This is a genomic window from Agrobacterium sp. DKPNP3 (assembly GCF_052686535.1).
Map to the genome: position 1 here is coordinate 1 of NZ_JBQYSN010000028.1, position 50,041 is coordinate 50,041.

The following is a 50,041-nucleotide window of genomic DNA, read 5'->3' on the forward strand; positions in this document are numbered from 1 at the left end:
CAACACCGCGGTTGATGCAGGCCTATGCGGTGGGGCGGTGAGACCATGGAGACAAAACCAGTCCTCTCCGTCCGCAACCTCACCACCTCCTTCCTCGTCGATGGCGCCTGGAAAAGCGTCGTGCGCGACGTCTCCTTCGATGTCGCGCCCGGCGAAACCGTCGCGATTGTGGGCGAATCCGGCTCCGGCAAGTCTGTCACCTCGCTCTCCCTGATGCGCCTGTTCGCCCCGGCCTCCAGCCGGATAGAAGGGAAGGTCCTGCTTAACGGCCGCGATCTGCTTTCGCTCTCCGAGAAGGAAATGCGCGGGGTGCGGGGCAACGACATCTCGATGATCTTTCAGGAGCCTATGACGTCGCTCAATCCGATCTTCACCATCGGCCGCCAGATTTCGGAAGTCCTCATTCGCCACAAGGGGCTTTCGAAACGTGAGGCGCGGGCCGAGACGGTACGGCTTCTGGAAAAGGTCAGAATTCCCAATGCGGCGGGCCGTTTCGACGAATATCCGCACCAGTTTTCAGGCGGCATGCGCCAGCGCGTGATGATCGCCATGGCGCTCGCCTCACGACCGAAACTGCTGATCGCCGACGAGCCGACGACGGCGCTCGACGTGACCATTCAGGGCCAGATCCTCGACCTGATCAAACTGCTGCAGGAAGAGGAGGGCATGTCGGTGCTCTTCATCACGCATGACATGGGCGTCGTGGCCGAAATCGCCGATAGGACGATCGTGATGTATCGAGGTGATGAAGTCGAGACCGGGCCGACCGATGAAATATTCAAACGCGGAAAGCATCCCTATACACGGGCGCTGCTTTCGGCGGTGCCGAAGCTCGGCTCGATGCGTGACCGGCAATGGCCGACGCGTTTTCCCGTGCTCGACATGAAGACCGGTCTTTCGACTGAGCCTCAGGAGGTGGCCGAAACTGTTGCGAGCGGTCAGACGCCGGTCCTGTCGGTCAAGAACCTCGTGACGCGTTTTCCCATCCGGTCCGGCCTGCTGGCGCGCCAGACGGGTGCGGTTCACGCCGTTGAAAACGTCTCCTTCGATCTCTTCCAGGGTGAAACGCTGTCGCTTGTCGGTGAATCCGGTTGCGGCAAATCTACCACCGGCCGCTCGATCATGCGGCTTGTGGAGCCGTCGTCCGGCGATGTATCGCTCGATGGTTATGATGTGATGCGGCTTGATACCGTAGGTCTGCGCAACATGCGCAAATCCGTGCAGATGATCTTTCAGGATCCGTTCTCCTCGCTCAATCCGCGCATGACCGTCGGTACGGCGATTTCTGAGCCCTTCATCAAGCACAGGCTGGGCAGCAGCAAGCAGGCGAAGGAAAAGACCGCCGATCTCCTGGAAAAGGTCGGCCTTTCAGCGGACATGGCCAATCGCTACCCCCATGAATTTTCGGGAGGCCAGCGCCAGCGCATCGCCATTGCCCGGGCGCTTGCCCTCGATCCAAAGGTTATCGTCGCCGACGAAAGCGTCTCGGCACTCGATGTTTCGATCAAGGCGCAGGTGTGCAATCTGCTGCTCGACCTGCAACAGAGCCTCAACCTCGCCTTTCTGTTCATCAGCCATGACATGGCGGTGGTGGAGCGTGTCAGTCATCGTGTCGCGGTGATGTATCTGGGCGAGATCGTCGAGATTGGCCCGCGTGCGGCTGTTTTCGACAATCCGCAGCATCCATACACGAAAAAACTAATGGCCGCCGTGCCAGTGCCTGATCCCGCGCGACGCGGATTGAGAAGAGGAATTTCCAACGAGGAGCTGAAGAGCCCAATTCGTAAGATAGGACACACGCCCCCCAAGCGTGAATATCGGCTGGTTTCGCCCGGGCACATGGTTCAGGTATAAGACGATAAGAGACACTTGTGAGCTGACGCACTAGCCTCCAAACAAAACCCCGCCGAAGCGGGGTTAGGTGTTACCAGCCCTGACGGCCGTACCAGTCATCTATATCTTTCTTGGTACGGTCCTTTTCGTAGCCGTAGCGCTCCTGGATCTTGCCTTCGAGTTGTTCGCGCTTACCGTTGATGACATCAAGATCATCATCAGTGAGTTTGCCCCACTGCTCCTTGACCTTGCCCTTCATCTGCTTCCAGTTGCCTTCAACGCGGTTCCAATCCATCGGTGCTCTCCCTTTTGTTGGTTTGCAACCAGTAAATGTCTGAACCTGAAACAGGTTCCGTTCAGACTGGCAGATATAAGTTGCCGCTAAAATGCCACGAAAACACCGCGATTCATTCAGCCACAGTTCACCCGGCGGAGCGCTAAATCGTGCCATCCCACAAGGAGGGAAATAAGATGCGCAAGACGATACTCACCGCCGGACTGGTTTTCGGCGCCCTGTTTGGCACCGGCGCAAATGCCATGCCTGTTGGCCAGCCGTCCACACCTTCGGCATCCCATGTCCAGACGGTGGATTACGCCTGCGGACGCGGATTCCATCTGTCGCCGCGCGGTTATTGCCGCCCAAATGGTCCGCCGCGATATGAGCGTGGCTGGGACCGCCGTGACCGGTGGGAAGCGCGCCGGGAATGGCGGGAGCGCCAGGCCCGTCGTGAATGGCGTGAGAGAAGAGACTATCGCGACTACCGACGCGATTATTACAGATACTGATCATGCGAGGCCCTCCCCATTCAGGAGGGCCTTTTCTTTCTGCAACTACGCAGCTCGGCGAAAGAGCGTCCGTTGGAGTGTCACTGCTGGTTGGACAGGCTCGTATTTCCTGAAAAGCGGGAAAACTTAGGAGCGCCTCTCCGCGGGCGTCGTCCTTGCATCCGCGCTATGGACCGGCGGGTTGCCCTGAGGTGCGTTTGAGCTACTATGCGCCCATGGCGAGGAGGCCATGTTACAGGAGGGTTCATGATTTACCGGTCTTCAAAACGGCGCACAGTCTTGAAAATGGCCGCTGCTGCGGTTTCCTTTGGCATGCTGGGTGCTGCCGCGAGCGCGCAAGGCTTTCCCGATCGCACGATTACGCTGGTTGTTCCGTTTGCAGCGGGCGGCTCTACCGATGTTGTCGCGCGTGTTATCGCGCAGAAGATGGGTGATGAACTCGGCCAGCAGATCGTCGTCGAAAATGTCGCCGGTGCTGGCGGTAATCTCGGTGCCGACCGTGTCGCTCGCGCCGAACCTGACGGCTATACGATCCTGATGGGAACGGTGGCCACCCATGCGCTTAACCCGCTGATTCTCAAAACCAAACCATACGACCCGGAAAAAGATTTCACCCCGGTTTCGCTGCTTGTGGTCGTCCCCAATGTGCTGGTCGTCAATCCGAAGCTCAACGTCAATAGCGTTGCCGAACTGATTGCGCTCTTGAAGGCCGAACCCGACAAGCACGCCTACGCTTCATCTGGGAATGGCACGCCGTTGCATCTTTCCGGTGAGTTATTCAAGAGCATGGCTGGCGTCACCATGCAGCATGTTCCCTACAAGGGCGCAGGCCCGGCGCTCAACGATCTGCTCGGCAACCAGATTTCAATCATGTTCGACAATCTGCCGTCGTCATCGGGTCATATCAAATCCGGCACGTTGCGGGCGCTGGGCGTCACGACCAGGGAGCGCGCCTCGTCGTTTCCGGATCTGCCGACGATCGCCGAGACGGTGCCCGGTTATGAAACCTACACCTGGAATGCACTCTTTGCGCCTGCCGGCACGCCGGCCGAGGTGGTCGACAAGTTGAATGCTGCGGCCAAGAAGGCGCTTGCCGATCCGGCGGTCGCCGCCCGCATGGCGGAATTCAGCGCCAAGATCGTCGCTTCTTCGCCGGATGAGCTGAAAACCCACGTTGCGGCGGAAATCGCCAAGTGGGGACCGGTGGTCAAGGACGCGAATGTGCAAATGGACTGACCGGTAACGACGGATCTCATCGCGATTTTCCGCCGCGCGTCCTGAAGGTTGCGGGCGGAAATGATGGCCTGACATCAGCGTGGCCGATGTTCCCGTTGCATCGGCCACAGTTCATATCGTCGCACCCAGCCGGTGTGGCGTTTCAGCATCACTCACCAGCCGGTTGCAAAAACCCGCTTGGCAAGCTTTGAGCGCTGAGTTACAAATCTCGCTACCGCGTCAGATCGAACAAAGGGAGGCGTTGCATGACACCAGCATTCTTCGAAACCCTCCCGCAGGGAATGACCCGACACTAGGTCATATCCATTCGCGGCCCGCCATCGCGCGCCCGACATGCGGTTTTATTTTCCCCCACAGCCCGATTGATCTGACGGGGTCACATCGTCTCCCGCCCGGGCTGTGCCATCCAACTTCCGTTTTGAGGACCGGTCGCCGACTACAGGGCGCTGGGCTGGTAAAAATGACTCGCAAGAAGCTCGATTTCCGCGCCGATGCTTATCGCAACGTGCTCGGCTTTGTTTTCAACCATTGGCGTCATCGGCCGTCGCTGGTGGGTTTCATCATCGTTCTGGTGATTGCCAGCACGCTCGCCGAAGTGATGGTGCCGGTCTTTTCCGGCCAGATTGTCGATGCCATTGCCGGGGGCAACGGTGCAGACAACGCTTTGCGCGCCTTCGTCATCGTGGTGGCGCTGGGGCTGGTGAGCGTTGTGCTGCGCTGGTTCATCTTCAACGGTATCATCCGGCTGACGCTGAAAATCATGGCGGATGTCGCCAATAATGGCTTCCACAAGGTGCAGCGTTTCTCCACCGACTGGCATGCCAACAGCTTTGCCGGTTCAACAGTGCGCAAGATCACCCGGGGCATGTGGGCGCTGGATTCGCTTAATGATCTGCTGCTCGTCGCGCTTTTGCCGTCCATCGTCATGCTGGTGGGCGCCACCATCGTGCTCGGCAGCTACTGGCCGGTTATGGGCCTGATCGTCGGTCTCGGATCGCTGATCTACATCGGCGTCACCGTTATGCTTTCCATGGGCTACGTATCGCCAGCGGCACGGCTGGCCAATGCCTGGGACACCAAACTCGGCGGTGCTTTGGCGGACGCGATCAGCTGCAACTCGGTGGTCAAGGCCTTTGGCGCGGAGGTCCGTGAGGAGGTCCGGCTCAACCATGTATTGGCGAAATGGGATAACCGCACGCGCAGGACATGGAAGCGTGGGACGCTGAACGGCACCATCCAGGGGTTCATGATGGTATCAATGCAGGCCGGCATCCTCGGTACGGGTCTACTGATGTGGCGACAGGGGCTGGCCTCACCTGGCGACATCACCTTTGTGCTTGCGATGTTCTTCGTACTGCAGGGTTATCTTCGAGATGTCGGTCAGCATATCCGTAACCTGCAACGTGCCGTCAACGACATGGAAGAACTGGTGCTGCTGGACAAGATGCCGCTTGGAATCGAGGACAAGCCGGGTGCCGGCCCGATCAGGATCGGCAAGGGCGAAATCGTCTTCGACCATGTCACGTTCCAGTATGGAGCTCATCCGACACCGCTTTATGATGACTTCTCCGTCACCATCAAGCCGGGTGAAAGGGTGGGTCTGGTTGGTCACTCCGGTTCGGGCAAGACGACTTTCGTAAAGCTCATCCAGAGGCTTTACGACGTGAAGTCGGGCGAAATTCGCATCGACGGCCAGAACATAGCCGACGTGACGCAGTCGAGCCTTCGCGGCCAGATCGCCATCGTTCAGCAGGAACCTATCCTGTTCCACAGGACGCTTGCAGAAAACATCGCCTATGGCCGGCCGGGCGCAACGCGGCGGGAGATCGAGCAGGCGGCGAAACAGGCGAGCGCCCACGGCTTCATCATGTCCTTGCCCAAGGGCTATGAGACCATGGTGGGTGAACGCGGTGTCAAGCTGTCCGGCGGTGAGCGTCAGCGCGTGGCCATCGCCCGTGCATTCCTGGCGGATACGCCGGTGCTGATACTCGACGAGGCCACGTCCAGCCTCGACAGCGAAAGCGAAGTGCAGATCCAGCAGGCGATGGAACGCCTGATGGTCGGTCGCACCACGCTCGTCATCGCCCATCGGCTTTCGACGGTCAGGGCGCTGGATCGGCTTTTGGTGTTCGACAAGGGCAGCATCGTTGAGGAGGGCGATCATCAGGCTCTCATCCGTCTCAGCGACGGTATCTATCGGCGGCTGTTCGAACGGCAGGCACTGGAACTCACCAAGGGTCTTGTGGCCTGAAAACAGAAGGATACGCCGGAGCGCCCGGCGTATCCTTATCCCGCCCAGCTATCGGCGCCACGAAGGTGCCGGTTTTTTTGCTTAGGACACGTTGTCCGCAACACAAACAGGATGGTGCACCATGGATTTCCACCCGATCACAACGCCGCAACGCCTTGTCATCCGGAGAACCCATATCCATGCCGCATTCCATCACGCTTTCGGACCTGTCGTGGTCGACACATGACGGTCATCCGCTCTTTTCTAACATCAATCTTCGCTTCGGGCCCGAACGCACCGGCCTCGTCGGGCGCAATGGCGTCGGCAAGACGACGCTTCTCAAATTGATCGCCGGCGAACTGACCCCGTCCGCAGGCACGGTTTCCGTATCGGGCAGCGTCAATCTTCTGCGCCAGAGCGTGCAGGTCGTGTCCGACGAGACCGTCGCCGACCTGTTTGGAGCGCGCGACGCGCTGGACGTGCTTGCCCGTGCGCAGGCGGGAACGGCCACTCTGGAAGAGATTGAAGACATCGACTGGATGCTGGAGGAGAAAATTGCCGGGGCGCTCGCGCAGGTCGGGCTGGACGCCTTGCCCACCACGCCGCTTTCGGCTTTATCGGGCGGCCAGCGCACGCGGGTCGCACTTGCTGCTCAAATCCATGCTGCGCCGGATTTCCTGATCCTCGATGAACCGACCAACAATCTCGACCGGGACGGGCGCATTTTCGTTGCCGATTTTCTGGCAAGCTGGCGCGGCGGAGCGATCGTCGTCAGCCATGATCGGGAGCTTCTCGAAACCCTCGACGCGATTGTGGAAATGACGACGCTCGGCGCTACCCGCTACGGTGGAAACTGGAGCCGCTATCGCGCACAAAAAGCGCTGGAGCTGGCCGCCGCCGAACAGGACTTCGCGAATGCGGAAAAGCGTCTATCCGAGGTGAAGCGCCGGTCGCAGGAAGCGCTGGAGCGCAAGGCGCGCCGTGACAGCAGGGGTGCCGCAAAGGCGGCGCGCGGAGATATGCCCGGTATTGTTGCCGGCGCGATGAAAAGGCGGGCCGAAAGAACAAGCGGCGATAACGCCAACCTCGCTGGCCGTCTGGCGGCCTCGGCAACGGACGATCTGAAAGCGGCGCGGGAGCGGATCGAAATCCTGCAATCTGTCAGCGTCACTTTGCCGTCGAGTGGGCTACATGCGACAAAAATGGTGCTCCGATTGCAGAACCTGACCGCAGGCTATGAGGCCCAACAACCCCTGCTTCGCGATCTCTCCTTTGAGATCATCGGGCCGCAGCGCGTTGCCGTGACTGGCCCCAATGGATCGGGGAAAACAACGCTGCTTTCAGTCATCACGGGTAAGTTGCCGCCGTTCGCTGGAGCCGTGGATGTCGGCGTCAAAGCCGTATTTCTCGATCAGCAGGTCAGTCTGCTGGATGCAACCCTGTCCATCCGCGACAATTTCATGCGGCTCAATCCGCAGGCCGGTGACAACGCCTGCCGGGCGGCACTTGCGCGCTTCATGTTCCGCGCGGATGCTGCTTTGCAGATCGCTGGAACACTCTCGGGCGGGCAGATGCTGCGGGCCGGGCTGGCCTGTGTTCTGGGCGGCATTGAGCCTCCGCAGCTGTTGATCCTGGACGAGCCGACGAACCACCTTGATATCGATTCCATTGCCGCCGTGGAGGCCGGCTTGCGCGCCTATGACGGCGCGTTGCTGGTCGTCAGCCACGACGAGGCATTTCTTGCGGAGATCGGTATCGAGCGTCGGCTCGTACTGGGCTTGGGCTGATTATGTCGAAGCCGGCGCTCAGTAGTTTACGGTGACCACGACCGTGTCGGCATAGTTGCCAGGGGCCGGCGTGTTCTGTGCCGGCACGCGCCCGTAGACCGTCAGACTCTGCAGGCTACCCGTTCCCGTTCCGGTGGCTATCTGGCCCGCGGCGCTACCCCAGACATTGGTGCGGCCCGCATCACGGTAAAGACCGTAGGTAACGGATGCCGCGCCCTGAACCATCTTGCGTGCGGCAGGCGGACTGTTACTGAGGCCTCCATTCAAAGCCACGCTGTAGCTTAGATTGCTGGTGCAGGTCAGATTGATCGCCCCGGTCGCATCCACTGCTGTGTTGAGCACGCCGTGACTTCCGAAATTGATGCTGTTTGCTGAGACGATGCATGTCGGCGCGACGGCGGCAGTCACGTTGAACGGAACCTGGGTGGCATTTTGGGTGACAGACGAGCAGCTTGGTGCGAGAAGCGTGTAGCTTTCGTAGGTGAAACTCGTTTCCGCACCGGCAAAACTGGAGAGATATGCGCCTCGCACCGCTGCGGACTGACCGGCATTGATCCGGCCATAAAGGGTGCGGGTCGTGGTGTTGACAAGAAGCGGCAAGGCCAGGTCGATTGGTGGAGGAGATCCGAGTGCCGGTTGTGTAACCGATCCCCAGGTCGTCGTGCGTGCAGAATTCTGGTATAGCTGGTAATTGAGGATATTGCTTCCCTGCAGCATCCGGCGGACACCGCCCGATTGCCCGCCGCTTCCCGCATTGATGTTAGGACAGATGCGAACGGAAAGCGCCAGAGAAAGCGGATTATTGCAGGTCACCGAAAGGGTAGCCGTCGTGTCAACGGCAGCGCCCCCTGCGAGATTGACGAAGCCGAAATTCATGTCCGACATGCTGAAAGTACAGGTTTGCGCCAGAACGGGCGCCGCCGAAAGAACGGCTGTAATTGCAATGGCAACGCGGATAAGACGCCTCATTGAATGCTCCTGCACGTGGTTTCGAACGTTGCGCGCGTCTGGCTGTCGTCGGAGACCGTGATCTGCGCTTCGCATTCACCTTTGGTCGGCTGCGTGATGTGAAGCCTGTGCGTCGCGCCGATGTCGTCGAGATAAGCCTGTCCGTCATAACCGACGACGAAATCGCGCTTGCCGTCTATTGTCCCGGTCGACCCGGTTTCGATGAAGTCGCCATTCTCGTTTTTCAGTGTCACCAGCGCCACCTGTCCTTCGGTTTCCACCTTGAAATTGACAACGGCGCCAGCACGTTCAGTAGGCCTGACCATCTGCTTGGTGTGGTCGATGCGAGCATCAACGGGCAAGTTGCTGGGGTCGAGCGTGATATTGTTGAGGTCATAGGAGCGCAGATTGGGCAGCAATATCTTGCCGCGCCGGTTCGTCTGGCCGATCGGGCGGTTTTCAAGCATGATATCGACACCGGGTGCACCCGCATCGACAACCGCGAAGGCATCATCGATGCGGTTGCCGAAGAAGACGTCGCCCCCGGCGAGTGCGATCGACCCTTCGATTTGCGCATAGGCCTGTGTCGTGTTGTTGAACTTGTCAACGCCGGCAGAGACGCGGGCAGCGCTGCCGCGATAGCTGCCCGAGGCCGAGGCGATGTCGTTGGCACCAAGCCCGCCGCGCAGCCGCCAGCCATAACTCCCCTCCGCCTGTTCGTCCGATTTCACGGCCTCCGCCGTCAGCGAATACCCATCGGCACTGGAGGACATGCCGGTTGAGGCCGACACGCCACCGCCGAAGGACCAGGAGAGGCCGGCGAAAATGCCGTAGGAATTACTGTCCTCCAGATCCTTGTAGGCCGTGACGAAAATATTGCCGCTTTCGCCAAAGGGCCGCGTTGCGGAGAGACCGAGGAGGCGGGATCGACGCTCGTCGAATGTTTCAAGCTGGGTGTAGGAAAAGTTTAGGCTGGTCTCGTCGAAGCCGAGTTGTGTTGACACGGAAATCTGGTCGAGCGACCGCGGCGGCCGGACGCTCAGAAGCCCGGAAGCAAATTGATTTTTTGAGTTGTTGGAAGAGACGGATGCCATGTCATTGTAATCGCCGAAAGCCCGTTGCGATCGCGCGTTGATCCGCACGCCAAGCAATTCGGCTTCGACACTTGCCGAAAGCTGATAGCCGCTTTCGTCGCCGAAATGGCTGGATGCGCCGGAAAAGGCCGCCAGTCCATGGGATCCGAGTGTGAAGATCCCGCCCAGGCCGACATTGTAAAAATCCTCGCCACCTTCTGCATGGCCTTCCACCGTCAGCCCATCCGATACGCCGTAGCGCACCGTCGCCGACCCCAGCAGCCGGTCGTCATAATCGAAGGAGGAAGTTCCGTAGTTGCGCCGGGCAAAACCGACTTCGGCAGAGAAATCGATGAGACCCTTGGTCAGCAAATCCGGCGACGTGTAGAACGGGGTTTCCGAAACGGTTTCTCGTCCCAGCGCATCTCTCACCACCAGCCTTGCATTGCCCACGCCGCTGATGACCGGGAGATTGGTGATGGAAAAGGGGCCTTCCGGCACATCCTGCGACAGCCGTCGGATATTGTTGACGTAGACATCGACAGTGGAGGGCACGGCCGCCGAGCCCGCAAATTCCGGCATGGGCATCGTGACTATATCGGGCCTCAGTTCAAAGTTCCGGCGAATCTGAAACCCGCCCAAACGCGTTGGGCGTGTCCAGCTCAGCCCGCCGGTAATCAGGTCGCCAGCGCGGTAGCTGGTGAGTGTTTCCTCGTCCGAATAGCTCCAGGTGGTATCTAGGCGCTGCGTGTCGAATTCAGACTGGCGCGATGTGCTGAGGACGTGCGACGAGGACAGCACGCCGAGTGGGCCGAAGGCGCGGCTTTCCAAAAGCGCTGAAATGCCGTTAAAGTCCGCGAGATCGGACCATTTATTGCCGCCGGAGGCGCCGTAAATCGTGTAGTTCACCAGACCTCCAAAATCGCTTCTGGCTTTCTCCTGCGTTTCGTCATCCTCCTCCGCCGCCGCTTTTCCGGATGCGTCGATGACCTTGCTTGCCCGCGCTGTCATCGTCAGGCTAAAATGCATGGACTGTGTACTGCTGTCATAACGCGCCACGACCTCGGGCAGCATGGAGATATCAATCCATCCATCGTCGCCGATGGCGCTTTCGACCGGGGAGATCCCAATATTGGTCAGCTGTTCCGGCTCGATGAGAAACGATCCGGCGGCGTTTTGACGAAATGTGGCGATCATGTCTGTCGATACATCGTTGATGTAGACTTCGAGTTGCAGCTGTCCGGCCTCGTTTGCGGCAACAGAGGTCGGCTGTGCCGCAGGAGGTACGTCCTGCGCCACGGAGAGACTGCTCGATGAAATGACCGTCAGAGCGGCAATCGTCAAAACGGCAAGGTCAGCCGCCCGAAACGCGCGCCGTCGCATTGACGGGGCCGCCTTCGCTGTCTGCGGAAATCTTTAATGTGCCGCCGCCTTTCTTGCCGCCCATCGCCGGAACCACAAAACTTGCAGCGGAGCCACCAAGGACATATCCGACCAGGCCCTGCTGACGGGCAACTGCCTGGCCGTTACCGGTGGCGAGCATCAGGTTGGCGAGCCTTATGCGCCTGTCACCGGTATTGGATACCGAAACCCGGTAGCCATTGCCCTGGGGCGTGATCTTCCAGGCCGGTTCGGCTCCGTTTGTGGCGGCGGGGGCGAAGAACACGGGTATTGAATGACGCACGACAAGATTGACCGTGCCGGATTGCGGTTTTCCCGCCGGGGGCAGTTCGTCAACGATGACGCGGTAGCTTTCTTCGCCGCGCACGGGGGCCTTTGAAAGCCGAACGATGCGGATGAGATTTTCCGCGCCACCTTTCAACTGGGTCATCGGAGGGCTCGCAACCACATCCTGGGTTGCAGTGTAGACATCCTGACCGTTCTGCTGCGTCCAGCGGAAAATCCTGACCTGGACGTTGATAGGCTTTTTTGCATCGTTCCAGATGCGAAGGCTCGACGCTGCCGTTGGGGCCTTGAGATCAAGAAGCACCGGCGCAACCCGCAGGGATGCAGCCTGTGTAGGCGAAACACTCAACCCGGCAAAAAACGCAGCCGCTAAGGTAAAAACACGCATGCGCGATCCTCCCTGTGGCGATCAGTAATTGAGCGTGGCCGTCACCGTATCCGTATAGACGCCGACCGCGGGTGTCGTCTGGGCAGGTACGCGCCCATAGACGGTAAAGGTCTGCGGTGCCCCGGTGCCCGTCCCGGTTTGCCGGTCGGTTCCCACCGTGTTGCCCCACACCGTTGTGTGGGCCGCAGTTGTGTAGAGCGAGTAGGAGATCGTCCCACCCGCTGGAGACGTCATCAAACGATTGGCAACGGTCGCTCCCGTACCAGCGCCGGCGCTGAGGCCGAGACTGAACGGGGTGCTGGCCGTGCACTGCACGACGATGTTGCTGGTGGCGTCAATCGGTGCTGCAATGACGCCGCTCGTGCCGAAATCGAGATTGCCGGCCGAATTGATCTGGCATGCGGCCTGAATGGTGATCTGGACGTTGAAATTTGTGGTGGCGACCTGCGCCAGACTTGCCGCTGGCGTGAAAACCAGCGCCGCCAGTGATAACAGATAGCCTGATGCCCGAAACCTCATGCTGCCTCCCCAAGCTGGTCGCGCTGCCGATTTGGCCATGCGCGCCTTCTAATTGCCCTGATAGCGAGTAATTAGAACATGCTAATACTCGCGCCGATTTGGTTAATAAATGATTAACAATCGGGCCTGCAAAACTATCGGATGAAATGCCGTAGTGCCCGCAACTTACGAAGGTAAGCCAACGCCTGTCCTGACGGGCTCGAATGCTTGCTTTTTTATCCCTCCACGTCGCCCTTACCGCACCGCGGCATCTTGTCAGCCGCCTCGTGTTGGCGTAGTCGAAACGACAGAAAACCCGGGGCTTTCAGCGCGACCTTCCGGTGGCGTTGAGCTTGGCTCCACAGACACCTCAACGTTGGGACAGCGATGACACTTTACTTGGATTACCTGGCTGAAATCAAAAGCAGAGAACCACAGGGTCTCGCGCCGAAGCCGATTGACGATGGCGCACTGACAGCCGAAATCATCGAGCTGATCAAGGATGCTGGGAGCGAGCATCGCGCCGATGCGCTGAAGTTCTTCATCTACAATACGCTGCCCGGTACAACGAGCGCCGCTGGCGTCAAGGCTGCCTTCCTCAAGCAGATCATCCTCGGCGACGTCATCGTTCCCGAGATTACGCCGACGTTTGCGCTCGAGTTGCTGTCGCACATGAAGGGTGGACCGTCCATCAAGGCTCTGCTCGATATCGCGCTTGGTAACGATGCCGAGATCGCCGTCAAGGCGGGCGAAGTCCTGAAAACCCAGGTCTTCCTCTACGACGCCGATATGTTCCGCTTGCGCGATGCCTACAAGGCCGGCAACGCCATCGCCCGGGGCGTATTGGAAAGCTACGCGAAGGCAGAGTTTTTCACCAAGCTTCCCGACGTCGAAGACGAGATCAAGGTTGTCACTTTCATCGCTGCGGAAGGCGATATTTCGACCGACCTGCTTTCGCCCGGCAATCAGGCCCATTCGCGCTCCGACCGCCAGTTGCACGGCCAGTGTATGATCTCTCCCGAAGCGCAGGGACAGATCGTCGCGCTTCAAAAGCAGCATCCTGACAAGCAGGTGATGATGATCGCTGAAAAAGGCACGATGGGCGTTGGCTCCTCGCGCATGTCCGGCGTCAACAACGTCGCGCTGTGGACGGGAAAGCAGGCAAGCCCCTATGTGCCCTTCGTCAACTACGCGCCGATCGTTGCCGGTACCAATGGCATTTCGCCGATCTTCGCAACCACCGTTGACGTGACCGGCGGCATTGGTGTCAACCTTAAGAACTGGGTGAAGAAGCTCGGCGAAGATGGCAAGCCTATCCTGAATAATGACGGCAATCCGATCCTAGAACAGAAATATTCGGTCGAAACCGGTACAGTTTTGAAAATCGACACCAAAAACCACAAGCTTCGTGACGAAAACGGCACCGAGCTGGTGGACCTCGCCGCGTCCTTCACGCCTCAGAAGATGGAGTTCATGAAGGCGGGCAGCTCTTACGCCATCGTGTTCGGCAAGAAGCTTCAGACCTTCGCTGCTGAAACGCTCGGCGTTGAGCCAACCCCGGTCTTTGCGCCCAACAAGGAAATCTCCATCGAAGGGCAGGGCCTTACCGCCGTCGAGAAGATCTTTAACCGCAATGCGGTTGGTGTCACGCCCGGCAAGGTCCTGCATGCCGGCTCCGACGTTCGTGTTAAGGTCAACATCGTCGGTTCGCAGGACACGACCGGTCTGATGACGGCACAGGAACTCGAAGCGATGGCGGCGACCGTCATTTCGCCGCTGGTGGATGGCGCCTATCAGTCGGGCTGCCACACGGCCTCCGTGTGGGACAAGAAGGCGCAGGCCAACACGCCGAAGCTCATGTCCTTCATGCACAATTTTGGCGTCATCACCGGGCGTGACCCGAAGGGCGTCTATCACTCCATGACGGACGTGATCCACAAGGTGCTGAACGACATTACCGTTGATGACCGGGCAATCATCATCGGCGGCGACAGCCACACCCGCATGTCCAAGGGTGTCGCCTTCGGTGCGGATTCCGGCACCGTCGCGCTGGCGCTGGCAACCGGTGAAGCGACTATGCCGATCCCGCAATCGGTCAAGGTTACCTTCAAGGGCACGATGCAGCCCTATATGGACTTCCGCGATGTGGTGCATGCCACCCAGGCACAGATGCTCCAGCAGCACGGCGACAACGTCTTCCAGGGCCGTGTGATCGAAGTGCATATCGGTACGCTGCTCGCCGACCAGGCCTTTACTTTCACCGACTGGACGGCCGAGATGAAGGCTAAGGCGTCGATCTGCATTTCCGAAGACGAGACGCTGATCGAGTCACTGGAAATCGCCAAGTCGCGCATCCAGATCATGATCGACAAGGGCATGGATAATGAGGCTCAGACGCTCAAGGGTCTGATTGCCAAGGCAGATCAACGGATTGCTGAAATCCGTTCAGGTGAAACGCCAGCTTTGAAGCCGGACGCCAACGCGAAATATTTCGCCGAGGTCGTTGTCGACCTCGACGTTATCAACGAGCCGATGATTGCCGATCCTGACGTCAACAACAACGACGTCTCCAGACGCTACACGCACGACACGATCCGCCCCGTTTCCTACTACGGCGCTTCTAAGAAGGTCGATCTCGGTTTTGTCGGCTCGTGCATGGTGCACAAGGGCGACGTTAAGATCGTTGCGCAGATGCTGCGCAACATCGAAAAGACTGAAGGAAAGGTCGAGTTCAAGGCGCCGCTCGTCGTCGCCGCGCCGACCTACAACATCATCGACGAGCTGAAAGCGGAAGGGGATTGGGAAATCCTGCAGAAGTATTCCGGTTTCGAGTTCGATGACCTCAACCCGAAGACCACGAACCGCACCTCCTATGAGAACATTTTGTATCTCGAGCGTCCGGGCTGCAATCTTTGCATGGGCAACCAGGAAAAGGCCGCAAAGGGGGATACGGTTCTCGCAACCTCGACCCGTCTTTTCCAGGGACGCGTCGTGGAAGACAGCGCCGACAAGAAGGGTGAATCGCTGCTCGCTTCCACCCCGGTCGTCGTGCTCTCGGCAATTCTAGGCCGCACACCGAGCATTGAAGAGTATCGCTCTGCCGTCGAGGGGATCGATCTGACGAAGTTCGCGCCGCCGAAGACGACGCCGATCGATTCCCAGTCGGTGCATTATTAAGCGCCTCCGCTCTCGGGTTGGACCGTGAATGCGTTCACCCGGACGAGCGTCTCAAAACCGAACGCAGCGGAAAGAAATTTTCGCTGCGTTTTCATTTTCATAGACGGACTTCTTCGTGCTTCCTGCCAAACCGCGAAACGAACTTTTTGCCGCTGAATTGTCAGCACTTGCACGGCTGGGTAACACTTCATTTAGTGATTTCGTGAAATCTAAAATACGCAGGTTCCAAGGGTTCATCCGGAGCCGGTAGAACAAGTAGAACAGCTCAGAGTCGCCTTGGGCACGATTGCCAAACGCTTCTGCTTGTCGCCCTATGAGGAGGGGCAACAGCTACCCGCGATGTTTTATCATATCGTTCTCCAGTCTGCCTTATCGGCAGCGAGAGAGCGCTTGCCTTGAGGCCATTTATGTCTTTCCTGAAGAATACCAAGATAAAAACGAAGGTCGTTTTTGTTATCTCGTTGATGAGCCTGATGTCACTGTTCGGCATAGGCTATGTCAGTGTGCAATATAAAAGCACCGACGCCGTTTATAGCGACTTTATCGGACATGAGGCGCTTGCGGCCGTGCTGAACGCCCGAACGAGCGGCAATCTGAACGCGCTCGGCATGCAGATGTTGCGCGCCAGCCTTAATGACCCGACCAGCAGCGATTTCGATGCTGCCGTCAAAACCTTCAGGGCAGATCGCAAGCAGCTCGAAGAGCGCCAGAACAAGATCATGGAACTTGTCCCGGCGCGCACGGAGGCAGCCCGTGACATCCTGAAGGGTGTTGTTGAAGTCGAGGAGATCGGCAATCAGGTCATCACCCTTGCGCAGGCTGGCAAGCAGGCCGAAGCGCAGCTTATGGCGCTCAATGTGCTGAAGAAAATCGCTGAGGTCTCGCCGAAGATCAGTGCCGGCAACGAGCAACTCATTCAGGTCATGAATGATGGCAGGGAGCGGCTGACGGCCAGCACGACAACGACGATCTGGACAGGCCTTATCGAGCTGGCGCTGGTGTCGCTTGCCGTTATTGCGCTTGGCCTTCTCATCTGCTCTCGCGGCATTACCACACCGATAGCGCGCCTTCGCGCGCGAATGGAATCTCTCGCCGCCGGCGACACGTCAACCGAGATCGACGGTAAGGATCGCGGCGACGAAGTGGGTCAGATGGCGGCGACCGTTCAGGCTTTCCGCGAAAACGCGATTGAGCGCATCAGGCTTGAAAATGAGACTGAGGCCAACCGATCCATGTCCGAGAAGGATCGAATCGAGCGCGAAAAACAGAAGGCGCAGGAGGCGGCCGACATCCAGTTTGCCGTCAACAATCTTGCAACGGCGCTCTCAAGGATCGCGGAAGGTGATGTGACCTATCGGATTGCCCAGCCTTTTGTGCCGAGCCTTGATGGTATTCGCGGCGATTTCAACCGGGCGGCCGAACAGCTGCAATCGACGCTGACACAGGTCGCGCAGAATGCACGCGGAATCGACGCTGGCGCCAACGAGATCAGATCCGCGGCGGACGACCTGGCAAGACGGACGGAGCAGCAGGCTGCTGCAGTGGAAGAGACGGCAGCGGCACTTGAAGAAATTACGACGACGGTACGGGATTCGACCAGGCGGGCGCAGGAAGCGGGCCAACTCGTCGGTCGCGCAAAGATCGGCGCGGAAAAATCCGGCGAAGTCGTCCAAAAGGCCGTGTCCGCCATGGAGCAGATCGCCAGCTCCGCCAATGAAATTTCCAACATCATTGGCGTAATCGACGAGATCGCGTTTCAGACGAACCTTCTTGCGCTGAACGCCGGTGTGGAAGCGGCGCGAGCGGGTGACGCCGGCAAGGGTTTTGCCGTCGTCGCACAGGAGGTGCGTGAACTTGCCCAGCGTTCCGCCAATGCCGCCAAGGAAATCAAAAACCTGATCATGACATCGAACGGGCAGGTACAACAGGGCGTGCAGCTGGTTGGTGAAACCGGGAAAGCTCTGCAGCTCATTGTTTCGGAAGTGCAGGAAATCAACCGCCACGTTGCGGCCATTTCTGAATCGGCACAGGAGCAATCTTCCGGGCTGCATCAGATCAATACGGCTGTGAACCAGATGGATCAGGACACGCAGAAAAATGCTGCGATGGTAGAAGAAAGCACAGCGGCAAGTCACGGCCTTGCACGTGAGGCATCGTCACTGAACCAGCTGATCGCCCAGTTCAAGCTCGCTGAAGCCGGTTATGCTGACGCATCCGCTCCCGTGCGCGGCGCTTCTGCTGCCGACCGACCAGCTGCCTCGCCCGCCCGCGCGCTCGGTGGGCGCATCAGGGCGGCGTTTTCCGGTAATACGGCTTTGAAAGCCGATGTGGGCAACTGGGAGGAGTTCTGACCGTCGTCCGCTGACTGGCCAAGGCAACTGGCTGGGTGCCGAGGGCGCTGATACGACATCAAAGCCGAAGATCTGAGCTTTGCTTAGATCTTCGGTTTTCTGCTTTTCAGCCTTCGTCGGTCTGATCCTGCTTGGCCTTCCGGTCATTTTGCGGTAACCAGGGCGCATGATAAAAACCTCGAGTATCACCTGCATCTAGCTCCCGCCTGCGCGCGAGGAGCATCCGACGCAAAGCCGGCTGGCTTGCGTTCGGCACAGGCTTGTCTGAAGGCAAGCGAATGCGACCAGATGCAGTGAGATCATCTCCATGGAAAACTATTTTGAAAGCCCTTTCAGGGGCGTCACGCTTGATAAGCAGGTAGGGAACCCGAACCTTGTGGTCGGGAAATACAGCTATTACTCCGGCTACTATCACGGCCATAGCTTTGAGGATTGCGCCCGTTATCTTTTGCCCGATGAAGGCGCAGACAGGCTGATTATCGGGAGCTTCTGCTCGATAGGTTCAGGCGCCGCTTTCATCATGGCCGGTAATCAGGGCCATCGTAACGAGTGGATCAGCACCTTCCCGTTTTTCTTCATGCCGGAGGTGCCGGAATTCGAGAATGCCGCGAACGGTTATCTGCCTGCTGGCGACACCGTTATCGGCAATGATGTCTGGATCGGCTCAGAAGCGATCATCATGCCCGGCATTACGGTGGGCGACGGCGCCGTGATCGGGACGCGGGCTCTTGTGACGAAGAATGTTGAACCCTATGCCATCGTTGGCGGCAATCCCGCGAAAACCATCCGAAAGCGGTTCGATGATGACAGCATCGCGATGCTACTCGAGATGAAATGGTGGAATTGGCAGGCGCAGCAACTGAAGGCTGCGATGCCACTCATGACCGGCGGCAATGTCTCGGAGCTTTATCGCTTCTGGCAATCCGACTTGACCTAGTCTTGTTAAGGCAGGCCCGCCTCACCGGGGGCGGGCCTGTGCACTTGTGGCTGCGGATGAGAACAGTCCAGGTTTTATACGCTGGCATTCGGCGGCTGTGTGAAGACGCCGATACGAGAGCCTGGACAGATATTGGTGATGAAAATTAGTCGCACCGGATTCCGCTTTGTTTAACCCCGTTGCCGGAAATCTCGCAAGTGCGGTGGTGTTGCTCTAGCGTCCTGCCGGCTTTTCCAGCAAGGAGCGGGCTCGCCGCTTTTCATATCAAGCAAGGCCAGCATGCCCTTTCAAAAGACCAGAGACCGTGAGGAATATTCGCAGCACCTTCATCTCCTGTGCCGCATAGCCGCATGGCTTGGTCTTGCGCTGGGGACTGGCTGGTTCCTCTTCTTCGTTTTGACAGGACGCTGGAATATCGCGGTCAGCCTTCTTCTGCTTGGCGTCGCAGTCATCCCGTGCTGGGTGATTTGCCTGAGGGGCCATTTTTCATGCGGTCTCATTCTCGCTCAGATCGCTTGCACCCTGTTTGTCTGCTGGTATTCGCTATTTATCGATGTTCAGGACGCGGCGGTTCCAAGAACGACGCACCTCTACCTCCTCGTCATCGTTTTCGTCGGCTATATGAATTTTCAACGTCAGCGCTCGCTCCCGCAGTTTATCGTTATTACGGCGGGTCTTCTGGCTTTCATTTTCCTGTGTGCTTCCGCCGCCAACCTCCCTTTCAGCACCCCGATTTCACAGGATGTCCGAAGCGTCAGCGCATGGTTCAACGGCATATTCGCAACGGGTATGTTGTGCGGTGGCGTCGCAGCGATGCAGGCTCAGTTCCGAAGCCAGACAAAAAATGCACTCGAGCTGCGATCCGCACTCTCCAACGGGCAATTCGAGCTTTTCTATCAGGCGCAGGTGCGGACGGACGGTTCGCTGAGCGGTGCGGAGGCGCTTTTGCGCTGGAACCATCCCAAGCGGGGCCATATACCGCCCGCGGAATTCATCCCGCTTGCGCAACGCACGGGGTTCATGCCGACGCTCGGTGCGTGGGTGATTGCCGAGGCCTGCACGACGCTTGCCCGTTGGCAATCTAAAGCTTCAATGCGCCACCTCACATTGTCGATCAACATCACGGCGGACCACTTCGTGGATGCGGGATTTTCCGCTCAGCTTCTCGAAGCCGTTTCATCAAATGGCATTGACGCACGGTTGCTCAAGCTGGAACTGACAGAAAGCGTTTTCCTTTCGGATATAGAAGCCGCCATTACCAAGATGAAGCTGCTGCATCACGCCGGGTTTGCTATCGCGCTTGATGACTTCGGAACGGGTTACTCGTCGCTGAGTTATCTACGCCAATTGCCTTTAAAGCAGCTCAAAATCGATCGAAGCTTCGTTAAGGGCGTGAGTGAAAGCGGGCGCTTGGCGGCAATAACAAAAAACATTGTCAGGATGGGACATGATCTCTCCCTGGAGGTCCTTGCCGAAGGGGTGGAGACGGAAGCAGAGTTGCGCATGATGCTGTCATACGGCTGCGAGCTTTTTCAGGGTTATTTTTTTGGACGACCGACTTGTCTAGCAGAATTCGAGCAATACGCGGCCCGCACCTAATCCGCCGAAAAGCAGCGATGTTGTAAATCGTCTCCAGATCGCCCGAAGTCGGGGATCGTCATTCTGCCCTCCGGCGCAGCGAAACCGGGTCCCAAATGTCGTCGAGCGGCCCCTCCAGAGCGGTCCGCGGCGGGATGAGCTTTGGCTCGATGATGATGACCTCGGGATCGCTCCGGTTCTCCTCCAGCAGGTAGAAACCTTTCTCAAGCATCCGCGCAATATCAGGCTTGACCATGTAGACCGGGAAGGGAAGGAAGGATGCGAAGGGGTCGTAGTCGAAACAGCCGACGACGATGTCGCCAAAGGCCTCGCCATCGTGGCGCCCCATGAAACGCAGCAGCCCTTCGAAATTGATTGATGAGTTGACGAAGAAGCAGCGTGGCAGGCGGCCCCTGCGTTCGTAGAACCGTTCGAACGCCAGTTCTGTCATGCGAGGCGAATAACCCGTGATTTCGATATCGTCCCCGCCCTCCATGCCGAAATGGGCGGCTTTGGCCGCGTGGAAGCCATCAATTCGCGCACGGCTTGCGTAGTCATCGTGACCGCCGAACAAAACGACGTCGTCAGGCCCGAGCGCCGCTGCCTTCGCGGCATGGGCAAGGATCGCCGCGGTCAGTATCTGCGCGCCGTGCCGGTTGTCGGAAATCACCGACGAGGCATACTTGCCTGGAAGATCGATATTGACATGCGGCAGTCCCGCCCGCGCGCAAACCTGGTGCACGCCGTCAGGATCGGTTACGCCGGCAATGAAGAGCGCATCGATGGAGTAGGCAATCAATGTCTCGACGGTACGCCGCTCCTCTTCAGGATCCCGCCGGCCGGATACTACCATGGGCGAAAGGCCGCGCTTGCGTGCCTGGCCCTCGAATGTCTGCGCCATCGAGGAAAAGAATCGGTTGTCATAGATCGGGACCAGGAGACCAATGAGTCCCGATTTCGAGCTCCTCAACCCTCTCGCCTGCAGGTTAGTGGTGTAGCGGTGCGTCTTGGCAAGTGACAGAATTTTGTTGGCCGTCTCCTCGGAGATCCGTCTTTTTCGCCATGATCCGTTCAGGACGGCGCTGACCGTCGACGCGGATGCGCCGGACAATATCGACAGGTCGTATATCGTGGCCTTCTTGGAACTTATGTCCGTCACTGTGATCTCCCCAACTGATTCTGATTATTAGAGCAGGCGTCCTCTTGACGGAAGGGCGCTTCATGATATGGTTATTGCACCATCGATTGTGCATATTGGCAATATCGATTGTGCAAGGATGGTTGCTGTGGGAGTGGCAAAGGGAGAGTCTCGAATAAACGAGATGAGAAATTTTGAACGCGGCGGTTAAGAACATGCTGCGGGCGGGTTTCGTTTGCCAATTTTTGAGGAGGACTTCAATGAAGAAGATTATTGGTGCGGCGGTTGGTCTGTCGCTCGCGCTGCTCTCATCCGCAGCTTTCGCCGAAGGGCCGAAGGTTGGCGTCGTCGTTAAGATCGGTGGTATTCCGTGGTTCAACGCCATGGAAGCCGGGATCAAGGAGCAAAGCAAAAAGCTCGGCGTGGATGGTTTCATGGTCGGTCCGACAAGCGCCGACCCGGCTCTGCAGGTCCGCGCTATCGAAGATCTGATCGCCCAGAAGGTGGACTTCATCGGTGTGGTGCCGAATGACGCCAAGGTGCTGGAGCCTGTGCTCAAAAAAGCCCAGGCCGCCGGTATCAAGGTCATTACCCATGAATCGCCCAAACAGCTCGGTGCCGACTGGGATTTCGAACTCGCATCCGCCAAAGGCTTTGGTGAAGCGCATGGAAAGCTGCTGGCGGAAAAGATGGGCGGCAAGGGTTCCTATGCCGTTTTCGTCGGTTCGCTCACCGTTCCGCTCCACAACGCCTGGGCAGATGCTGCGATCGCCTACATCAAGGCAAACTATCCAGACATGAAGCTCGTCGGTGATCGCTACGGGGTCGCTGAAGACCTGGACAAGAGCCGTTCGACGGCGCTCGACCTGATGTCGGCCAATGCCGATCTCAAGGGCTTCCTGGCGTTCGGTTCACAGGGACCCATCGGTGCCGGCCGCGCGGTTGAGGAGCGCCGCAAAGACGGCAAGGTCTTCGTTATCGGCCCATTCTCGCCGGGACAGGGCGCCAAGCTCATCAAGTCAGGCGCACTGACCGGCGGCTTTATGTGGAACCCGAAACAGGCGGGTGAGGTATTCGTAACGCTCGCAGACCGCATCGCCAAGGGTGAGACCCCGAAGGCAGGTGACAACATTGAAGGCCTAGGTACCATCAACCCCGAAGGTAATACCATTGTTGTCGATCAGCTCCTGAAGATCGACAAGGAAAGCATCGACAAGCTCGTTTCCATGGGCCTCTGATCCTCCCCAAGGCCGAAGGTGTCGCGCGGGAAAAATGCCCCGCGCGACACCGATCTCAATTTCATGCCGAGCGCCACGTTTGAAAACCATTCGGGGCGAAAGGAGATTGACGCTATCATGAGCGCAGAACCGCTCCTGTCCCTCAAGAATGTCAAGGTCACGTTTGGTGGCGTGCGCGCCCTCAAGGGTGTTGCCTTCGAAGTCAATCCGGGCGAAGTCCATTGCCTCGCCGGCGAAAACGGTTGCGGCAAGAGCACGCTCATTAAAGTGATAACCGGCGTTTATACGCCGGAAAGCGGTGCTGAGCTCTACTTCGACGGCAGGCCCATTGCGGCGATGACCCCGACGCTTGCGCAATCGCTTGGGATACAGGTGATCTGGCAGGACTTGGCGCTGTTCGACGAAATGACAGTGGCCGAAAACATTGGCTTCCAGTTTGCGGTAAATGGAAAATTTGGCCTCGTCGACAAGCGCGCCATTGAAAAAGCTGCGGCAAGGGCGCTGGCGCGGCTTGGCGTGTCGTTTGATCTTGACAAGCCCCTCAAGGAGCTGCCGATTGCCCAGCGCCAGATCGTGGCGATTGCCCGTGCGCTGGTTGGCGAAGCCCGTCTCGTTTTCATGGACGAACCTACCGCGTCCCTGACGCAGTCGGAGACGGATTATCTGATCGACATCGTCCGCAACCTCTCGGCATCCGGTGTCGCGGTCGTCTTCGTTTCGCACCGTCTGGCGGAAGTGCTCGAGATATCGGATCGGATCACCGTTTTGCGGGACGGATCGCTTGTTGGTGTTTTCCCGGTCGAAGGCATGACGCAGTCGCGCGTGACCGAGCTGATGACTGGCCGCAACTTTGACAGCGCCGTCATTGCCGCCGATCACGATGACAAGCCGGTTGTTCTTTCCGTGCGCGGCCTGAGCCGGGCGGGTGAGTTCGAGGATGTTTCCTTCGATCTGCGGCGCGGAGAAACGCTCGGGATCACCGGCCTTCTCGGTGCCGGGCGCACGGAGCTGGCCCTGACGCTGTTTGGCATGCACCGACCGCAATCGGGAGAAATTCTCATCGATGGAAAGAAGGTCGAGTTTCATTCCAACCGGGATGCGATTGAGGCAGGTGTCGCCTATCTCTCCGAAGACCGGCTCTCGCTGGGTCTAAATCAGCCGCAGTCCATTGCCGACAATCTCGTCATGGCCTCGCTCGATAAGTTGCTGAGCGGCGGCCTCATCTCGCCATCGAAAAAGGCGGATGTCGTTTCCCGCTGGATTTCAGCGCTCGGGGTGAAGATCGGCCTGCCGGAAGATCCGATCCGCACGCTCTCAGGCGGCAACCAGCAGCGTGTGGCAATTGCCAAATGGCTGGCGATAGGACCAAAAATCCTCATCCTCGACGCACCCACAGTTGGAGTCGACGTCGGGGCGCGCGCCGGCATCTTCGAAATCGTCCGCAAGCTCGCGGCAGAAGGCCTGTCGATCATCGTTATCTCCGACGAAGCGCCGGAGGTCTATTTCAATACAGACAGGGTCATCCACATGGTCGAAGGCCGGTTCCACGCCACCTATGATCCGCGGCGGCTGTCGCTGACCGAACTGGAGGCCGCCATCTATGCGTAGGCTCGTCCTCGGACACACGACCGAATTCACGTTGCTGGTGGTCATGGTCCTGCTCTGCACCGGGCTTTCCTTCGCCACCGACCGTTTCCTCACCATTTCCAACGCCTTTGATGTGCTCAATGTGTCGGCGGTCAACATCATCTTCGCGGTCGGCCTGCTTGTCGTGCTAATCTCTGGCGGTATCGACATTTCCTTCGCGGTCGCCGCTTCCGTCGTTCAATATGTCACCGTTCTGGCGCTCACCGCGCTCGGCGGCGGCAACTGGGCGGAAGGGTTCATTATTGCCGGTGCTGTTGGCCTTGGTCTCGGCTTCGTCAACGCCTTCCTCGTCTGGCGGCTCAACATCATCTCCATCGTCGCGACCATCTCCACCTTCAACATCTTCTTCGGGCTGTTGATGTTCTTCACCAAGGGCGTATCGATCTACGACTTGCCGGAGTGGCTTTCGACGAGGGTCGTGTTTTACGAGCGTGAAATGCCCGATGGTTCCTGGGTCGAGCTGACGCTGCCTGTGGTGGTGATGATCCTCTGCTGTGTTGCCACCTGGTTTATGATTTCGCGCACCACCGTCGGGCGCAAACTTTACGCTTTCGGCGACAACCCGGAAGGCGCACGCCGCTTCGGCATCAATATCGGCGCCATGCATTACATTTCCTTCGGCTGGCTTGGCCTGATGGCAGGCATTGCCGGGCTGATGCAGGCCCATTACGCGCAGGAGGTGGTACCGAACGCGCTTTATGGCCGCGAGCTCGATGTTCTTGCCGCAACCGTCCTCGGCGGCGCGCGACTTGGCGGCGGAAAGGGCTCGGTCATTGGCTGCGTGCTTGGGGTGCTGATGGTGTCGATCACCCAGAACGGCCTCAACCTGATGGGGGTATCTCCCTTTGCGTTCAAAATGATCGTCGGTGCCATCATTCTCATCGCCATCACGCTCTCTTCCACCCGGTTCGACAAGCTTTTGCCGAGCGTCTTACGGACATCCGCAAAGAAGGGGAGCGCCCTGCGATGAGCAGCCTCGTCAGGAAATTCAATGCGATCTTCGGTCCGGACATGGCGGGGCCGGTGATTGCCTTCATCGCAGTCATGCTCATCTTCGGAACGTTCGCGAATAACTTTCTCTCGCTTGCGACATTCGGCTCGGTGGCCTTTCAGCTGCCGGAACTGGGCCTTCTCACGCTGGCGATGCTGCTGCCACTGCTGACGGGCGGGATCAATCTGTCAGTCACCTTTGCGGCCAATCTTTCAGGACTTGCCGCAGCTTGGGTACTCCAGGCCCATGGCGGTGTGGATGCGCCGCCGAGCGCCTTCTTCTTTGCCTGCCTTGCTGCATTTGCCACCGGCGGGGCTGCGGGTGCCATGACGGGTGCGGCGATCGCTTATACCCGCGCGCACCCCATTCTGGTGACGCTGTCGATGATGATTTTTTTGCGCGGCCTCGGCGAATTTCTGACCCGCGGCGGCGACGTGTCAGGGTTCCCCGCCTATATGGCGCCACTCGGTCACGGTACGCTTCTCGGCCTGCCAATCCCGCTTCTTATTTTTATCGTCTGCGTCGGCCTCTGGCATGTGTTGTTAACGCGTACCAAACTCGGCTTCGGCCTGTTGATGATCGGCTCGAACATCGAGGCCGCGCGTTATTCCGGCCTCAACACCCGCAAGATCCAGGTGCTCGTTTATACGCTCTCGGGTCTGATGTGTGCTGTCGCCGGCATCATCATGCTTGCCCGTTTCAACTCCGTCCGTGTCGGTCATGGAGAATCCTATCTGCTGATCACGGTGCTGGCGGCCTTTCTCGGCGGCATCAATCCGTTCGGCGGTTTCGGCCGGGTGCTGCCCGTTTTCGTCGCGCTCATCGTGCTGCAGCTCCTGTCGTCCGGCCTCAATCTTCTCGGCGCCAACCAGCATCTGGCCACCGCGCTGTGGGGCGTGCTGATGATCGTCGTCATGGCGGCGCGCGGTCTGTTTTCCAGTTACTTCGCATCTCTCAGAAAGAAGGTATGACGTGAAAGGCCTCGGTGTTCACGCAATGATGTGGTCTTTGAAATGGGACCACGAAAATGCCGCCCACGCCATAGCCGGTGCCGCTGCTTATGGTCAGGATTTCATCGAAATCCCGCTTGTCGATATTGCCTCCGTCGATGCGGAACACACGCGCAGCTTGCTGGAACGGCATGATCTCAGCGCGGTCTGTTCGCTTGTGCTTCCAGAGCCGGCCTGGGCGTCCGTCCGTCCGCAAGCCGCCGTCGAACATCTCAAGGCCGCACTCGACAAGGCTGCCGCCATGGGGGCGAAAGCGCTGACGGGTGTCACCTATGGCGGCACCAATGAGCGAACCGGATTTCCGCCGACGCAGGGCGAATATGACAATCTGACGAGGGCGCTCTCCGCGGCCGCCACCCACGCAAAAGCGCTCGGCCTGCAATTCGGCATCGAGACCGTCAATCGCTACGAGAGCCATCTGCTCAACTCCGCCGAACAGGCGGTGGCGCTGGTGGAACGGATCGGTGCCGACAACGTCTTCATCCATCTCGATACCTTCCATATGAATATGGAGGAAAAGGGCATCGCCAATGGCATCATCGCCGCCCGCAATCACCTGAAATACATGCATATGTCGGAAAGTGATCGCGGCACTCCGGGCTTCGGCAACGTTGCCTGGGACGAGGTGTTTTCGGCGCTCGCGGCCATAAGGTTCAGTGGCGTCCTTGCCCTTGAGGGCTTTGCCGCGATGCCGGAAGCGATGGCGGGCGCGATTTCGACGTGGCGGCCCGTCGCGGCCAGCGCCGAAGAGTCCCTCGCAAAGGGACTGGCCTTTCTACGCGACAAGGCAAATCAGTACCGGATTTTCGAGTAGCGGGTGGCGATAACCATTTTTCGAGGCGAGGGGCACCTTGGGTAAAATTGACGATAATGCCGGTGAAATTGCAGGCCTCGCGCTGAAACGGTTCGCCGGCTCGAATGGCCGGCGCGTGATGATTGCCATTACGGGCGCCCCCGGATCGGGAAAATCAACCATCGCCGAACGTGTGGTCGATGCCCTGAACGCGGGCAACAGTGTGTCCGCTGCGCTGTTTCCGATGGATGGCTTTCATTATGACGATGCCGTGCTTGAGGCGATGAACCGCCGCGCCTTCAAGGGCGCTATCGATACCTTTGACGCCCACGGTCTGCGCCATATGCTTGAGCGTCTGAAAGCCAATGAGGACGATGTCGTTGCCGTGCCGGTCTTTGATCGCGCCATCGAGATTGCCCGCGCCGGCGGCCGGCTGATCCCTCAATCCGTCGATATCATCGTCTGCGAGGGCAATTATCTCCTCGCCAGAGAAACGCCTTGGGATCGTCTGAAACCGATCTTCGATCTCACTGTCCTCGTCGATGTCGAGGAGGACGATCTGCGTGCGCGGCTGCGGGACCGATGGCTTGGTTTCGGTCTCGGCGAGGAGGAGATCAACCGCAAGGTGGAGGAGAACGATCTTCCCAATGGCCGCTTCATCACGTCCACAAGCGCAGAGCCGGATATTCGCATCAGAAATCCGGGGAAAAGTGCGGCGTCCTGAGCCCGCCTGAATGACGGCGCCTCCCCATTCAAAGTCAAGCGAAACAGAAAAGCGAAAGAGACACCATGAAACACGGCATCTATTATTCTTACTGGGAACATGAGTGGAGCGCCAAGTTTGGCCCCTATATCGAAAAGGTCGCCAAGCTCGGTTTCGATATCATCGAAGTCGCCGCCCACCACATCAATGAATATAGCGACGCCGAACTCGCGACCATCAGGCAGAGCGCCAGGGATAACGGCATCATGCTCACCGCCGGCATCGGCCCGTCGAAAACGAAGAACCTTTCGTCAGAGGATGCTTCGGTGCGTGCTGCCGGCAAGGCATTCTTTGAACGAACCCTTTCCAATGTCGCCAGGCTCGATATCCGCACCATTGGCGGGGCATTGCACTCCTATTGGCCTATCGATTATTCGCAGCCGGTCGACAAGGCAGGCGACTATGCGCGCGGCGTCGAAGGCATCAACGGCATTGCCGATTTCGCCAACGATCTCGGTATCAACCTGTGCATTGAGGTTTTGAACAGGTTCGAAAACCATGTTCTTAATACTGCGGCCGAAGGTGTTACCTTCGTGAAGGATGTCGGCAAGAACAATGTGAAAGTCATGCTGGATACGTTCCACATGAATATCGAGGAAGACAGTTTTGGCGAGGCCATCCGGACGGCTGGGCCGTTGCTAGGCCATTTCCACACGGGTGAAAGCAATCGCCGCGTTCCCGGCAAAGGCAGGATGCCCTGGCATGAAATCGGTCAGGCTCTCCGCGAGATCAATTACAGCGGAGCGGTCGTCATGGAGCCTTTCGTCAAGACCGGAGGCACCATTGGCTCGGATATCAAGGTCTGGCGTGACCTCAGTGAAGGCGCCGACATCGCGAAAATGGACGAGGATGCCCGCAATTCGCTGGCGTTCTCCCGCTTCGTCCTTGGTGGCTGATTTGCGATAATATGCTGCCCGGGCGGTCGCATCTGCGGTCGCCCGGCCCAAACAGTCATCGCTATGGGCGGATTGCCGCCCCAGCCGTCATAGGCGAGTTGAACAGACGATCGCTTGGGGCTAAAGCTCCAGAGTCTCTTCAGGATCAGGACGATCCGCCAAAGGCCGCTGGTTTTTATGATCCCTGTCGCACTCCCATCTGTAGAAGCGCTGCTTCTCCTCGCCTTCCTTCTCGTCACGACATGCGGCTGGGTGGTCTGGACCTTAAGTCTTCTTGTTCGATATGCGGCAGGACGCTGGAAGCGCCCGATGATCCTGCCCTACGGGCTGGTAACCGCTGTCGCCCTATTCACCCTGTGGCAGATCGGCGATTTTTACCTCCAGATGAGTGCCTATGAAAACGAGAGGAGGGCAAGCTATCGGCCGGAGCTTTCGGCGCCCGCACGGCATGGCCAGATCGATATGCCCAAAGGCACGAAACTGGAACTGGCGGTCGCCAATACACCGGAATCCTTCAATCGCGCGCTGTTTCCGCATCCCGTGTCCGTGGCGAATATCGACGCCGTGGAGATTGAGCGTTATATTTCGATCAAAACCAACGAGAATTACGAGACGATCGGCTTTACCCCTGACAATATGCAGATGATCGGCGAAGGCGTGGCCATCCAGAGCGCATGGCGCTGTGACGCAACGCAGCCAGTGGAGTTCGACCTCAAACCAGATGGCGACATTTCCGCTTTCACCAGATGTGTTCTTGCCGATGGCAATGTCGTCGATGGTATCCGCCTGCCAAAGGGCACGTCCGTCCGTTCATCCACCGGCAACGTCTATATCGACGGTTTTGTCGATCGAGACAGGTGGATTGTTGATACGCCAGTAGGGCAGGTTGTCCGCATCGACGATTTTGGCCTTGAAGACGTAACGTTAGCATTTGATGAAGGACGCAAGCTTTACGAAATTCGCAGTGCCAAGCTGTCTGAAGAGAAGAGCGTCGGCATGGATCGCTTCCCGCCCGGCACCGAGATCAACCTCAATACCCGGCAAATCCGAGGGGAATATCCTGGTGCCTGGTGGCTGAGGCCGTCTGCCGGTCTCACAGCACCAGAGGCAGGCAGGTCAATGGTGTTGAGCCGCGACGGTAAGGTTCTTTCCATCCGACCGGATTGAAATTTCTGGCGACGGCGCCTGTTGCATTCACCGCAGGACGGACGAAAGAAACTCGCGTGTCCGTTCTTCCCGAGGCTGGCCGAAGATTTCGTCCGGTTTTCCCTGTTCACAGATACGGCCCTTGTCGAAGAAACAGACGCGGTCCGAGACTTCGCGGGCGAACCGCATTTCGTGGGTGACGAGGAGCATGGTCAGATCATGCTCATGGGCAAGGTCGCGGATGACGGACAGCACCTCGCCGACCAGCTGCGGGTCAAGCGCCGAAGTGGGCTCGTCAAAAAGTAGGACACGCGGGCGCATCGCAAGCGAGCGGGCAATGGCGACACGCTGCTGTTGGCCACCAGAAAGCTGAACAGGATAATGATCTTTCTTGTCCGCAAGTCCGACCATCTTCAACAGTTCGAGCGCACGCGCCTCGGCCTCTCCCCGGCTGATGCCGAGCACCCGCACCGGCGCTTCCACGATGTTGCGCAGCACGGTCATATGAGGGAAGAGATTGAAGCTCTGGAAAACCATGCCGACATGGTTCCTGATCTGGCGAAGATGCTTTTCAGAGGCTTTGAAAGGTCCTTTGCCTCCCGGCTCATGGTAGGACATGTCGGCAAGGGTCAGCTTTCCCTCCTGGAATGGTTCCAGCGTCATGAGAATGCGCAGAACCGTTGACTTGCCGGAGCCGGAGGGACCTATGAGGGTGACCTTCTCGCCCTTCGCGACGTTGAAATTAAACTGATCGAGCACCGTCAGAATGCCGAAGCGTTTCGTGACGTCGGAAAATTCGATCAGTGGCTGATTGATGTGATTGGTCATCGCAAGGGTATTCCTGCTTTTGGAAGCGCCCTTTGCAGGCGGCTGAGGCCTGCCGAGCAGATTATGGTCAGAAGGAGGAAGATCAGGCCGACAAGCGTCAGCGGTACCAGATATTCGAAAGTTCGCTCGCCGATCATGTTGGCAAGCCCCATCATTTCAAGAACCGTCACGACTGAAAGCACAGGCGTCTCCTTGATCATGGCAACCAGATAGTTGCCCATGGCCGGAACGATGCGCGGAATGGCCTGCGGGATGATGATATCCCTGTAGGTCTGCATGCGTGTGAGATTAAGCGCCGTCGCTGCCTCCCATTGCCCGTGATGCACCGCCTCAATGCCGCCGCGATAGACCTCGGACGTATAGGCGGCATATTGCAGGCCGAGCGCCAGCGCGCCAGTCAGAAACGCCGGCAGGACAATGCCGAAATCCGGCAGCACGTAATAGAGAAAGAACAGCTGCACCAGAAGCGGCGTATCGCGCAGGAATTCAACCACAAGCGCAGTCGGCCAGGCGATCATCTTCACCCGGCTGCGGCGCAGCAGGGCGAAGACCAGCCCCAGAACCAGCGCAATGGCAAAACCGGCGGCGGCGGCTTTCAGCGTCACCGTAAGCCCGATCAGAATGATGGGCAGGATCGAGGTGGTGTAGGTGAGCCAGGTGGTCGTGTCCCATTCGTAACCATACATCATGAGAAGATATCCTTACGAATGGCGCGTGCGCGGGAAGACGTTGCCACGGCGCACGAAGCGTTCGATCACCCGAGTGACCACCATCAGGATCAACGACATCGCGAAATAACAAAACAGCGTGACCGAATAGATGCTGGCGCTATCGAGCGTCAGGTTGCGGATCGACTGCGCCGCGAAGGTGAGGTCGGCAATCGAGATCAGCGAGACGAGCGAAGAAAGCTTCAGCGTTTCAATGGCGAGATTTCCGAAAGCCGGCATCATTTCCACCACCGCCTGCGGCAGCGAAATGCGAAACAGTGTCTGCATCCGCGTGAAGTTCAGTGCGCGTGCGGCTTCCAGCTGCTGCACCGAGACGGAAGACAGCGCGCCGCGAACGATTTCCGCTCCGTAACCTCCGGCATGGGCAGCAAGCACCAGCACCCCCGTCGTGATCGGATCGAAGCTCAACCCGACCAGCGGCAGGGCATAATAAAACCAGAAGAGCTGAACCAGCAGCGAGGTGCCGCGGAACACTTCCGTATAGCAAAGCGCGATTGCCGACAGGATCGGTCCGCCCTCGACGCGCAGAATGCCGAAGAAAAAAGCGAGCACCGTGCCGACGACAAGGGCTGCGAGCGTAATCGTCATGGTGACGACGGCGCCTTGCCACAACATCGGCAGATAGGCAGTCATGTCCATGGAGCTTTCCCGAATTCCCGAGGAACGGCGCCCGGTTATGCCCGGACGCCGGCTGGCATTATTTGCCGGCGCAGAGATCGGCGACCTTCTTTTCGGCCGCTGCCGCGATACTCTGTTCGGAGAGGCCGTATTTGGCGAGGATTTTCTTGTAGTCGTCCGTCTTGCGGAATTCGACGAGGGCGGCGTTGAAGGCGTCACGCAGCTCCTTGTCTTCCGGGCGGAACGCGAAACCGCCGTAATTGCGTACCGGCGTATCCTTCACGATCGGATCAGTGAAGGGCTTCACCTGCTCAACGTTTGCCTGACCCTTGGCGAGTTCCGACACCGTCAACTCCGTGGCCGCATAGGCGTCGGCGCGGCTCTGGACGGTGGGAATGGCATCGGCATTGGCGGGGATGAAGACGATCTGTTCTTCCTTGACGCCAACGGCGCGCAGGAAATCGACATTGTTCGCGCCCGACACGACGGCCACCTTCAACGAAGGGTCCTTGGCGATGTCGGCATAGGTGGTCAGCTTTTTCGGGTTGCCCTTCTTCACCAGCAGGCCTTCGCCATAGGACGAATTCGGTTCGGTAAAGGCAACCTGTTTGCAGCGTTCGGGCGAGATATTCTGTTCGGCGGCGGCAAAATCAAAGCGACGGGCCTTGAGGCCGGGGATCAGCGTGCCAAAGGGCGTCACTGTCCAGTTGACCTCTTCGATGCCCATCGATTTCAGAACCGCATTGGCCACATCCGGGCCTATACCGGCGGAAGTGCCATCTGGCTGCATGTAGGAATAGGGCACCTCATTCGCCGTGGCGGCCCGGATATAGCCCTGGCTTTTGACTTCTTCGACGGTCAGCGCGCTGGCTGACGTCGCGCCGATGGCAAGGGCGAGGGCGGAAAGGCCGGCAAGTCTTGTCATACGCATGTTCTTACTCCTCTGGTTGGGTTGCGTGGTCCGTTTTCGGATCTCACGGTGTTTCTTCTGGCTAGGTATTCTCCGTGACCGTGGCGATGACGGAAAGGCAGTCGCCGGCCTTGATAAGGCCGGGAACGTGGCGTGCAGCGAGCAGGCCACTGATGGATGCTCGGTAATCGACAGGCGCAAGGCCGGTTTTGCCGATAGGGTAAACCCGGGCAATTGTTTCACCTGCCGTGACCGCGTCTCCCAGATCGCGGACGAAGACAACGAGACCGTCGTCTTCAGCAAAGGTGAAGCAGTCACTGGAGGGCATATCTAGCCAACGGCTTGGCGCGGGAACGGGCGAACCGGTGAATATGCCAGCGTGGCGCAGCAGATTGACGATGCCCTTGCGGGCGATATCGATCGATTTCGCGCTCGCCGTGCCGGCCCCGCCGAGTTCGGTGGTGACAAAGACCTTGCCCATTTCCTCGACCGTCGTGTCCAGCATGCCGACGGCGTCGATTTCCAGCATCTTCATTGAGTAAGGGGCGGCAAAGGCGACCACCGCATCAAAGCAGCGGCTTTCCTGAGTTTTGTCGAGCAACTCGTGAGCCGCTGCATAGGGCAGGAAATCAAGCGTCCTGCCGCCGGAGTGAAAATCGAGAACGATATCCGCGAGCGGTATCAAATGACGGGTGACGTAGTCGGCGATCTTCTCTGTCACGGTACCATCAGGGCGGCCGGGAAAGCTGCGGTTGAGGTTTCCCCGGTCGATGGGCGAGGTGCGCGTCCCGACACGGAAGGCCGGGTAGTTGAGCGCTGGGACGATGATGATGCGGCCTTTCACCTCGGCTGGGTCGAGTGTCTGGGCGAGTTCGAAAAGCGCGGCCGGCCCTTCATATTCGTCACCATGATTGGCGCCGGTCAAAAGGGCGGTCGGCCCCTCACCATTGGCGATAACGCAGATCGGGATCATCACCGAACCCCAGGCACTGTCATCGCGGCTGTAGGGCAGCCGCAGATGACCGTGTTGCACGCCCTTGGCGTCGAAATCGACGGAGGGCGTGATCGGGGAGGGGCGAAGCGCGGTCTTCAACATCATCCTCAGCCTTTCACGAAGAGTTGCCGCGGCACATTGGAGAGGCACTCGACACCGGTGTCGGTGATGGCGATGCTTTCGGTGATCTCGAGCCCCATGTCTTCCAGCCACAGGCCGGTCATGAAATGGAACGTCATGCCGGGTTTCAGCTCCGTGCGGTCGCCGGGGCGAAGGCTCATGGTGCGCTCGCCCCAATCTGGCGGATAAGAAAGTCCGATCGGATAGCCAGTTCGGTTGTCCTTGATGATCCCGTATTTTTTCAACACGCCAAAAAAGGCGTTGGCGATGTCTTCGCAGGTGTTGCCGGGCTTGGCTGCGGAAAGACCGGCCTCCATACCCTCGAGCGTTGCTTTTTCCGCATCGAGGAATGCCTGTGTCGGCTTGCCGAGAAAGACGGTGCGTGACAGCGGGCAATGATACCGCTTGTAAGCACCGGCGATTTCGAAGAAGGTGCCTTCGCCTGAGCGCATCGGCTTGTCGTCCCACGTCAGGTGCGGCGCGGAGGCGTCGGCACCGGAAGGAAGGAGCGGCACGATGGCGGGGTAATCGCCGCCGAATTCTGCGGTGCCACGAATGCCGGCATCGTATATTTCAGCCACGAGATCGCACTTGCGCATGCCCGGTTCAACGACGTCGACAATGCGCTTGTGCATCAGTTCCACGATCTTGCCGGCCTTGCGCATATAGTCGAGTTCGGTCGGGCTTTTGACAGCACGCTGCCAGTTCACGAGGCCGGCGGCATCCTTGAAACCTGCATTTGGCAGATGTTTGTTCAGCGAAGCGAAGGCTGCTGCCGAGAAATAATAATTGTCCATTTCGACACCGACCGTCAGGCCGGACCAGCCCCGTTCCTCGATGATCTGCGACAACAGGTCCATCGGGTGCCGTTCGGTCGATTGAACGTAGTGATCGGGGTAGCCGATAATATTGTCGTGGCCGAGGTATGCCGTGCGCTTGGCACCATTGGCGTCCTGTTTGCGGCCGTACCAGATTGGTTCGCCTTCTGGCGGCACGAGCACACACTGATGGACATAGAAGGACCAGCCATCGTAACCTGTCAGCCAATGCATATTGGATGGATCAGTGACCACAAGCAGGTCAATACCGGCCTTTTCCATGGCCTTGCGGGTTTTAGACAGGCGCGCGGCATATTCCTCGCGCGTAAAGTTCAGCGATACGCTCACGCTGCGTCTCCCATTGTTACGCTGTTCTCGATGATTTGGCCGCTGTCCGCGTCTTTGGCGCGGGCAAAGGCGAGATTGGCGATGGCTGTGTCCTGCACGCCGGTGCCGGTCAGATCGACAAAGGTGATGTCGTTGGCCGACAGACGGCCCCGCGCCTTGCCGGCAATCACGTGCCCAAGCTCGGCGAAAGGTTGATCCCGTTCGACGCGACCGGCGGCAATCGCGTGATGCAATTCGCCGAGAATGCGGGTCTGCGTAAGCCTGTCCGCGACGTAGAGCGCCTTGGCGAATACGGACGGATCGATCTCGTTCTTGTGTTCGGCATCCGATCCCATCGCGGTCAGATGTTGGCCGTCTTCCAGCCAGTCTGCGAGCAGGATCGGCTTTTCGGCCGGTGTCGTGGTGACGATGATGTCAGCGTTTCGCACAGCTGCCTGTGGATCATTAACCGCGGAAACGTCGATGCCGTGCTCTCTGGAAAAATCGGTTGCGAGCTTTTCAGCCTTGTCGTGGTTGCGGGCCCAGATCCGGGCCGATTTGATCGACCGCACCAGCGTCAAAGCCTCGAGCTGCAGACGCGCCTGCATGCCTGCCCCGAAAATCGTCGCGACGGACGCGTCCTTTCGCGCCAGATGCCGCGCCGCGACAGCGCCGGCCGCAGCGGTGCGCACATCGGTGAGATAACCGTTGTCGAGAAGCAGGGCCTCTACCAGCCCCGTCCTTGCACTGAAAAGGATCATGAGACCGTTGAGGCTCGGCAGACCAAGCTTTGGATTGTCGAAGAAGCCGGGACTGACCTTGATGGCAAAGCCGTCGAAACCCGGCACGTAGGCAGTCTTCACATCCACTTCGCCGCGAAATTCGGGAATATCGAGCCGCATGATGGGCGGCATGGCAACAGCTTGCGTTGCAAGGGCGGCGAAGCCCTGCTCGACACAGTCAACCGCGGAAAGGTCGAACTTCACGACGGCGCGCAGGTCTTTTTCCGTGAGAATGGTGATACGGCTCATGCGACGCCTCCGTCGACGATCCTCTTGTGGACCGCGGGGTCGATGTTTCCGCCCGATACGATGATGGCGGTTGGGCCGCCGACGTTGACCTTGCCAGAGAGGATAGCGGCAAAACCAACGGCGCCAGCGCCTTCAACTATCAGCCCCTCTTCGCGTGCCGCATGGCGGATGCCGTCTGCGATCTCATTTTCTGAGAGCAGCACGATCTCATCGAGGAGTTGCTGGCAAAGGGAAAATGTCACGCGGTTTGCCAGTCCGATCCCGCCGCCGAGCGAATCTGCCAGCGTCTCTTCCTCTAGGACCGAGACGGGCCGGCCGGCTTTGACCGACGCATGCATGGCCGCGCCTCGCTCCATGGAAATGCCGATGACCCGCGCCTCCGGTTTCAGCGCCTTCACCGCGACGGCGATACCGCCCGCGAGACCGCCGCCCGAGAGAGGAATGAGAATTGTTTCCAGGTTGGGCATGTCTTTAACGACCTCGAGGCCTATCGTCCCCTGGCCAGCCACGATGTCGGCATGATCGAACGGGGGGATAGCGGTGAGCCCGCCGCTTCTGGTCAGGCGGTCCACCTCCTCCTGCGCGTCATCCTGCGACCTGCCGACAATTCGGACCTCCGCACCGAGCGCGCGGATCGCCTCAACCTTGTTCGCCGGCACCAGCGACGACATGCAGATCGTGGCGGGAATACCGAGTTTCTCTGCTGCATAGGCGACCGCCCGACCATGATTGCCAGTGGAGGCGGTGACGAGACCACGCCTGCGTGCCTCATCGTCAAGCGAGAGTATGGCGTTCATCGCACCGCGCAGCTTGAAAGCGCCGACAGGCTGAAGGGTTTCAAGCTTCAGGTGAACGGGATGACCGACGCGTTCGGAAAGATTGCCTGAGCGAACCAACGGTGTTCGCTCAACTCTTCCCTCGAGCCGCACCGCAGCCTGCTCTATCGCTTCCAGTGAGACCGGCAGCGGGTTCTTGTAAACCGACATGGACAGGTTTTCGCTCTTCATGATTGTCATGTTGTGGGCGAAGTAAAATCATGTCAATTATTATATTGTAATGATTCAATGATTTTCGGGTGACGACCTCAGCCGATTGAACCGATATCGTAGACGGGCGGCAGTTGTTCAAAGGTCTGTCGCACTGTTGTCAAAGCTTTGATAAGAGTTGCATGATTGAGGCGGCCGCCGAGGCATATGCGGATGCCGCCGCCATGGCCGGGCCCGGCAATGAATGGTTCCGATGGGGTCACCGCGACATTCTGGGTCGTCAGCGCGCGCACCAGGCCGTCCTCCGTCCAGCGCGTCGGGACCTTCAGCCAGGCGCAGAAGGAAAGGGGATGGGTCGAGGCGATATGCTGGCCTAAGATATCCACGGCAATTTTCTGCCGCGCCCTTGCCTCGGCGCGCTGCACATCCAGCAGCCGCAAGGCAGTGCCGTTTTCGACCCAGCGCGTCGCTATTTCGGCCGTGAGATAGGTTCCGCTCCAACTCGACACCCGCAGGATGGACGCGGCGCGGATGGAGTAGGCCGGCGGCACGACAAGATAGCCGACGCGCAGTCCCGTCAGGACCGCTTTGGTGAAGCTGGTGACGAAAAAGCCGAGATCAGGCAGCATTTCAGTGATGGATGGCAGATCATCCTCGATGATCGGCCGATAGACTTCGTCTTCAATGACAAAGATGCCATAGCGTTCAGCGATAGCGGCGATCGCCTGCCGTCGCGCCGGGCCCGATACATGTCCGGTCGGATTGTTGAGGGTCGGAATGAGCACTAGCGCGCGCACACCTCCGGCTGCGCACGCGGCCTCTAGCGCATCCGGCAATATGCCCTCCTCATCCGTGGGCAGGCCCTTGAGGCTGAAGCCGAGGATGTTCGACAGGCCGATAATGCCATGGTCCGTCAGACTTTCTGAGAGAACCACGTCGTTCGAGCGAATGATACAGCTCAGAGCGAGGAAAATACCGTGAGCTGCGCCATTGGTGACGAGGATACGTTCCGCCCCTGCGCTAACACCCATCATTCCAAGCCAGGAGCGCGCGGTTTCCCGGTGGCTCTCGAGGCCTGCGACGGGGCGGCACGGGCGCATGAAGCCGGAATTGTCCCCCTCTGCCATCTCACGCAAAATGGCGCGCGAGGCGCTCTCATGCTCGTCGAGATAGACGCCCCTGATAATGGAGAGGTCAAGTACCTCGGTCGGGCTGTGGTCGAGCATCATGCGGCCCGCGCGGTCCGTCACCCGTGTCTTCACGAAGGTGCCTCGGCCGATCTCGCCGCTGAGATAACCCAGCCGTTCAGCCTCCTTGTAGGACAGGCTGACGGTCTGGACAGACAGTCCGAGTTCACGCGCCAGATCGCGGTGGGTCGGCATGCGGTCCATCGGCTTCAGAACGCCGGCGTCGATATCGGCGATGATGCGTTCGGTCAGTGCCGAATGTTTCGTTTCGCCCTTCTGCTTGGTGAGCGACGGGCGCCACGCCACCGGTTTGGTTGCGGAAACCGGATCGGAGTTCATCGGATTGGCTTGACGGCGCATGAAATTGTCTCGTTTTAGACGAAGCGGATTTCATGACATTATGCACGGTTCGGCGAAAAGATGAAGCCTTATGCAGCGCAGACGGCAACTGCGCTGCAAAGAGGCGCAGTTGCCGTCGAAATGAGCAGCAGTTGCAGTTGTTCGACGCCGATGCTGCGTCAGATTTTTTCTCCTGCCCTCACCAAATCGTCCATAACGCTGCGAACGGCGGATTCGGCGATGGCGATGATCTCGTCCACCTCCGCCTTTGTTGTCACCAGGGGTGGTGCGAAGCCCAGAATATCGCCATGTGGCATGGCCCGCGCAATGAGGCCGCCATTGCGTGCTGCCTTCGAAACGCGTGCGCCAACCGCAAGACCCGGTGCAAAACGTGTCTTCTTTTCCCGGTCCGCCACGAATTCGATAGCGCCCATCAGGCCCACGCCACGCACTTCGCCGACGATTGGAAGCTGTGCGAACTTCGCCTTCAACTGCTCTTGAAAATAGCTGCCGACGGCCCGCGCGTTGCCGGGCAGATCTTCCTTTTCGACAATGTCGAGCACGGCATTTGCGGCCGCCGCGCCGATCGGGTGGCCGGAATAGGTATAGCCGTGCGAGAAGGCGCCGACGCGATCAGCGCCGTCCTCCATCACCTTGTAGACTTTTTCCCCAACGATGGCGCCTGAGAGCGGGAAATAGGCCGAAGTCAGACCCTTGGCGACGGTGATAAGGTCCGGTTCGATGCCGTAGTGCTGACAACCGAACATGGAGCCCGTGCGACCAAAGCCGGTGATGACCTCGTCGGCGATCAACAGGACATCATATTTTTTGAGAACATCCTGTATCGCCGGCCAATAGCCTTCCGGCGGTGGCGTGATGCCGCCCGTACCGAGCACCGGTTCGGCAATGAAAGCGCCGATCGTGTCGGGGCCTTCGCGCAGAATGAGCTCTTCCAGTTCGTCGGCGCGCCGTTTTGAGAATTCCAGCTCGGTTTCACCGGCTTCAGCGCCCCAATAATGGTGGGGGACGCCGGTATGCAGCACGCCAGCGCGCGGCAGGTCCATGTGGTCATGATAAAAGCTCATGCCGGTCATGGAGCCGGAAACCACGCTGCAGCCGTGATATCCACGCTCGCGGGAAATGATCTTCTTCTTCTCCGGCTTGCCGCGCAGGTTGTTGTAATACCAGACGAGTTTGGCCTGGGTCTCGTTGGCGTCCGAGCCCGACATGCCGTAAAACACCTTGCTCATCTTGCCGGGAGCCATCTTCACCAGCCGGTCTGAAAGCATCGCCAGTTCGTCTGTCGTGTGGGCGGCGTAGGAGTGATAGTAGGCGAGCCGATAGGCCTGACGGGAAATGGCTTCCGCCACCTCGGTGCGACCATAGCCGACATTGACGCAATAAAGCCCGGCAAAGCCATCGATCAACTGCTTGCCATCCGCGTCCTGAATGCGGATGCCCTTACCGGTTTCAACGATGGTCGGTTCCCCGAGCTTGCCGCTGGCGAAGTCCTTCAGCTGCGTGAAGGGATGCAGAACCGCATTTCGATCCATTTCCGCGATATTTTTGATGTCGATGGTCATAGGCGGGTTCCTTTCAGGCAGCCAGATTGCCGAAGCAGACATATTTGGGTTCGAGATATTCCAAGAGGCCGTGACGCGAGCCCTCGCGGCCAAGGCCGGATTGTTTCCAGCCGCCGAAGGGGATCGGCGCGCCGGTAAATTTCGGTGTGTTGACGGCAACCATGCCGTATTCCAGCTGGTCGGTCAGGCGCATCGCCCGGCCGAGATCGTTGGTGTAAAGATAGGCAGCAAGGCCCATCTCCGTCGCATTGGCGCGTCTCACGACCTCCCGCTCATCATCAAAGGGCAGGATGGCGGCCACCGGCCCGAAGGTCTCCTCGCGCGCGATCAGCATCTCGTCCGTCACATCGGCGAGCACGGTGGGAGTGACGAAATTGCCCCCGAGCGGACTGTCCTGGCCGCCGCAGACGAGGCGTGCACCGGCAGAAAGTGCCTGCGCGATCTGCTGACGGCACTTTTCGGCGACGGACGGTCGTGTCATTGGCCCGATGTCGATGCCAGGCTCAAGACCATGGCCAACGGTCAGTCTTGAAGTCGCGTCGGCAAACCGCTCAATGAAGCGGTCATAAAGCCCGCGTTGAACATAGATGCGATTTGCCGCAAGGCAGTCCTGTCCCGATGTGGCGAATTTGGCTGCGAGGCAGCCCTTCACGGTCTGGGACAGGTCCGCATCGGCGAAGACGATGAAGGGAGCGTGGCCGCCAAGTTCCAGCGATGCTTTCTTGATAGTCGCCGCCGATTGCGTGAGGAGGAGCCGTCCCACCTCCGTCGAGCCGGTGAAGGAAAATGCCCTTACCTCCGTATGCTCCAGCAGGCGGCGCGCAAGTGGTGCGGCTTCTCCCGGCAAAACCTGCAATACGCCGGCCGGCATGCCCGCGTCCTGCGCGAGCTTCGCCAGGGCCAGTGCCGAAAGCGGTGTTTCAGGCGCGGGTTTGACAATCATCGTGCAGCCGGCAGCAAGGGCGGCGCCCGCCTTGCGAGCGATCATGGCCGAGGGGAAGTTCCAGGGGGTGATGGCCACCGTCACGCCGATCGGCTGCATCCGCACGGAAAGATTACCACCTTTGAGGTGGCTCGGAATTGTTTCGCCGTAGGATCTCTCACCTTCGCTCGCAAACCAGTCGAGAAAGGCGGCAGCGTAGGAAATTTCGCCGAGCGATTCAGAGTGCGGCTTTCCCTGCTCGGCAGTGATGATTACCGCTAAATCGCCGGCGTTGGCGCGCATTAGCCGGCCCCATGCCCGCAGAATGTCACCGCGTTCGCCCGGCAGCATGTCCCGCCACGTCGCAAACGCCCTGCCAGCTGCTTCCACGGCAACCTCGACGTCATCTTCGGTGCAGGCGCAAACATCGAGCAGAGGCTCGCCATTTGCCGGATCGGTGACGAGAAGCGTTTCCCGCCGTCCTATCCATTGCCCATCCAGCAACGCGCGATGCTCAACGAGGTCTGGCCTTTTCAGGCTTCTAAGCGCAACGCCGGCGATGGCTTTCATGGGCAGGCTCCTTTTCCGTTGCGGGAAGCTTACCGGCAAGGCATCATTGATCGGCAGCGTTTCTGTATGCCTTGGTGCAGGAATAATGCTCTTTATGGGGTGAAGACGCAGGAATTGTGCATGACCGATATCGATAGAGCCGACCGGGCGTTGCTCGAAGCCGTTCAGAAGAACAACCGTCTGACCTCGGAGGAGTTGGCAAAGATCGTCAACCTCTCGCCAACCGCGTGCCAGCGGCGCCTCAAACGCCTGCGTGAAGAGGGGGTGATCGAGGCAGATGTCGCCATCGTCTCGCCGAAGGCGGTGGGCCGCGGCATTACCATGATCGTACTCGTTTCACTCGAGCGCGAGCGCGCCGATATCGTCGATCGCTTCAAGGCGGCTATCCGCGCGACCCGCGAAGTCATGATCGGTTATTACGTCACGGGCGACGCGGATTTCATTCTGGTCATCACCGCCAAGGACATGGAGGACTACGAGGCTTTCACCCGCCGGTTTTTTTATGAGAACCACGATATCAAGGGCTTCAAGACCATGGTCGTCATGGATCGTGTAAAGGCCGGATTTTCCTTTCCGATCGAGGTTTGACGACTTGCGGTTCACAAGTCTCGCTACCAGATGTCCGGGATTGCTAAAAAGGCCCGATGAATGTTTCCTGAAACCTCTCTCCCCATCCAGACCGGGCGGCTGACCCTCCGCCCTTTCCAGTTTGCGGATTTCGATGCCTATGCCGAGTATCATAAGCGCAGCGACGTCTATCGATTCCTCTATTCTTCGCCGCCATCGGCCGAAGCTTTGGAAGCGCAGTTTTCAAAAGCCCTTTCGACTGCTTTCGAGAAGGACGGAGACACGCTGCGACTTGCTGTTGTGCGCGATGCGGATTCCGCACTCGTTGGTGAGGTTCTTCTGAAGATTGCCAGCCTGAGCGCGCTGCAGGCCGAAATCGGCTATATCTTCAACCCGGCATTTTCCGGACAAGGCTATGCTACGGAAGCAGTGAGAGCGATGATCACGCTCGGCTTCGAGACGCTCGGTTACCACCGCATTTTTGCACGACTTGATGCCTTGAATCATGGATCGATCGGTGTCGTTGAGCGTTTGGGCATGCGCAAGGAAGCGCATCTCATCGAGAACGATCGGTTCGACGGTTTATGGGGTGACGAGTTCATCTATGCGGTGTTGAACAGAGAGTGGGCATCCACTTCGTGATCAGTTGCAGGGTGGCCTTAAGGTCGCCCGTTTTAAGGAAGTCGCGCGTGTCCCGTCTCATCTTGATCCTCGGGGATCAATTGTCGCCTTCGATTTCCTCGCTTGATGGCGTTGATAAAGAGCAAGATACGCTACTGCTTTGTGAGGTGATGGCAGAGGCGACCTATGTCGGTCACCACAAGAAGAAGATTGCATTCATCTTCTCAGCGATGCGGCACTTCGCCGAAGAATTGCGCGAAGCAGGCTATCGGGTGCGCTACACGACTATCGATGATGAAGACAATGCGGGCTCCTTTACCGGCGAAGTCAGACGAGCGGTAACCGCCATCGATCCATTGGCAATTTGCGTGACCGAGGCCGGCGAATGGCGCGTCAAGTCCGAACTCGAGAGTTTAGAGGGTGCCGTCGGCGTGCCGGTCGAAATCAGGCCGGATACGCGGTTTCTCGCTACGCAGGACGAGTTTCGAGACTGGGCCGAAGGTCGAAAAAGCCTGACGATGGAGTATTTCTACCGCGAGATGCGGCGAAAGACAGGTTTGTTGATGCAGGGTGACGAGCCTGTCGGCGGGCGCTGGAATTTCGACGCGGAGAACCGAAATCCGGCAAAGCCAGACCTACTGAGGCCCAAACATCTGGTCGTAGAGCCGGATGAGATCACCAAAGAGGTCCTTGGAACAGTCGAGGCCCTGTTTTCGAAAAACTTCGGCACGTTGAAAAATTTCGGTTTCGCCGTGACGCGCAAGGATGCGGAGCGCGTCATGACGTCCTTTATCGAGGATTTTCTTCCGAACTTCGGCGCGACGCAGGACGCCATGCTGCAGGACGATCCCTATCTCAATCACTCTCTCCTGTCGTTCTACATCAATTCTGGCCTGCTCGACGCCTTGGACGTCTGCAAGGCTGCCGAGCGCGCGTATCATGAGGGCGCAGCACCGCTAAACGCCGTCGAAGGTTTCATCCGCCAGATCATCGGCTGGCGGGAATATATGCGCGGCATTTACTGGTTTGCAGGACCGGACTATGTCGAAAGGAATTTCTTTGGCAACGAGAGGCCGCTGCCGGGATTTTACTGGACGGGCAAGACGCACATGAATTGCATGGCGACCGTGATCAGGGAAACCATGGAAAATGCTTATGCGCATCATATTCAGCGCCTGATGATCACAGGCAATTTTGCGCTGCTGGCCGGCATTGATCCGAAGGCCGTTCATCAATGGTATCTGGAGGTTTACGCAGATGCCTATGAATGGGTCGAACTGCCTAATGTGGTCGGCATGAGCCAGTTCGCCGATGGCGGGTTTCTGGGCACGAAACCCTACGCTGCCAGCGGAAACTACATCAATCGCATGTCTGACTATTGCGGCACCTGCCGCTACGATCCGAAAGAGCGTCTGGGGGAGAATGCCTGTCCGTTCAATGCGCTTTATTGGGATTTTCTCGCTCGCAACCGGGACAAGCTGAAATCGAACCATCGTCTCGCGCAGCCCTATGCCAGCTGGGCCCGCATGAGCGAGGATGTGCGCCATGATCTCAGGGCGAAAGCAGCGAGCTTCCTTGCCAGGCTGAGCTGACACCGCGCCGGAAGCGGCGGGCGATATTAGCTCAGGCCCGGTAATTCCATTCTTTACCAGCCATAGCTGAACGTGAGGCCGCTGCCGTTGTCGCCATCCTGCACCACATTGGTGTCGGTATTCCGACCATATTGAAAGATGCCATAGGCATTGTTGTTGCCGTTCTGCTGCAGCGTTGCCGAATGGCCATTTCCGCGTTGACGGATAAAACCAAGGTTGCCACCACCATTCTGGGCGATGCCCGCTGCATTACCACGACCGAGCTGTTTGATGTCGGCGTTCTTGAAGTTTCGATAGAGGGAGTAGGCCCGGATTCCTGTCGAGAGGAGGTCGCCGTTCGGCCCATCGGTTGGTGCAAGGTCGAAGGAGATGCTGCCGCCGGCATGGGCGGGCGTGGAAAGCAGGGCCGGCGCGAGGCCGCCGGCAAGCAGGGTAACGGCCATGATTTTCAACATGTTGCGAGCCATTGTTATCTCCATCTGTGAGCGGCTTGTCGATGGTCCGACTATTGCATTGTCTAACTGAACCCGACTGGAACCGGCCGTTCAGATGTCGTTCAGCGCTCGGTGGCGACAACACGAAAAGGACGCCGAAGCCGGCGTCCTTTTTTGGTCATATTTTGGCGATGACTGACTAATAGCCGCCGCCCGTGCTGTTGCACGTGAAGGTCTTGCCATCGATTGTAAGATCCAGCACCGCTTTGTAACGCGATCCCGCGGCATCGAGCATCACTGAACTCAACAACTGCGAGCCTCCTGCTGCGGCGCGGAAATCACCGCCTTGACTGATGAGGGAACTCCCGCCGCTGCCTGATTTTTCAATGCGGAACGTGTAGGTGCCTGTTTCCTTGGGGTCTGCGTTGGCGAAAGCCTGCAGCTTCACCATGCCCGTCTGCGGCGTCGCCTTGATGGCGCAGATTTTATCGGCTGCGGGCTCCTTTGCTGTCGAGATTGCCGCAAGGGCGCCGACGGGGAGCATTGCGAGCGCAATGACTGCTGCCAGCGGGCTTGTACGTCTGACGCGATGGGGCATGGTAGTCTCCCTGATGAGCGGGTGTTTTGATCTCGACCATTTTGACGTCGCTGCGGCTGCCGTTACGGGCACGCCTGCACAAAAGCAGCCACATTGTCATTGCCGCCCTGGGCCACATTGGCGCTGCAGCCACGGCCTACCTGCACACCCGCCGCGATATTTCCATTGCCGTCCTGCGTCAGGATGGTGGTGTGATTGGAACCGAACTGGCCGATACCAGCCACGTTGCGGTTACCCGTCTGATAGGTGGAGCCGTAGTTGTCATGGCCTTCCTGCCCGACGGCGGAAAGATTGTGACGACCGTATTGATGGCCGGTAATTCTGTTGTAGCCGCCATTCTGATAGGTGCGGATGCGGTTGCCATAACCTTCCTGCGCGCCGCCCGCCGAGTTGGACCAGCCGTATTGTTCGATGCGCACATCGTTGGCCATGACGGGAGACGTGGCGGTAATGCCAACGAGAGCGGAAAGTGCGATTGCAACAAAAGACGTACGGATCATGACTGTCTCCTCAGGCGGATGGGACCGCGGTTGAACGTCTTTGTTGTAGACGGTCCCATCGGAATGGAAGCTGAAGAGACTATTCAGTCGCAGTTCATGCGCTGGTGCCGGCAGGGTGGGGTTGCCGAATGCGCAGGTTTCAGACCAGGGCCAGAATGCGCGCCGGTCCACCCGTTCCGCCACGATGCTTTGGTGCGCCGACAACGATGGTCGCGCCCTTGATCGGCAGAGCCTCGAGATTATTCAGGCCCTCTATACCGTAGCGCCCGGCAGGCAGCCAGGAATTGTGAACGGCGAAATCCGCGGAGTTGCCTGGATCGAGCGAGAGGGTGTCGACACCGATCGCAACCGCGTCGTGCTTCAACAGAAGATCGGTTGCCGATTTTCCGAAACCGGGGAACGCAAATTTTCCGGCATCGTCGGTTCTAAAGGCGGGGCTTTTCACCTTGGTCGCCCACCCGGAGCGCAGAGCGACGACCGCGCCTACGGGAATATCACCGTTGGCGGATATCCAGCGCTCTATATCCTCAGCCTCGATCGTGGCGTTGGCATCCTCTTTCGCGCGGTCGGTAATGTCGATGATCGCCAGCGGCGCTACGAGCTTTTGTGGCTCCAACTGGTCGACACTCGCGCCGTCCGCGCTGAAGTGAAACGGTGCATCGATGTGCGTGCCGGTGTGCTCATAGATGGTGAGTTTGTGGAGCTGGTATCCGTCCTTGGCAATATCGGCGGCCCACTCGAACGCGATGCCCGGTTTTCCGTCAAATGTTGGAAATTCCGAATCATATGTGTGGGTCAGATCGACGACCTGCCTCGGTGCCTGGGCGAGCGCCGGGGCAGCAACGCTGCCCGCCGCAACCGCTGCGACACCGGCCGCCGCACCCTTGAAGAGCAGGCGTCGCGAAAGCATGTTCTGTTTCACATTTTCGATCACGCAATGATTGCACATGCCTCGGTCCCTCGTTGAGAACTATTCCCCGCTGGAGAGGGTAGCGCAAACGGGACGTGAAGCAAGGCGGGAAGGTTGCTGATTTTCGACCCGTGTTTACATCGCGGTTTCGGCGAGCCGCCGTCCATAAGCGGCAATGGACCTGCCCACCGGCAGGCGGGCTCTCTGATAGTGTGAGAGGGCGCCGGGCAGATCCTCGATTTGCCGCAGGGCATCGCGCAGCGCCATTGCGTCGCCTGCGGCCTTGGAAACGCCCATGGCCGTGTGAGGGCGAACGACAAAGGCGGCATCTCCCACCAGTGCGATACGCTGCGACACCATCTGTTCGGCCTCATAGTCAAAAATACCCTGGATGGATGGGGTTTCCTCCGCTTCAACCGCGAGCGCCAATTGCGGCGGCAGATGCGAAAAGGCGTCTTCGCGCAATTGCTTTCGGCGGTTCTCCGACAGTTCGCCGCGCGGCAAGGAATGTTGGAAAAGCCTGCCGTTACGGCCGGTGAAGGCTCGGGCAAGGTCATCCGCCGCTGTCGGACGATACCAGACCCAGTTGTAGCGGCGCTCTCCCTGCCGCGTTTCGCCACGTGGCCCCGGTACAAGATAACCGAGAACATGAACTCCGGGCGCGATGTAGAAGGCGAAACGGTCCAGCAGCAGGGCTGCATCGGCAGGCAATTTCGTTTCGGGGATCAGTCCGCGCCAGGCGACATAGCCTGCATAGGCATTTTCCGAATGACGGTTGACGGCACTTCGGACTGCCGAACCCAAACCATCCGCGCCGATTACCAGATCGGCACGTTCGTCCGTGCCGTCGGCGAATGACAATATCACCCCTTCGGGACCTTCCCGAACCGCATTGACATGATGGCCGAGACGGTAGGTGTCGGTAAGGAGGCGCGAGGACACGCGCTCAAAGAGGTAGTCCCACGACATTTGCATCTGCGGCGTGTTTTGGCGCTGGGCCACGCGGCCACCGGCATCGAGGTAGATGCGTTCCTTCGCGACCACACCGACATGGGCGACGTCTTCGCAGCCGATCTGGCCGAGAACCTCAAACAGCTCCTGCTGAGGCACCAGTCCCGCGCCACGCCCGGCGAGGCCGGAGGATGAGCGTTCGTATAGTCTCACATCGTGCCCGTCCTCCTGAAGCAATATCGCCGTAAAGAGGCCGGCAAGCGAGCCGCCAGCGATCCGGATTGTCAATGGTTTCATGGCCCGTTCCTATCTTTCGAGTTTTGTATTCGTAAGGAATGACCGGCGGATCGGGTCTGCCGAAACGCCGGTCGATTTCTTCAGCCGGGCATGATCGCTGGTTGGTTGGCGGGGAATTTCGCCACATCCTCAATGCTGACGTTCAGATGCTGCGCCACCAGCGCCGGCGGGGTGTGCGTCAGCCAGGACGACAGGCTGACCTCCTGGTATTCGGCAGCCTTGAAGACCGCGACGAATTGCAGATCGGTCTTCCCGGTGTTTTCGATGATGTGGCCTTGGCTTCTTTTCACGTAACCAATATCGCCGGCACGGAAATCGGCGGTCTGGCTGCGTGGCCCCGCGTCGAACACGGTCATCCGGCCTTCACCCTTGATCCAGTATTGCCATTCGTCCGCATTGGGGTGCCAGTGCATTTCACGCACGCCGCCCGGCTTGATGGTTTCGATGGCGGCGGCAATGGTTTTGGAAACGGTGAAGGCGCTGCTATCCGCAAGGCGAATGACGCCGGCTGCGTTTTCCTTCAGTGGTTTTGATGTCCCGAGTTTGTAGGTGAAGGGGAAAGGAGGGAGACCAGCTCCGGCAACGGCTTCCTGATCCCTGGAGAGCGGTCCCGGCTCCTTGCCCTGAAAAATCCATAGATTCTGCAGCGGAATGTTGCGGAAGACGTCCGGCGCGACCCCGAAATTCTTGGCCAGCAGTTCAGGTGAGGTATGTGCCAGCCAGTCGGTCAGCAGCAAGGTGCCGTATTCGGACTGGTCGCCTTCATCGAATACGATGACGAACTCGCATCCGTCAGGGCCGATCCCTTGCAGCGAATGGGGATAGCCGGCCGGAAAATACCAGAGATCGCCGGCCTCGACGTCCTGCACATAGGCGCGACCCTGCGTATCGAGCACAGTGATACGGCAACGCCCGTTGGTCATGATTGCCCATTCTGCGGCGCGGTGCCAGTGCATCTCGCGAATGCCACCCGGTCCCAGCCGCATGTTGACGCCCGAGACGGCATCCGAAATCGCGAAGTCCGACTTGGTCACCTGGCGGGCCCAGCCGCCGTTCTGGATACGTTTGGCGGCGTTGTTGAACGAGCCCCAGAAAAGCTGCATGTCGCCGACATCGGTCGCCGGTGGGCTCTGGAAAGACGGAAACTGGTCGTTGATCGCAGGGTTCTTCGGGCCGGGATCGCTGAGGCCGGCGGCATTGGCATTGATTGCTCCCTCGGCAGGCAGATCGGGATTGCCGAACGATGCTGCTCCGGCCGTGCTGGCGGCAAGGGCGGTGCCGCCGACGGCGCCGATTGCGAGGACTGCGCGTCTGGTCAACGTTTCCATTTCAGAACTCCTTGTTCATGGCGAGTTGGGAGGAGGTATCGATAGGGTGGGGTTGCGATGCGAGCTGGAGCACCGCGATGCGGTCGATCAGCTCGGCATTGAAGAGGCGGTGTTGCAACTGACAAAAGGCTCTGGGATCGAACGTGTCGTGC

Annotated in this window: 43 protein-coding genes; 20 read left to right on the plus strand and 23 right to left on the minus strand. The window is 58.9% G+C overall.

The genetic code is table 11. The annotated features are described in order from the left end of the window. Positions 1 to 45: 45 nt before the first annotated feature. Positions 46 to 1,854 (plus strand): ABC transporter ATP-binding protein, encoded by a 1,809-nt coding sequence (locus tag ACUTJJ_RS10270; RefSeq protein WP_445542052.1) that lies wholly within the window; start codon positions 46 to 48, stop codon positions 1,852 to 1,854. A gap of 70 nt (positions 1,855 to 1,924) precedes the next feature. On the opposite strand, the gene ACUTJJ_RS10275 is transcribed toward ACUTJJ_RS10270, so the two are convergent. Next, positions 1,925 to 2,128 carry a CsbD family protein gene (locus ACUTJJ_RS10275; RefSeq protein ID WP_010974103.1) on the minus strand — a complete coding sequence of 68 codons (204 nt, stop codon included), beginning with the start codon at positions 2,126 to 2,128 and terminating at the stop codon, positions 1,925 to 1,927. 176 nt (positions 2,129 to 2,304) lie between these two features. On the opposite strand from ACUTJJ_RS10275, the gene ACUTJJ_RS10280 reads away from it, so the two are divergent. From ACUTJJ_RS10280 to ACUTJJ_RS10295, 4 genes are all read left to right on the plus strand, one after another. Continuing rightward, positions 2,305 to 2,619, plus strand: a complete 315-nt coding sequence (locus ACUTJJ_RS10280) for a GCG_CRPN prefix-to-repeats domain-containing protein (protein WP_445542053.1) — start codon at positions 2,305 to 2,307, stop codon at positions 2,617 to 2,619. A 246-nt stretch (positions 2,620 to 2,865) separates the two neighbouring features. Continuing rightward, entirely contained in the window at positions 2,866 to 3,855 is a 990-nt protein-coding gene (locus ACUTJJ_RS10285; RefSeq protein WP_209091652.1) for a Bug family tripartite tricarboxylate transporter substrate binding protein, read from the plus strand. A gap of 460 nt (positions 3,856 to 4,315) precedes the next feature. Beyond that, the gene (locus ACUTJJ_RS10290) at positions 4,316 to 6,106 is read left to right on the plus strand and encodes an ABC transporter ATP-binding protein (protein WP_445542054.1); all 1,791 of its coding nucleotides are present in this window, start codon (positions 4,316 to 4,318) and stop codon (positions 6,104 to 6,106) included. Positions 6,107 to 6,285: 179 nt separating this feature from the next. After that, positions 6,286 to 7,872: an ABC-F family ATP-binding cassette domain-containing protein gene (locus ACUTJJ_RS10295; protein ID WP_445542055.1), complete on the plus strand. Its 1,587-nt coding sequence runs from the start codon at positions 6,286 to 6,288 to the stop codon at positions 7,870 to 7,872. Between the two features lie 18 nt (positions 7,873 to 7,890). On the opposite strand, the gene ACUTJJ_RS10300 is transcribed toward ACUTJJ_RS10295, so the two are convergent. From ACUTJJ_RS10300 to ACUTJJ_RS10315, 4 genes are read right to left on the minus strand one after another with little or no spacing between them, the layout of a single operon-like run. Beyond that, positions 7,891 to 8,841 carry a Csu type fimbrial protein gene (locus ACUTJJ_RS10300; RefSeq protein WP_445542056.1) on the minus strand — a complete coding sequence of 317 codons (951 nt, stop codon included), beginning with the start codon at positions 8,839 to 8,841 and terminating at the stop codon, positions 7,891 to 7,893. Next, the gene (locus ACUTJJ_RS10305; protein ID WP_445542057.1) at positions 8,838 to 11,276 is read right to left on the minus strand and encodes a fimbria/pilus outer membrane usher protein; all 2,439 of its coding nucleotides are present in this window, start codon (positions 11,274 to 11,276) and stop codon (positions 8,838 to 8,840) included. The genes ACUTJJ_RS10300 and ACUTJJ_RS10305 overlap by 4 nt, the downstream gene beginning before the upstream one ends. Next, on the minus strand, positions 11,248 to 11,967 hold the full coding sequence (locus tag ACUTJJ_RS10310; RefSeq protein ID WP_445542058.1) for a fimbrial biogenesis chaperone: 720 nt from the start codon (positions 11,965 to 11,967) through the stop codon (positions 11,248 to 11,250). The genes ACUTJJ_RS10305 and ACUTJJ_RS10310 overlap by 29 nt, the downstream gene beginning before the upstream one ends. A gap of 21 nt (positions 11,968 to 11,988) precedes the next feature. Further along, positions 11,989 to 12,486 carry a Csu type fimbrial protein gene (locus ACUTJJ_RS10315; RefSeq protein WP_209091658.1) on the minus strand — a complete coding sequence of 166 codons (498 nt, stop codon included), beginning with the start codon at positions 12,484 to 12,486 and terminating at the stop codon, positions 11,989 to 11,991. A gap of 366 nt (positions 12,487 to 12,852) precedes the next feature. Here ACUTJJ_RS10315 and ACUTJJ_RS10320 point away from each other — a divergent pair, with 366 nt between their 5' ends. From ACUTJJ_RS10320 to ACUTJJ_RS10335, 4 genes are all read left to right on the plus strand, one after another. Continuing rightward, on the plus strand, positions 12,853 to 15,642 hold the full coding sequence (locus ACUTJJ_RS10320) for a bifunctional aconitate hydratase 2/2-methylisocitrate dehydratase (protein ID WP_445542059.1): 2,790 nt from the start codon (positions 12,853 to 12,855) through the stop codon (positions 15,640 to 15,642). Between the two features lie 407 nt (positions 15,643 to 16,049). Beyond that, a complete protein-coding gene (locus tag ACUTJJ_RS10325; RefSeq protein WP_445542060.1) occupies positions 16,050 to 17,993 on the plus strand; it encodes a methyl-accepting chemotaxis protein in 1,944 nt (647 codons plus the stop codon). A 307-nt stretch (positions 17,994 to 18,300) separates the two neighbouring features. Beyond that, positions 18,301 to 18,930, plus strand: a complete 630-nt coding sequence (catB, locus tag ACUTJJ_RS10330) for a type B chloramphenicol O-acetyltransferase (RefSeq protein WP_445542061.1) — start codon at positions 18,301 to 18,303, stop codon at positions 18,928 to 18,930. Positions 18,931 to 19,209: 279 nt separating this feature from the next. Beyond that, positions 19,210 to 20,529, plus strand: coding sequence for a putative bifunctional diguanylate cyclase/phosphodiesterase (locus tag ACUTJJ_RS10335; RefSeq protein ID WP_445542062.1), 1,320 nt, complete (start codon positions 19,210 to 19,212; stop codon positions 20,527 to 20,529). Between the two features lie 58 nt (positions 20,530 to 20,587). On the opposite strand, the gene ACUTJJ_RS10340 is transcribed toward ACUTJJ_RS10335, so the two are convergent. Continuing rightward, positions 20,588 to 21,667, minus strand: a complete 1,080-nt coding sequence (locus tag ACUTJJ_RS10340; protein ID WP_445542063.1) for a LacI family DNA-binding transcriptional regulator — start codon at positions 21,665 to 21,667, stop codon at positions 20,588 to 20,590. Positions 21,668 to 21,906: 239 nt separating this feature from the next. On the opposite strand from ACUTJJ_RS10340, the gene ACUTJJ_RS10345 reads away from it, so the two are divergent. The 8 genes from ACUTJJ_RS10345 (at position 21,907) to ACUTJJ_RS10380 (ending at position 30,151) form a co-directional block, all read left to right on the plus strand. Further along, complete coding sequence (locus tag ACUTJJ_RS10345; RefSeq protein WP_063951719.1) at positions 21,907 to 22,884, plus strand: substrate-binding domain-containing protein; 978 nt, start codon at positions 21,907 to 21,909, stop codon at positions 22,882 to 22,884. A gap of 117 nt (positions 22,885 to 23,001) precedes the next feature. Next, positions 23,002 to 24,492, plus strand: a complete 1,491-nt coding sequence (locus ACUTJJ_RS10350; RefSeq protein ID WP_445542064.1) for a sugar ABC transporter ATP-binding protein — start codon at positions 23,002 to 23,004, stop codon at positions 24,490 to 24,492. Then, positions 24,485 to 25,501 carry an ABC transporter permease gene (locus tag ACUTJJ_RS10355; protein WP_445542065.1) on the plus strand — a complete coding sequence of 339 codons (1,017 nt, stop codon included), beginning with the start codon at positions 24,485 to 24,487 and terminating at the stop codon, positions 25,499 to 25,501. The genes ACUTJJ_RS10350 and ACUTJJ_RS10355 overlap by 8 nt, the downstream gene beginning before the upstream one ends. Next, entirely contained in the window at positions 25,498 to 26,493 is a 996-nt protein-coding gene (locus ACUTJJ_RS10360; protein ID WP_144578690.1) for an ABC transporter permease, read from the plus strand. Before ACUTJJ_RS10355 ends, ACUTJJ_RS10360 begins: the two co-directional genes overlap by 4 nt. 1 nt (position 26,494) lies before the next feature. Beyond that, on the plus strand, positions 26,495 to 27,346 hold the full coding sequence (locus ACUTJJ_RS10365) for a sugar phosphate isomerase/epimerase family protein (RefSeq protein ID WP_445542066.1): 852 nt from the start codon (positions 26,495 to 26,497) through the stop codon (positions 27,344 to 27,346). A 37-nt stretch (positions 27,347 to 27,383) separates the two neighbouring features. After that, positions 27,384 to 28,049, plus strand: coding sequence for a nucleoside triphosphate hydrolase (locus tag ACUTJJ_RS10370; RefSeq protein WP_445542067.1), 666 nt, complete (start codon positions 27,384 to 27,386; stop codon positions 28,047 to 28,049). Positions 28,050 to 28,114: 65 nt separating this feature from the next. Further along, positions 28,115 to 28,984, plus strand: coding sequence for a D-psicose 3-epimerase (locus tag ACUTJJ_RS10375; protein ID WP_445542068.1), 870 nt, complete (start codon positions 28,115 to 28,117; stop codon positions 28,982 to 28,984). Between the two features lie 177 nt (positions 28,985 to 29,161). After that, on the plus strand, positions 29,162 to 30,151 hold the full coding sequence (locus tag ACUTJJ_RS10380; RefSeq protein WP_445542069.1) for a hypothetical protein: 990 nt from the start codon (positions 29,162 to 29,164) through the stop codon (positions 30,149 to 30,151). 27 nt (positions 30,152 to 30,178) lie between these two features. Here ACUTJJ_RS10380 and ehuA read toward each other — a convergent pair whose 3' ends face one another. From ehuA to ACUTJJ_RS10435, 11 genes are all read right to left on the minus strand, one after another. After that, entirely contained in the window at positions 30,179 to 30,958 is a 780-nt protein-coding gene (gene ehuA / locus ACUTJJ_RS10385) for an ectoine/hydroxyectoine ABC transporter ATP-binding protein EhuA (protein ID WP_063951726.1), read from the minus strand. Further along, positions 30,955 to 31,647 (minus strand): ectoine/hydroxyectoine ABC transporter permease subunit EhuD, encoded by a 693-nt coding sequence (gene ehuD / locus ACUTJJ_RS10390; RefSeq protein WP_063951727.1) that lies wholly within the window; start codon positions 31,645 to 31,647, stop codon positions 30,955 to 30,957. The genes ehuA and ehuD overlap by 4 nt, the downstream gene beginning before the upstream one ends. A gap of 12 nt (positions 31,648 to 31,659) precedes the next feature. Further along, positions 31,660 to 32,325, minus strand: coding sequence for an ectoine/hydroxyectoine ABC transporter permease subunit EhuC (gene ehuC, locus ACUTJJ_RS10395; RefSeq protein ID WP_445542070.1), 666 nt, complete (start codon positions 32,323 to 32,325; stop codon positions 31,660 to 31,662). A gap of 58 nt (positions 32,326 to 32,383) precedes the next feature. Next, positions 32,384 to 33,235 (minus strand): ectoine/hydroxyectoine ABC transporter substrate-binding protein EhuB, encoded by an 852-nt coding sequence (gene ehuB, locus ACUTJJ_RS10400; protein ID WP_445542071.1) that lies wholly within the window; start codon positions 33,233 to 33,235, stop codon positions 32,384 to 32,386. 61 nt (positions 33,236 to 33,296) lie between these two features. After that, positions 33,297 to 34,310: a N(2)-acetyl-L-2,4-diaminobutanoate deacetylase DoeB gene (doeB, locus tag ACUTJJ_RS10405; protein ID WP_445542085.1), complete on the minus strand. Its 1,014-nt coding sequence runs from the start codon at positions 34,308 to 34,310 to the stop codon at positions 33,297 to 33,299. A 5-nt stretch (positions 34,311 to 34,315) separates the two neighbouring features. Beyond that, positions 34,316 to 35,494: an ectoine hydrolase DoeA gene (gene doeA / locus ACUTJJ_RS10410; protein ID WP_445542072.1), complete on the minus strand. Its 1,179-nt coding sequence runs from the start codon at positions 35,492 to 35,494 to the stop codon at positions 34,316 to 34,318. Continuing rightward, a complete protein-coding gene (gene eutC / locus ACUTJJ_RS10415; protein WP_445542073.1) occupies positions 35,491 to 36,504 on the minus strand; it encodes an ectoine utilization protein EutC in 1,014 nt (337 codons plus the stop codon). Before eutC ends, doeA begins: the two co-directional genes overlap by 4 nt. Beyond that, positions 36,501 to 37,520 carry a hydroxyectoine utilization dehydratase EutB gene (gene eutB, locus ACUTJJ_RS10420; protein WP_445542074.1) on the minus strand — a complete coding sequence of 340 codons (1,020 nt, stop codon included), beginning with the start codon at positions 37,518 to 37,520 and terminating at the stop codon, positions 36,501 to 36,503. Before eutB ends, eutC begins: the two co-directional genes overlap by 4 nt. A gap of 68 nt (positions 37,521 to 37,588) precedes the next feature. Next, positions 37,589 to 39,037, minus strand: a complete 1,449-nt coding sequence (ehuR, locus tag ACUTJJ_RS10425; protein ID WP_445542075.1) for a MocR-like ectoine utilization transcription factor EhuR — start codon at positions 39,035 to 39,037, stop codon at positions 37,589 to 37,591. 158 nt (positions 39,038 to 39,195) lie between these two features. After that, positions 39,196 to 40,599, minus strand: a complete 1,404-nt coding sequence (locus ACUTJJ_RS10430; protein WP_445542076.1) for an aspartate aminotransferase family protein — start codon at positions 40,597 to 40,599, stop codon at positions 39,196 to 39,198. 13 nt (positions 40,600 to 40,612) lie between these two features. Then, on the minus strand, positions 40,613 to 42,091 hold the full coding sequence (locus ACUTJJ_RS10435) for an NAD-dependent succinate-semialdehyde dehydrogenase (RefSeq protein ID WP_445542077.1): 1,479 nt from the start codon (positions 42,089 to 42,091) through the stop codon (positions 40,613 to 40,615). A 120-nt stretch (positions 42,092 to 42,211) separates the two neighbouring features. Between ACUTJJ_RS10435 and ACUTJJ_RS10440 the strand changes: the two genes are divergently transcribed. The 3 genes from ACUTJJ_RS10440 to phrB are packed head-to-tail and all read left to right on the plus strand — an operon-like array spanning position 42,212 to position 44,871. Further along, positions 42,212 to 42,679: an Lrp/AsnC family transcriptional regulator gene (locus ACUTJJ_RS10440; protein WP_386909971.1), complete on the plus strand. Its 468-nt coding sequence runs from the start codon at positions 42,212 to 42,214 to the stop codon at positions 42,677 to 42,679. Positions 42,680 to 42,739: 60 nt separating this feature from the next. Next, positions 42,740 to 43,300 (plus strand): GNAT family N-acetyltransferase, encoded by a 561-nt coding sequence (locus ACUTJJ_RS10445; RefSeq protein WP_445542078.1) that lies wholly within the window; start codon positions 42,740 to 42,742, stop codon positions 43,298 to 43,300. Positions 43,301 to 43,347: 47 nt separating this feature from the next. Further along, the gene (gene phrB, locus ACUTJJ_RS10450; RefSeq protein WP_445542079.1) at positions 43,348 to 44,871 is read left to right on the plus strand and encodes a (6-4)DNA photolyase; all 1,524 of its coding nucleotides are present in this window, start codon (positions 43,348 to 43,350) and stop codon (positions 44,869 to 44,871) included. A gap of 53 nt (positions 44,872 to 44,924) precedes the next feature. On the opposite strand, the gene ACUTJJ_RS10455 is transcribed toward phrB, so the two are convergent. The 6 genes from ACUTJJ_RS10455 to ACUTJJ_RS10480 form a co-directional block, all read right to left on the minus strand. Beyond that, positions 44,925 to 45,338, minus strand: coding sequence for a curlin (locus tag ACUTJJ_RS10455; RefSeq protein WP_445542080.1), 414 nt, complete (start codon positions 45,336 to 45,338; stop codon positions 44,925 to 44,927). Positions 45,339 to 45,504: 166 nt separating this feature from the next. After that, entirely contained in the window at positions 45,505 to 45,903 is a 399-nt protein-coding gene (gene csgH / locus ACUTJJ_RS10460) for a curli-like amyloid fiber formation chaperone CsgH (protein WP_445542081.1), read from the minus strand. A gap of 62 nt (positions 45,904 to 45,965) precedes the next feature. Then, complete coding sequence (locus ACUTJJ_RS10465) at positions 45,966 to 46,403, minus strand: curlin (RefSeq protein ID WP_063951815.1); 438 nt, start codon at positions 46,401 to 46,403, stop codon at positions 45,966 to 45,968. Between the two features lie 139 nt (positions 46,404 to 46,542). Next, a complete protein-coding gene (locus tag ACUTJJ_RS10470; RefSeq protein WP_445542082.1) occupies positions 46,543 to 47,352 on the minus strand; it encodes a cyclase family protein in 810 nt (269 codons plus the stop codon). A 96-nt stretch (positions 47,353 to 47,448) separates the two neighbouring features. Then, entirely contained in the window at positions 47,449 to 48,561 is a 1,113-nt protein-coding gene (locus tag ACUTJJ_RS10475) for an FAD binding domain-containing protein (protein WP_445542083.1), read from the minus strand. An 80-nt stretch (positions 48,562 to 48,641) separates the two neighbouring features. After that, the gene (locus tag ACUTJJ_RS10480; protein WP_445542084.1) at positions 48,642 to 49,889 is read right to left on the minus strand and encodes an oxalate decarboxylase family bicupin; all 1,248 of its coding nucleotides are present in this window, start codon (positions 49,887 to 49,889) and stop codon (positions 48,642 to 48,644) included. Positions 49,890 to 50,041: the final 152 nt, after the last annotated feature.

What these genes read in the sequence shown, in the direction of transcription:
- ACUTJJ_RS10290 (WP_445542054.1), top strand. Translation starts at nt 4,316, where the DNA reads ATGACTCGCAAGAAGCTCGATTTCCGCGCCGATGCTTATCGCAACGTG.
- ACUTJJ_RS10430 (WP_445542076.1), bottom strand. Translation starts at nt 40,599, where the DNA reads ATGACCATCGACATCAAAAATATCGCGGAAATGGATCGAAATGCGGTT.
- ACUTJJ_RS10315 (WP_209091658.1), bottom strand. Translation starts at nt 12,486, where the DNA reads ATGAGGTTTCGGGCATCAGGCTATCTGTTATCACTGGCGGCGCTGGTT.
- ACUTJJ_RS10305 (WP_445542057.1), bottom strand. Translation starts at nt 11,276, where the DNA reads ATGCGACGGCGCGCGTTTCGGGCGGCTGACCTTGCCGTTTTGACGATT.
- ACUTJJ_RS10350 (WP_445542064.1), top strand. Translation starts at nt 23,002, where the DNA reads ATGAGCGCAGAACCGCTCCTGTCCCTCAAGAATGTCAAGGTCACGTTT.
- ACUTJJ_RS10475 (WP_445542083.1), bottom strand. Translation starts at nt 48,561, where the DNA reads ATGAAACCATTGACAATCCGGATCGCTGGCGGCTCGCTTGCCGGCCTC.
- ACUTJJ_RS10325 (WP_445542060.1), top strand. Translation starts at nt 16,050, where the DNA reads ATGTCTTTCCTGAAGAATACCAAGATAAAAACGAAGGTCGTTTTTGTT.
- ACUTJJ_RS10275 (WP_010974103.1), bottom strand. Translation starts at nt 2,128, where the DNA reads ATGGATTGGAACCGCGTTGAAGGCAACTGGAAGCAGATGAAGGGCAAG.
- ACUTJJ_RS10280 (WP_445542053.1), top strand. Translation starts at nt 2,305, where the DNA reads ATGCGCAAGACGATACTCACCGCCGGACTGGTTTTCGGCGCCCTGTTT.
- catB (WP_445542061.1), top strand. Translation starts at nt 18,301, where the DNA reads ATGGAAAACTATTTTGAAAGCCCTTTCAGGGGCGTCACGCTTGATAAG.
- ACUTJJ_RS10465 (WP_063951815.1), bottom strand. Translation starts at nt 46,403, where the DNA reads ATGATCCGTACGTCTTTTGTTGCAATCGCACTTTCCGCTCTCGTTGGC.
- eutB (WP_445542074.1), bottom strand. Translation starts at nt 37,520, where the DNA reads ATGACAATCATGAAGAGCGAAAACCTGTCCATGTCGGTTTACAAGAAC.
- ACUTJJ_RS10480 (WP_445542084.1), bottom strand. Translation starts at nt 49,889, where the DNA reads ATGGAAACGTTGACCAGACGCGCAGTCCTCGCAATCGGCGCCGTCGGC.
- ehuC (WP_445542070.1), bottom strand. Translation starts at nt 32,325, where the DNA reads ATGGACATGACTGCCTATCTGCCGATGTTGTGGCAAGGCGCCGTCGTC.
- ACUTJJ_RS10380 (WP_445542069.1), top strand. Translation starts at nt 29,162, where the DNA reads ATGATCCCTGTCGCACTCCCATCTGTAGAAGCGCTGCTTCTCCTCGCC.
- ACUTJJ_RS10435 (WP_445542077.1), bottom strand. Translation starts at nt 42,091, where the DNA reads ATGAAAGCCATCGCCGGCGTTGCGCTTAGAAGCCTGAAAAGGCCAGAC.
- eutC (WP_445542073.1), bottom strand. Translation starts at nt 36,504, where the DNA reads ATGAGCCGTATCACCATTCTCACGGAAAAAGACCTGCGCGCCGTCGTG.
- ACUTJJ_RS10285 (WP_209091652.1), top strand. Translation starts at nt 2,866, where the DNA reads ATGATTTACCGGTCTTCAAAACGGCGCACAGTCTTGAAAATGGCCGCT.
- ehuA (WP_063951726.1), bottom strand. Translation starts at nt 30,958, where the DNA reads ATGACCAATCACATCAATCAGCCACTGATCGAATTTTCCGACGTCACG.
- ehuD (WP_063951727.1), bottom strand. Translation starts at nt 31,647, where the DNA reads ATGATGTATGGTTACGAATGGGACACGACCACCTGGCTCACCTACACC.
- ACUTJJ_RS10455 (WP_445542080.1), bottom strand. Translation starts at nt 45,338, where the DNA reads ATGGCTCGCAACATGTTGAAAATCATGGCCGTTACCCTGCTTGCCGGC.
- ACUTJJ_RS10470 (WP_445542082.1), bottom strand. Translation starts at nt 47,352, where the DNA reads ATGTGCAATCATTGCGTGATCGAAAATGTGAAACAGAACATGCTTTCG.
- ACUTJJ_RS10355 (WP_445542065.1), top strand. Translation starts at nt 24,485, where the DNA reads ATGCGTAGGCTCGTCCTCGGACACACGACCGAATTCACGTTGCTGGTG.
- ACUTJJ_RS10270 (WP_445542052.1), top strand. Translation starts at nt 46, where the DNA reads ATGGAGACAAAACCAGTCCTCTCCGTCCGCAACCTCACCACCTCCTTC.
- ACUTJJ_RS10445 (WP_445542078.1), top strand. Translation starts at nt 42,740, where the DNA reads ATGTTTCCTGAAACCTCTCTCCCCATCCAGACCGGGCGGCTGACCCTC.
- ACUTJJ_RS10295 (WP_445542055.1), top strand. Translation starts at nt 6,286, where the DNA reads ATGCCGCATTCCATCACGCTTTCGGACCTGTCGTGGTCGACACATGAC.
- ACUTJJ_RS10320 (WP_445542059.1), top strand. Translation starts at nt 12,853, where the DNA reads ATGACACTTTACTTGGATTACCTGGCTGAAATCAAAAGCAGAGAACCA.
- csgH (WP_445542081.1), bottom strand. Translation starts at nt 45,903, where the DNA reads ATGCCCCATCGCGTCAGACGTACAAGCCCGCTGGCAGCAGTCATTGCG.
- ehuB (WP_445542071.1), bottom strand. Translation starts at nt 33,235, where the DNA reads ATGCGTATGACAAGACTTGCCGGCCTTTCCGCCCTCGCCCTTGCCATC.
- ACUTJJ_RS10345 (WP_063951719.1), top strand. Translation starts at nt 21,907, where the DNA reads ATGAAGAAGATTATTGGTGCGGCGGTTGGTCTGTCGCTCGCGCTGCTC.
- ACUTJJ_RS10335 (WP_445542062.1), top strand. Translation starts at nt 19,210, where the DNA reads ATGCCCTTTCAAAAGACCAGAGACCGTGAGGAATATTCGCAGCACCTT.
- ACUTJJ_RS10300 (WP_445542056.1), bottom strand. Translation starts at nt 8,841, where the DNA reads ATGAGGCGTCTTATCCGCGTTGCCATTGCAATTACAGCCGTTCTTTCG.
- ehuR (WP_445542075.1), bottom strand. Translation starts at nt 39,037, where the DNA reads ATGCGCCGTCAAGCCAATCCGATGAACTCCGATCCGGTTTCCGCAACC.
- ACUTJJ_RS10310 (WP_445542058.1), bottom strand. Translation starts at nt 11,967, where the DNA reads ATGCGTGTTTTTACCTTAGCGGCTGCGTTTTTTGCCGGGTTGAGTGTT.
- ACUTJJ_RS10360 (WP_144578690.1), top strand. Translation starts at nt 25,498, where the DNA reads ATGAGCAGCCTCGTCAGGAAATTCAATGCGATCTTCGGTCCGGACATG.
- doeB (WP_445542085.1), bottom strand. Translation starts at nt 34,310, where the DNA reads ATGTTGAAGACCGCGCTTCGCCCCTCCCCGATCACGCCCTCCGTCGAT.
- ACUTJJ_RS10440 (WP_386909971.1), top strand. Translation starts at nt 42,212, where the DNA reads ATGACCGATATCGATAGAGCCGACCGGGCGTTGCTCGAAGCCGTTCAG.
- ACUTJJ_RS10375 (WP_445542068.1), top strand. Translation starts at nt 28,115, where the DNA reads ATGAAACACGGCATCTATTATTCTTACTGGGAACATGAGTGGAGCGCC.